Genomic DNA, 57671 nt, shown 5'->3' on the forward strand with positions numbered 1-57671 from the left:
GCCGGGCTGCAATCGTCGGGACTAAGCGGTTATTTATCAGGGGATGAGTTTCTATACACAACTGTAAAGAATGAGCATGATGAGTGGGTTTATTTGGTCAATAAATTTAATTTTACACATAAGACAATAACACCTGTAATGGAATTATTTCGTTATTCGTATAAAGCTGTAAATGGCGGTAAGCCGCCGATTATTTATAGCTCCCAGCTTGCCCCTGACAAATCACATTTGCTCGTCCGAGATAGCAGAAATGGAATCTCAAGCTATGATTTGAGTACGGGTGAGATTAGGCAGGCTATAGAAGGCTCGAATGAAGTCAAGGCTGGAGAGTATTTTGAACTATTGGTGAACAGCGGTATTGCCTTATATAGTACTTCGCGTTATCAGAATGATGTGTCGTGGATCGACCTGAGTACAGGAATGGTACGCCAACCGTTACTTAGTGAGCAGGGCTTTGTTGAGGTTGGGATGGATGTGCAAGGAAAAATAATGTATTATAATTTTACTTACGACCGTTTGCCGGAAAATGTAATGATGGGCGATAAGCAATCGCTGCTTTTACCTAATGGCGTTCAAATGATAGATAAACAAGGGAATCCAACAAAGCGTTTCAGCTTATCTAAGGATGCGAAGGAAAGGCTTGAATTCGGAGGCTACAGCGAAAGCAAGAAAACGGTACTGCTGCATAAATTCATAGTCGCGATGAACGGTAATGGACAGCCCTACAAAAAGACGTTAGGCTGGCTGCTGGGCGATATGAGTACAGGCTCGATGACAATGCTTAGCAAAACGGATGTTCCTGACAATTGGGATAAGAAAGATATTCTGTTCGGTAAAGTAACGCTCAGTGCTTTAGTACCATCCAATCAAGAGCAAGTATTTGTAAATCTTCTGGAAAACAATTATTACATGACCCGTTGGAAGACGTCTTACCAGGTCCAATTGCTTGAAGACGAGGATATTGTAATCTATGAGGATGAAGGAATGAAAAGGATGTTCGTAAGTTCGTTAACCCGACCTGATCTGGTAGTAGCGGCTTTGAACTACAAGAAATATAATTGGGACAATAATAAGTTTAGCCTGCTGAGCGGACATTGGTTGGCACGTTATCAAAAGCAGCCTGAAGGCGATAAGATGTATTTTTTTCAGTGGAATTAATTGGAACAGGTATTTAGTGTAAAATAAGATGCGGAAAGTTGGACGAATATGGGCAGTCAGTTGCCTGAAGCTTTTTTAACTAAAATGGAGCGTATGCTGGGTGAAGAATATTCGGCTTTTCTTGCTTCTTATGAGGATACCAGGTGGTATGGGCTGCGGATAAATACGTTGAAAACGAGTGTAGAGCAATTTCTTTCCATCTCAGCTTTACCATTAAAGCCGATTACTTGGACACCGACAGGGTTCTACTATAACGAAGCGGATCGGCCCGGCAAGCATCCGTACTACCATGCGGGCTTGTACTATATACAAGAGCCAAGTGCAATGGCACCGGTCGAGCTGTTGGACGTTCATCCCGGTGAGCGGGTACTCGATTTATGTGCGGCACCAGGAGGTAAATCGACGCAAATTGCAGCGAAGCTGGCGGGTCAAGGCATTCTGGTAACTAACGATATTCATTCAGATCGAGTGAAAGCATTGGTAAAGAACATAGAATTGAGCGGCGTACGAAACGCAGTTGTGCTTAATGAGCAGCCTGAAAAGCTGCAGAGGCCTTTCGAAAGCTATTTTGATAAAATTCTGATCGATGCCCCGTGTTCAGGGGAAGGCATGTTCCGTAAGGAAGAGGATATGGCCAAGGCTTGGCAGCCCGATTGGGTGAAGAAGTATGCAGAGATGCAGCGAGAGCTTCTTAAACAAGCTGCTGTCATGCTGCGAGCAGGAGGACGGATCGTTTATTCTACCTGTACGTTCTCTCCAGAAGAAAATGAAGCAATGATAGCTGAGTTTCTCGAAGCACATCCGCGATTTAAGGTATTGCCGATTGTTCCAGAACATGGTTTTCGTTCCGGTGTACCGGCTTGGGTTGATGTGACTGCGGGTAGCAGGATCGAGGAGTTTGAGAAAGCCACAGCGCCTCATATTTCCGAACGCTCCAAGCAGGCTGTTGAGGGTACAGTGAGATTATGGCCGCATTTGCTGCAGGGAGAAGGTCATTTTGCTGCGGTACTTGAATATTCAATCGGTGATGAGGATGAATTGGTTGATGAGAATCCGATGCTGCAAGAAGAATCTGGCAGGTTTGAAGCAATGAAAGTGAGTAAGCAGGCTAAGGCTGGAAAGCAGCGCGGCACTGAAGGCTCTCGTCCGTCAGTTAAGGTGAAAGGCCAGCTTGCCGTTGATTTGCAGCTGCTGTATCAATTCATGGCAGAGCACGCACCAAACGTAGCCATAGGCACTATTACGCTGCACGGAGACCATGTTTATGCTGCCCCAGAGGGCCTTCCTAATTTGAATGGGATCCGTGTCATTCGTCCAGGCTGGTACTTGGGCAGCTTCCGCAAGCAGCGTTTTGAGCCTTCGCATGCGTTGGCAATGGGGCTGCAGGCTTCCGATGTGGTCCGGACAGTTTCGTTATCAGTAGGAGATGGCGCTGCAATCAGGTATTTGAAGGGGGAAACTTTGGAGATCCCCCAGGAAAGGGTTATAAGATCCCATACAGATATCCCCTTGAAAGGCTATTGTCTTGTATGTATCGACGGTTATCCGGTCGGTTGGGGGAAATGGCTAGATGGTATGTTGAAAAATGAATATCCAGCCGGTTGGAGGTGGACCTAGAATGAAGCAAACGATACGTTTGGAAAAGCTTTTGGCGCATACCGGTCACGGTACGCGCAGTGAGATCAAACGAATGATGAAAACCGGAACGGTTTATGTGAACGGTCGTTCAGTTAAAGACGGCGGCATACAGGTCAATCCTGATCAAGACCAAATTACTGTGAATGGAGTAGGAGTTCGTTACCGCGAGTTTATATACTTGATGCTGAACAAGCCGCAGGGGGTTATATCGGCGACAGAGGACTCTCGAGACCGTACTGTGATTGACTTATTGGCTGCGGAATACCAGACATTTGAACCATTTCCCGTCGGAAGGTTGGATAAAGACACAGAGGGACTGCTGCTGTTAACGAATGACGGCAAGCTTGCTCATAATTTGTTGTCCCCGCGCAAGCATGTACCCAAAACTTATTTTGCCGAGGTGGAGGGGACGGTTACAGATGAGGACAAAAATGCCTTTGCAGCAGGTGTGACATTGGATGATGGATATGTAACGATGCCTGCGAAGCTGGTTATTCTAAGATCTGGGGAGCCCGCTGCGGGTGAGGTTTCAAAGATCGAATTGACGATCATGGAAGGGAAGTTCCATCAGGTGAAGCGTATGTTTCAATCTGTTGGAAAAAAGGTCGTCTTCTTGAAACGGATATCGATGGGGCCCCTTCTTCTAGATGAGTACTTGGAAGCGGGCTCCTACCGGGAATTAACTGCTGAGGAGCTCAAAGAACTGCAGCAGGCTAACAATACGTCAGGGTTGAGTTGACAGGAGTTTATGGCAAAGGGATCAATGGGGGAGCTTGAGGGAATTGAAATATTCTATGATTGCATTGGATGTAGATGGAACACTATTAAACGATAATTATGAAATCACGGACATTACCAAGCAAGCGCTGCAGCAAGCACATGCTTCAGGAATAAGAATAGTACTTTGTACAGGCAGGGGACCGGGGAATGCGGTTCCGATTTTGGAGCAGTTAGGTTTAGAGGGAGTGTTAATTACCCATAATGGTGCAGCGACAATTCAAACACCAGGCTGTATTTTGCTGCATGAGAGTGGATTTTCTCTAACCGAGATTGAACCGGTGATCCGTTATTGCAGGGATAAACAAGTTCATTTTGACTTAAATACGGCTTTTGATATGTACGTCGATAAAATAGGTGCTACGGAGGAAAGCATGTATGAGAAATATATGCTTCAACCCCAGAGGGTTAGCGATGTATTGCTTCTGAACCATTCACTTGTCAAATTCACGATCTTCGGAGCTTTAGAGCTAATGGATGATGTAGAGAACGACTTGAGGCTGATGGAGATGCCGAAAGGTCTTCAATATATTCGCAGCGGTGATTATTTTATTGACGTGATGAGCTTGGAGGCTTCCAAGGGTAAAGCTTTGGAAAAGCTTGCTCAGCAATGGAATATTCCCCGGGAGGAGATTATCGCCATGGGGAATTATTATAATGATATAGAAATGATTGAGTATGCAGGTTTGGGTATAGCTATGGAGAACTCACCTGATGCAGTAAAAGCTGCAGCGAATATTGTTACTTCATCTAACAATGATAATGGTGTTTATAAGGCATTGGTTAAATTAGGGATTGTCTAAAGAGACTTGTTCTAAAAATTGTTGCAAGCAGCCAAGTCATTCCTGCAGGAAAAAGACCGGTCACAGCGTAATTGCCGTGTGACCGGTCTTTTTATTAATTAAAAGGCATTATATTGGCTTTGCTTAAACCTTGGACTAAGCACATGTCCTTAAGGAGAGCGAAGCTGTTATCCAAGTGGGGTTCTGTTAGGTCAGGAGATAGAAGCTTCCTTACTTAGTTACAGAAGTTCATTGACGCTTAATCGCAAGTTTACAGGAAGCCGGCACGAGATACAATGACTAACAAAATGAACAATACCAAAATAACACCTGTGCTCGTGTGAAATCCTCCAACTACAGACATGCTGATTCCTCCCATTTGTTTGTATTAACCGATCAACAAGACAATCTGCAATAAAGGTTTAGAAGAACAGTGGTTTAAAGCCTTAATTATTTAAGTTAACTTGGTTGTCGGTCTACTTTTATAGTATGACAAATACCTCTGATCGATATGGACTCCTGTCCCCTATGCATACTTTTTGGGCTTATTAGGACACGCTAGTAAAGATGGTTTATAAAGTCACTGCGACCATACAGTCCATTGGAGGCGAGAATAATGACCGATGTTATGCTCAGACCGGATTTGAAGACGACAGGCGGAGAAGTTAGCGACATACTGTGGAACGATCAGTTTGTTGGAACCATGACACTGGTATATCGCGAGGCAGACCGCATTTCTGGGGCTATCCAATTGGAAGAGGAGAGCCTTCCTCGTAATGCTAAGCAGCGTGTCATGGCTTTTCTACAGGAGCATATCCAATTTCAGATTCAAGCTCTGGGGGTTCATTCCTGCGATGTAATGGTTACATACAGTAAATATGACCATATCATTGCTACGGATACTTTGGAAACTGGAGCTTATAATGTGGAAGAGGATCATGATTTTGATTTTGATTGGCCGGAGAATGAACGGTTTGAGGATGAAGATCCAATGGAGCAAAATGAGTACGTAATGAATGCTTATACGGACACCGTGCCTCTTCAGAGTGATTCGGATGCAGAGGATTCAGTCTATGACTTTTACGAGTTGATGATTGTAGCAGAGTCTCGTAACAAAGTTGAATATCATATTTATAATGAATTGCAGGAATTGGTTGCCGAAGCATCGATCCGAATCCTTGGTAGTGAGGTAAGCGGGACTGTGACCTGGATGCTTGAGCCTGATGAGGATGAAATAGAAGCTGTTGCTAATCTATTGGTAAGTGATTTTGACGAGGATGAAGTAGATACCTTTGTTCTTAATATGGAATGGGATAAGGAAATTATTGAAACTATTGAGCTAACCCATCAAGATCTGTTCGAGGATGAAGTTGGAAACGAGACAGAAAGTTTATGGGAAACCGTTGACGGGGAGTTGGAGAATGAGGATTATACAATCGTACTTGCTCGCGATGACGGCGATACTCTAACCTATGAAATCTACCAACAATCATACGGCGGATTGCCCATTGGCACTGCTACCATAGATATTAGCTCAAGGCAGCTAACTGGATTTATCGATTTTCGGGAACCGGGTAATTCCGATGATCGTGAATGCATTAGCACTTTACTGATGCAGGAGCTGGACAAGGAAAAAGAATTTGAATCGTTCAATGTTACCATGTTGTTTCAGAACAAGCCTTTTGAAGAATTAATGTTTGAAACAGAGGCTTATCATTAACAGAATACAATAGTACTCCGTAGTTTGCCGAGAAACCCGGCTGATCCTGTTTCATTTCATACCGCTATAATGCGTCTTGTGATGGAGGGGATAGCTGACTTTCGGACAGGCACGGAGTTTTTTTGTCTTATTGTGATAAATGAAGTGTCCATGCTATAATTAGGTTTGTTTTTTTGCAGGAAGAGGTGAGATGACAATGGAATATGAAATCCCAACAAAAGTACAGCGATTGGGTGTGGATATAAGTAAGGACCAGCTTAAATATCATGATAAAGAAGTACTGGTTTCCAAGGAGTTTACATTCGACAGCGCGCATCATCTTCATTGTTACGAAGGAAAATGCAAAAGCTTGCACGGCCATACGTATAAGCTGCAGGTAATCATGCGCGGCAAAGTGGACGAAAGAGGTATTTCGATTGATTTTGGCGATATTAAGAGAATTGCCAAGGAACGAATCATGGACCTTCTGGATCACCGTTATTTGAATGATGTTCTGCCCTTAATGAATACGACTGCTGAAAATATGGTAGTCTGGATGTACGAACAATTGGATCAGGCTTTGCGCGAGGAATCACTTTATCCAAAAGTACGTTTGGAGGAAGTTAGACTGTGGGAAACGCCGACTAGCTATGCAGCGGTTACTGCGGCTATGATGGGGGATGTACCAGGTGGAAGTTAAAATGCAAGAGGGCGCTATTGTGAATACGAATAACATCAAATTACCGATGGTCGAGATTTTTGAAACCGTAGAAGGTGAAGGGACTGGAGCCGGTTTTCCAACGGTGTTCGTGCGATTATTCGGTTGTAATCTGCGTTGTACCTGGTGCGATACGAAGTATAGTTACCCTCCTGAGGAAGCGGACCGTGTCATGACAATCGGGGAGATTGTAGAGGAAGTACGTAAGTATCGATCCACTCGGATATGTTTAACAGGGGGAGAGCCGCTTCTATATGGTGACAAGTCGGCGGCATTGATTAAAGCGCTGCTGCAAATCGAGACGTTGACAGATCTGCATATCGAAACGAATGGTGCGATCGATGTCTCTCCATTTATGGACAGCATTGACTCACCTCTGGTCAGGTATATTGTAGATTACAAGCTTCCTGATTCCGGAGAGACCGATAAAATGATTTTGTCCAACTTCGCAAAGCTGCGCAAGCAGGACGAGCTAAAGTTTGTAATAGGAAGCGATCGTGATTTTAATGAGGCTGTCCGCGTATTAGAGCATTATTCAACCGAGGCGCTGCCTCTGTTCAGCCCAGTATGGGAGACAATGCCGCCAGCCAAGCTGGTTCAGCTCATGCTCGACCACGGTCTATCCCATGTCAAATTAAATATGCAGCTGCACAAGATAATATGGGATCCGGCTGCCCGCGGTGTTTAGTCTTCTTAGTAAATCATGAAAAAGGTGTGAAGCAATATGACTACAAAACTTGAACCGAAAAAAGCGGTTATTATTTTAAGCGGTGGGCTGGATAGCACAACCTGTATGGGGATTGCACAAGAGGAAGGCTACGAGCTGTACCCAATAACGTTCGACTATGGTCAAAGGCATAAAATCGAGTTGGACAATGCACGTTTAGTGGCTGAGCATTACAAAGTGAAGAATAGACATAAAGTCATTACCCTAGGCTTCTTGAAGGAGTTCGGCGGCAGTGCGCTAACGGATGAAAGCATTGATGTTCCAGATATGACAAATGTGGATGAGGTAGAGAAAGCAAGAGAAGATTCAGAAGTCCCCGTCACTTACGTACCAGGGAGGAACTTGCTGTTTCTTTCCATTGCAACCTCGTATGCCGAGGTTATCGGGGCTGAGGCGATTTATATAGGAGTCAATGCGCTGGACTATAGCGGCTATCCAGATTGCCGGCCGGAATTTATCCATAAAGTGGAGGAAGTTATGGCACTGGCAACACGGGTGGGTGTGGAAGGTGGACCCATTCGCATCAAAACCCCGCTTAGTACTTGGAGCAAGGCTGACATAATTCGCCAAGGAACCTTGTTGAATGTACCGTACCAAATAACGACATCCTGCTACAATGGACAGTCAGAGGCTTGTGGGGTATGCGACAGCTGCCGCTTAAGGCTGAAAGGCTTCGCTGAAGCAGGAGTCAGAGATCCTATTGCATACCGTGAGTTACCATCGAGTTAATCGGAAGACATATAAAATACCCCTGCATATCATCCTCGGATGAAGCAGGGGTATTTTATATGTTCTCAATCGAGTTAATGACGCCAAACGCCAAACTGACTAGCCCTGGCTATTCTCGCTTGAATATTCCTTACGCTTATCTTTCCAGAATAATGCGGTCAACATTCGCTCTATCCATTCCTTATCCTGATCAGACAGCTCAATACCATCGAACACCAGATCATTTTCACGCAGAAAGCGCCGTAGATTCACTTGTGGCTTGGTGTAAGGCTCATTATGCTCCAATCCTTGCTTCTCTAAGTATCCTGCAATATCCATTAGCTCGGAGTAGGGGGTATTCAATCCTTCCGACAATTTCATCAGCACATCAGGCGAGGGAACCCCGCGGTTTCCATTTTCCAACTGAGAGATGTAAGCGGCAGAAACTCCGGACCGGTCAGCCAGCTCTCTGATGGTGAAGCCTTTTAATTTGCGCATATCGCGCAGTTGTTCATAAAAGTTCATTAGGCAGCACCTGCATAATTAGAAGTAAACAATGGTTAACATTATTATGATAACAGTAAACATATGTAATTTCAACGTTCATAAGTTTGTATTCAAAAGTAAACATAAGTGGTTGCAATAGTAAAAAATAGTGATATAATGGAAATTGTCAATTACAGTTGAAAGGAGGGTGACTTCATTAAGATGAAAATCACAACGAAGTCGAACGCCTTTGTGAAAGCAAGAATTGTAAAAGGATTGTCCCAAAGAGATTTAGCCAAGCGATCAGGCTTAAGCCCATCCTACATAAGTTTGCTGGAACGCTCAGTCAAATCAGTAGGGCCGGCCACAGCTAAGAGGCTGAGTGAATTGCTGGATCAGCCCCTGGAAGTTCTGTTCGATATAGAATAAAAACATACTTATCAACAAGCAACGACCTTGTTTTTTCCGCTTGTTTTGGCTTTATACATGGCTTCGTCCGCTTGCTTGATCAATTCGTCGGCAGTTACGTTCTTACTGTAACGGCTCAAACCCATACTTACAGTTACAATGGTCTCCGCCTCGATTCTGGCTCGGATACGTTCTGCAAGCTTACTGGCATCTGTCTCTGTATCCGTAACTAGAACGACCATTTCTTCGCCACCGTATCTGCCGCAAATGCCTATTTGATCGGTTTCCTCTTTTATAATGTTGGCTACCTGCTTTAACACCTGATCCCCCATATGATGGCCTTTTGTATCGTTAAGCTTTTTGAAATTGTCGATATCGCTGAAAAGCACGGACACCTGTATACGCCCTTCGATATGCTGTCGAACCCGATTGTAGAAGTACTTGCGATTATACAGCTGAGTTAGCCCATCCCTGATGGAAGAATTATAGATGGCTTGCATCAGCTCGATGACACGCTCGAAAATAAACAAGAACAGTACGATATGGAACACCATAGGTATGATCTGCTCGAGTTTGGTTAGTACGGTTTGCACACCACCAAAAACATAGCTATTCGCCATATGTATCATATGTGTACAGAAATATAAGGTCAGCATAAGTTGGTACTTGATATTTTGACCGATGCGAGGATTCACAAGAAGAAAACTAACGAATATAAGCACAAACAAGAATAGTTCGATTCCAAGCGGCCGGAGTAAGCGAATCTGGTCGCTGCTTCCTTGCAGCCATTCAGGGATATACCAATAGCTCAAAGAAAATAACGCTGTCACTGCGAAGCACAGGACGAACACGATGCTGTCTCTAAGTCGAGTTGGGTTGTACAGCTGATAGACTCCTAAGTTAACAAGGAGAAATGAAAACAGCTTAAGCATCATTGCCCAATAAAAAGCTGAATCGCTTGTTGAATGTGTCAGTTCAAAATAAATTAATTGATAATGCTGCGCCATCAAAATGATCAAAGAGAGCATGATGGAGAAATAACCGATTTTTCTGCGTGTCATTAATAGTCGGATAGAAACCAGCAATGTAAGCAGCAAAATAACCGAAATGATTAAATATGAAACGACGGCACCGAGTGGGCCTAACCATAAGTCCTCTAGTCGTAAACCATTCATTGTGCGTAATTGACCTCGCATTCTTATGCAGATAGCTCTATTATAGCAAACATTCGTTTGGTTTGTCTTATTGATATTTAATGGTATGAAGAAAAACTGGAAGCGTGGAATTGACTATATCCGTAACCTGTGTTAATATACTTTTTATGTACAGGTCCGTAGCTCAATGGCAGAGCAACCGGCTCTTAACCGGTAGGTTGTGGGTTCGACCCCCACCGGGCCTATCTTCAATTGTTTCACCTAATAGCAAATTCAATGTAAGTCCTCAGTCCTCGTGATTGAGGGCTTTTTTATTTGAATAATGAACATGCAAAAAATTTGACGTTTGGGTTGTATTCGAAGAATGTGGAGATTGATTTTTAGAGCAGATTGGGTGTTAAGGGGTTTCGATTGGTTAGATCAAAGGCAGTATGAGGTGCAATGGAATCGGATAATAAAACTATCAGCTTCGTGTCCTTCGAAATACAATTATTGGATATTAGGCAGCAGGAATTGAGGTCTATTTAGATAAATTACAATATTAGGAAAAAATAGGGAAAAGAAAAGAGGAATACAAGTGAGAATTGTAAAAGGAAGTCTTATTATTTCATTGGCACTTTGTTTATCGCTTTCTACCCCGATTGTTTTTGCTGAGAATCAAAGATTACAGAATCAAGCCGTAGATGGTGGCGTTATTAATCAGAACATCGTATTTATTGATGTAAAAAATCATTGGGCGAATGATGCAATTACGGATATGTCAAAAAAGGGTATTGTTAGCGGATACGAAGATTCATCATTTCAACCCGAAAAATCCATTACACGAGAAGAATTTGCTAAGATGATAGCTATAACATTTTCAGTAGATTTGGCTTCACCAAGTACCCCTACATATACCGATGTTAGCAATGACAAATGGTCTTATCTTTATATTGAGGCTACGAAGAATTATTTAACGGGTTATTATCCTCCAAAGGGAAAAGCTTTTTTCAGTCCAGAAACGAAAGCAACGAGAGAAGATGTAGCAGTTGCACTCGTGAAAGTTCTAGGGTTTACAACAAACTCCTCAAAAAACAGCGATATTCTCGCCTATAAATTCAAGGATGCGGCTGATATTTCCTATGGGATTCGGGATTATATAGCTATCGCTACTGAGAAACAATTAATTAGTGGCTATGAGGACCGTACATTCCGTCCAGACAAGCCTATTACAAGGGCAGAAGTAGCAACATTGTTATACCGCGTAATCAAGTCGTCAGCTCAGGACCAGACGGATGGACCGCCTTTGGAAGTAAACATGCCGGAGACAACATCTAACGGTACTTATTATATTTCCGGAAAAACACATAGAGATGCAAAGGTTTCAATTAACGGAAAAGAGATCCCTGTATCGGACGGTGAATTCAAAGAAGGTTTTATTCTGGATAAAGAAGGATCCTATGATATAAAAATTGCTTCGATACTTCCAAGTGGGAAATCAACTACTATAAACAAACGAATCAAATACCAAGTTGGTGGTCCATCATTAAATGTAGATAGCGTCCCGGAAGTTGTTGAATCGAATTCATTAACGATATCTGGAAGCGCATCAGATGAAAACGATTTTAGACCTGCCATTTACATTAATGCGGAAAAAGCCGGTGAGGGTTCTTTTAATAAAACAATAACGCTTCACGAAGGGGAAAATGTGCTTACGATTAAGGCCGTTAGCAGTACCGGTAAAGAAACGGTAGTGACTAGAAAAGTAACATTAAACTTAGGTGGACCGGCGTTAAAAATTGATGATATCCCAGCAACGACAGATAGAGAGGAAATAACTATATCAGGTAGCGCAACTGACAAAAATGACTACAGTCCGGCAATCTATTTAAACGATGAAAAAATCGGGAATGGATCATTTAATAAAACGGTTAACCTTGTAGAAGGGGAGAACGTTTTAACATTTAAAGCAAAGAATGAAGCAGGTAAAACTACAACTATTGTTAAGAGGATAACTTTTACCGTAGGGGGTTCAATACTAAAATTAGATGAGATTCCTACTGCAACAGAAAAGAGTTCGTTTACTGTAACGGGTAGTGCTACAGATAAAAATAATTATAGCCCGGTCATTTATTTAAATGATGCAAAAATCGGGGATGGATCATTCCTTATAACATTGTCATTAGAAGAAGGGGAAAATCTGCTAGTATTTAGAGTTAAAAATTCATTGGGCAAAGAAACATATGTTACAAAGAAGATCATATTCACCCCTCCCGCACCTAAATTGACTATTGACTATATTCCGACAACTACTAGGAGCCAATCAATTAACGTCACGGGAAGTGTCCAAGATAAGAATGATGATAATCCTTATGTTTTACTAAACGAGCAGTGGGCTGGTACTGGAAGGAGTTTCTCGAAGTATGTAAAGCTAACAAAAGGTGAAAATCAATTGAACTTTAAAGCAGTAAACAGTTTTGGAAAGTCTACAACAGTTACAAAAGTTGTATATTATCAAGAATAATAAATAGTGTGTCATCTACTAAAATATTCACAGGTTAAATAATAAAACCTCCTTCCTGCTCAGGAATACAATGTAACCAAAGCTTCATCGTTACCATGTTAAATGAGTTTGGAAGAGGTTTTTTTATAACACGAATCACAGAAAAGAACACTTGTAAGTTTTATTTTACACTCTTGTAGTAGCGAAATAATACTGTTACGATGTAAGTATTAAATTGTCTTATTACTTGGACGTTTTGCGGAGGGCAACCATGAATATATTACAGGCTTTGTTTTTCCCCCCGGAGCAGCCGGGTGGAGTATCATCGATGATTCCTTTTATGCTGGATCGTTTCAATAAACGAGGCTGGGAAATGGAGTTGTTTTCGTTACCAAAGAGGGTACGAAGCAAGGGAATTGAGCCGGTGCAGTTCTCAACGTTTGATTGGGAAGTGTATGCAGGCAATGCTATCGTTGACAAATATATACAAACATATAAGGACTATGTGTGGTGGACGAAGCTTCGCTTGAACAAAACATATGATTTGATTCATGCCCATCATCCCATAGCTGCACTCGTTATGAAGCAGTTGTTCCCGGATACGCCCATTCTGATGACGGTTCATTCAAGCTTTGAAAAGGAATTGGTGCTGAACGGTAAAATAAAGGAAAATGGACCGGAGCATGCCTTTTTAACTTCGATTTATCGAGAGCTTGAGGAGCGGGTTGACCAGCTCATAACGGTATCCAGTTCATTCAAGCAATATTTAGCTGAATATGTGCAGGAGCCCGAGCGTATAGGTGTAATTCCGAACGGATTTGATGAGAAAAGATTTCGTCCGGTTGCCCATGAGAATAAAACACCACAGCTTATTACAGTTTGCAGGTTAGTCCCGGCGAAGGGGCTGGATACTTTATTATTAGCTTGCGCGGAGCTTAAGAAGCAAGGCCATTCCTTTGTCCTCCATCTAATTGGCGATGGTCCCATTCGTCAAGAGCTTGAACAGATGGCTATAGAGCTGAATATTTATGAGGAAATTATTTTCTACGGCTATATGCTGCATCCAGAGGACTTCATGCCGTTCTTTGATGTATTCGTACTTCCGTCCCGAGCGGAGTCCTTTGGTTCCGTGTTTGCCGAAGCGGCACTTTGTGGATTGGCCTTGATAGGCACGAATGTGGGTGGGATACCGGAACAGATCGTTCATGGGCAAAATGGCCTGTTGGTGCCGGTGGACGACGTTCCCGCATTGGCTAACGCATTGGAGAAAGTGATCGGAGATCCAACGTACCGGTATAATCTGGGACGTGTAGCTTGGGATAAGGCGCAGAATGCCTATTCTATGTCACGGGTTGTCCAACAGCTTAAGAGTGTATACCGCCCGTACCGTAAAGAGCAATCATAACCTATTCTTATAACCAAAAGACCGATCCCAATATGTGGATCGGTCTTTTGGTGTCGTAGGAAGCTTCCACTATGCTGCTAAACGGAGAATAATAATGCCAACCATAGCCGCACAAAGCCCTGATAGCTCCAATGGCGTAAAACGTTCCTTCAAGACAAAACGGGCATACAAAAGTACAAATACTACGTTCATGGCAATAACTACGGAAACTAATCCTGTCACACCTAGCTTAAAGGCTGGCATAACTAGCATCATTCCGGAAATATTCGTTAGCCCGACAATCATACCCCAGAGAAGCGTTTTGCCAATGCTCCAATTCACCCGTGGAGGGGTTGGCATAGCAGCACTATTCCCGTTCTCAATGCTAACCTCAGCTGCTGCAGCTGTCTCAGCATGAGAGGCTGACTTCTTGCGTTGATTCGAATACCAGGTGAAACCGAACAGCACAGTACCAGTAATATACATAAGGGACAGTGTAGGTAATGTCTCTGCACCTAACAGGGTGGCCTGCTTGGACGATAAGTCGGTTAATCCAAAGCCAAGCATAGCAAGAGCGCCCCATTGCGCTCCTTTTAAATTACTCCAAGAGATTTCGTTGGAATAGCGGATTAACAACAGTCCGAAGATGATAATGACAAAGGATAATGTCTGCCAAAGGTTTAGTTTTTCATCCCATATGAAATAAGCCATAATTACAACCACAACTGGCGGCAAGCCTGTGAACATGGCTATGATCGCTGCTTTTCCAACTGCAAAGCCGCGATATATCGCAGCATTGGAAATGAAGGAGAACAAGCCCATCACTGCACCTATCCAAACTCCAGAAGACCAATGCTGTTCTGCAAACAAATTAATAATTAATGCGATAATTGTTCCCGATAAATAAACACCGAATAACAATAAGTTTCGGTCGATAGGGCGTTGGGAAGTCCATTGATACAGAATACCTCTTAAGCCGAAGCAAACGGCTGAGGCAGCCGCAAATACAAACCACATGATGAAAGCTCCTCGCTGAATTAATATTAACTGTTATTCATATATCATATTGACCGTCATTCCACCGTCAATGATAAGATTCTGACCTGTTATAAACCCCGCCTGGTCTCCTGTTAAATAGAGGCATGCGGCCGCAATGTCTTCTGGAGTCCCGACCCGCCCAACTGGATGCTGGAGCTTGTCACGCTCACTGTGCACCGGCTCTTGCCGATTCGTTGATTTCTGCCAGTCGCGTGTTTCAATCCATCCGGGGCTAATCGCGTTAACGCGTATGCCATAACGCCCCAAGCTAACGGCCATAGCGTGTGTGAGCGCCACCAGGCCGCCCTTGGAGGCTGAATAAGCTTCTGTATCGGCTTCAGACATCAGAGCTCTTGTAGAGGCCATGTTCACAATAGCGCCACTGCCTTGAAGCTTCATCACAGCAGCAGCTTGCTGCGAGCATAGGAAGGCGCCGCGGAGATTCACACCAATTACTTCATCAAATTGATCGACAGACAATTGAAGCATGCTGCCATTGCGGCTGATCCCGGCGTTATTAATTAGAACATCAATACGTCCAAACTCACGTTGGATACTCTGTATCCAACGAGTGACTTCATCTTCTCTAGCCACATTCACGCACATAAAAACCGCTTGACCGCCTGTATGTAGAAGCTCACGTGTTGTTTCCATTCCTGCTTCCTGATCTGCATCTGCAATAGCAACCACATAGCCTGCCTTGACATAAGCAAGAGCCACAGCTTTTCCGATGCCCTGGGCCCCTCCGGTAACTGCAACTACTTTTTGCATGATATTTTCTTCCTCCTGCAACTTTTTGTTGAAAAATCACTGCAAATATTATCTAATTTTTTCGTAAACAAGTATATCCTTTACACAAATCCATTGCTTTTTTTACAGGTTATAAATACTATAGTATATAGTATATCAAACGGAGGCGCAATGATGGAGCCTGAACAACGAACAGAGCGGGAAATAACCTATCAAGTGGGTTGGAAACGAGGAAAAATCAAGCTGAATTTAGCGCATCCAGTCGAAAGTGGAGAGCCTTCAGTACAAATTCAAGGGGACGAGAACCTGCTGTCTCGATTGGATAACTGGAATTTACGTTGGTTGTGGCGATCGGCAGGTTTAATAAAAGATGAAGCTCTGCAAGTGGTATTATGGGTTTTCCCCGTCATAGTATTTGGAGTTTCAATATGGCTACTATATCAATTATCCTTTCAACAGTAGATTGATACAAAGTTATTATTGAGAAATGAGGCAGGTGACTAATATGAAATTGATTCTGGCAATCGTGGGCGGAAGTATTGGACTGTTGGTTACAGCTTCTGCTGTATTTATGGCTTGGGCTTTGTACCAGCATCATAAAACCAAATCAACTCAAGATATTGTGACAGCAGAGCCCTCAGATAAGGCTGGAATAACGTCTGTAAGTGCAGTTTCGGCTGCAATGCTGCGCTGGACCTTTTTTGACTACGCATTAATTGCCGTATTTGCTGTGGGGAGCTTATTTCTGTTTACGGACGTTATTGCTGTTATTCGTGATGCGGAGAGCTACCCGCTTTATCATTACGGTTACTTAATTTGTGGATTTGTATTTACACTGTTTGGTATGTTGTTTATGATTCTTAGGTTGGCGTTTGTACTATCGTTAGTTCGGGCGGATCGACCGCTTACGATACCGGATAATCATAACCAACCAAGCGATGCTGACCAAGCCGAATAGCGGGTAAAGGGTGGAGAGCAGTGTCTTAAAGCCGAACTGGCTAATTAAATAGCTGAGTAGCAGGATGGACAGTAAAATCCGGTTTTGAGAAAATCTGGTTCGTTGCTCCAGCTGAGTGGAGAGCCCATAAACATCAGCAATAAGAGTTGTAAAAATTTCTCCATAGATTACACCAATAAACAATAACTGTAGCAGTGGACCCAGATTTTGAATCAAATGTCCCATAGGGATTTCAAATTGGGAAATTCCAGGCATTTGTGCAGATAAAGCAAAATGGCCCGCTAGCAGCATCAATCCAATAATGACTCCACCATAAATTCCTCCCCAGAATAGAACGGAGCGATCCTTAGTTTGAGCTCCTAGCGGGACAAGCACTCCTTGTGACATGGTCAGGTTGAAGGCGGCATAAAGAAATGGTGCAAACCAAATGCGAAATATGCTGTGATCGGATGTTAATTGAAGCCAATTGTTTGAGCCAGGCATGTCCCAGTTATACCACACTATAATACAGCTAAAGGAGAGCATTAAGGGGACAACTATGGAGTTTACGGCAAGAATTGCCTTCATTCCATTATTTAATACGATAAATGAGAATACTAATGTCAGTAACAATCCGAGTTGGTATGGCAAATGAAATTGTTCCTCAAAAAGTGAGCCGGCCCCTGCTAACATAACCGTTGTTACGCCGAACATAGTTACGAGAGTGAACAGACTTATCCACTGTCCAGCTTTTTCACCAAAGAGTAGCTTGTTTAAATCTTCATAAGAACGCGCTTTGACATCGTGAGCCAGCAGCATAAGCTTAATTCCAAGCCAAACGAAGAGCAGGCTGGAAATACCAATCGTAAGCGTGGCCATCCAACCGTACCGAGTAAAAAATTGCAGTATTTCCTGGCCTGTTGCAAATCCAGCTCCCACGACAGTACCGACATAGGTAAAACTGACTTGCGCGATGCTGCCGAGTTTTCTCATCTAAATACCTACCTTTCACACGGCATGTTACTCCCGATATAGTACAAGGTATGAGTGAGTGGACGAACACATGACACTGAACTTGGGAAAATGGCAGGTTTCTGTTAAAATTGATTAGAACTTTTATATTTGTTGATTATATCTGAAGTTGGAGCGTGTTTGAGTGCTGGATGATATTTTACTATTGATAGAAAACTATGGGTACATTGCATTGTATTGCCTTTTGGCAGTAGGGATTATTGGAATTCCCGTACCTGATGAAATTTTGATGACAACAGTGGGGTCCTTAACCTTGGAAGGCGGGCCACTATCATTCGGTACTTCATTTATAGTATGTTTTGCCGGTACAATGACTGGAATGCTCGTTAGCTATTATTTAGGAAAGACCGTTGGGAAGCCCTTCCTGTACCGATACGGTAAATGGGTGAAGCTAACGCCACAGAGGTTAGAACGAGCAGAGGGCTGGTTTAAAAAATATGGGATATGGGCAGTCGTATTTGGATACTACGTCCCCGGGGTGAGGCATTTCACTTGTTATTTGGCAGGTGTAAGTGGTGTCGTATTATGGAGATATTTGTTGTACGCAGGCAGCGGCGCATTGGTATGGTGTCTGACATTTCTATCTTTGGGTCACTTTATCGGCAGGAACGCTCCGATGATCGCAGGTGTTGTTCATCATTATTTGGGACTATCCATTGCAATATTAGTTGTATTGGCTGGGGCAGGAACCTATGTCTATTGGCGTTATCGTCGCAAGCGTCAAAAGTCTCATTGAAATAAATACAGAAGCAAAAAAAGGACCTCGATGGAGGTCCTTTTTTTGCTTCTGTATTTATATGTTTCGGAGCTCCCAGTTGCACATTACTCTACAGCGAAGAGCTTGATGGAGTTCACTTTCTCGGTCTTAGGGTCAATGTCAAGCTTCAATACAGCTCCTGTTGATTTATATGTAAGTACAAAGCTTGTGTTGGAATCCGGTTTACCTAATGTTTTGAACACATCATTCGTAGATTGACCCAGCTTAAGTCCATTAAGACCGGGATTGATATCACTGCTGCGGATGTCGATGAATTGTAGCAAATTCTTCTGATTAAAACCAACCAGGAAATCGGTATAGTCATACACCGTTATGGGGTCGCTATCATCTTCCATGACGAATTGCGATTTCGGTTTACCGTATTTCGCTGTAACCTTTTCCAAGGAGGTATTTAAAGTTAATCCTAGCAGCGTTGGTTTTGCCTGGTTATAAGGGTCTTGAATATCAATCTTTGGCTTCGCGGCCGCAGCCGGTTTACTGTCCGGTGTTTCCTGATCAGGCTGAGTATTATGTTCAACACTCGCCAATGATACCTTATCACTTGGATTCACTATCGCTGGTGTATTATCTGTTTGTTTGACAGGTACGCTCACTTCGGCTGCATCATGCTTATGAGTCACATCTACATTTGCTGCTGTTGGAGGTTGAACGTGTGATTCCCCAGGCTTGGGACTTTGCAGCGTAGTTGATGTATCTTTACATCCTATTAACAGCATAATGAAGATTAAAGGAATAGACCAAAGAGCGATTAATTTATTTTGTCTGATCATCCCAATCTTTCCTTCCTTGAATAATTTGTTAGAATTAATCCGGGTTCATCTGTTTTGTACATTAATTACCCTAAAGATAACCTACCTAATCATACTCTGTTGATGAGTAATCCACAAAGTGCATTTATGACAAAAAGAAGGCAAATTTTATGAAAATAGCCTGTTATTATTTTCATAAAGCTTTTTACGTGGACAGAGTCAATGTTTCTCGCATTACATCTATATAGACGCGTTTTACAAGCCGAAGTTGCACTTTCTTAAAAAAAGATTATTGCATTAGGACTTGAAACCCGGAATCTCCTTGTGATAAGTTAACGGAAAGAGTTTTGCGGATGGGGGAGCATAAATGGAATTATTAAAACAACGTATAAGAGAAGTGGGTACTGTACTATCAAACGAGATTATTAAATTGGATGCCATATTAAATCATGCGGTTGATCCTGCACTGACTACAGCAATGGGAAAAGAATTTGCTCGTTTGTTCAGGGAAGAGAATATAACAAAGGTAGTTACGATTGAATCTTCCGGGATTGCGATCGCTTTTGCAGTAGCGCAGGAGCTCGGGGTACCAATGGTTTTTGCCCGTCGTAAGAAATCACTCAATGCAGATTCGTCAGAAACCTACTGCGAGCGTGTGCCTTCTTTTACCAAAGGACTGGTCACCGATATAATGGTATCGCGTGAGTTTCTGGATCCTCAGGATCGAATTCTGCTAATTGATGATTTTATTGCCAATGGGGATGCGGCCAGAGGGTTGATCCGAATCATACGCCGTTCAGGCGCTCACTTGGTTGGTGTCGGCATTGCAGTGGAAAAATCATTTCAAGCAGGCGGGCGTACGATCAGGGAATCTGGAGTGCGTGTAGAGTCTTTAGCTAGAATTGCTTCCATGGAGCCTGGGAAAATACAATTTGAATAGTGTGGTTTTCAAGAATTATTTTCAAAATCAATAGACCTTTTCAGCATGGTCATTTTCATTTATAATAATTACATGCGAAGAGAGGAGGCATTGCTATGGGGAATGGTGTACCGGCCGAATTTTTTAAGACCAAGTTAAGTGAAGCCAAAATTCACTTTGAACGTGCCCTCGATTGTAAACATACAGAGTTTGATGACCTGTATCCCTATATGATTGAACATCCTCAATTTTTTTGGTATAAACGTTACGTAGCGTGGTCCGAATTGTTGACGATTGTTAAGTTGTGTGAACAGCTTGGGGAAGAATGGCAAGAGCAATTTTCTCAACAGCAGGTAGATTATATACAAAAAAGAGTCATGTCCAGCAAAGTTCTTGATTACTGGTTTGAAACTAATGATTCTAAAGAACATGTAAGCTAGTCGTACGATGTACGGTGCTATACAGTAAGAATGGGCAAACCTATTTCACCCTTTACGGTGGAATAGGTTTTGTTTTTGTGCTCAAAATATTCAATTCACGTCAGTCTGGCAAAATATTCATACTTTCGATATGAGCTTTAGTTTCTGAAGTTCCAAGCTCATGCAGTTTCTTGTAAATTTGTGCTAAGTAATAATCAGCGGCATCATTTTCTTTATCGTTATGATATTCCCGGAAAGGGATATGCGCCCGAATGCCTGTATCTTCTTGAGCTTCCATGGATTCCTCGAATAGCTCCTCAAGCTGGTCGCGTTCTTCCTCAGTTGCGTTGATTTCAAATTCGAAATTACCTGTCATGTTCGAAGGCTCCAGTATTTCTCCTTGACCAACTGAAACATAAAAGGTCTTTTTCTCTGTTTCTGTATTTACATCCATGTTGTTTGAGCTTCCCTTCTTTTGGGCAAATGACTTGACTTATACTAACAGGTTTATTGTGCGCTTCGTTTGGTGTATTCTATTCTTACATAAACTAGATGGAAAAGGAGTGATACTTATGATAACCGAAGATCTTCTGGATCAATATCGGGTTGACGGAACTTTAATTCGTGTTGTAAGAGATGCTGATGCCAAAAATGACGTGAAAGGAATAGTTGTTGCTTGGGATGATGAAACCGTGATGATTCGTAAACAAAACAGACGTATTGTTAAGCTTGACCGCAACCATCATTATCAGCCTTTTGCTGAGGAACGAAACGTAGAATGGATTGAAGGGTGAAAAACAAAAACCGGGGTTGCCCCCGGCTACTTCCTTTATTAAATAGTGTAATAAATGTATAAGTTGCCTCTATCCCATTGACTAGCATGTTCGTTCTTAAAGCGGAGTAGTAGATCCTTGGTATTCATTTACTTTGACTCTGAGTTATTAGCTTCTGATTTCGTATTTCTACCCTCTGCCCATTTCTCATCAAACTGCTCCAGCCTGGATGGATGCGAAGCAGGTCCTCTATTTTTCGGTTTGTTGTTTCTTCCCGTCATGATATCACCTCCCCGAGAATAGGTTATCAAGTTCATTAAGTTCTTATCCATCTTAGAATTCAAGGTATAACCTTAGTGGTTACTGGAACAATATAAGTTAGATGTTAGGGAAATGGAGGGAATCCTTTGAAGCAACTGCAAATCGTCAAACTGGATGCTTTTTATGCTCTGAGGCTTCAAAATGTCGGCGAGCTCGAGGTAGGCGGAGATGTCATTATGCTTGCTGCGGAAGCGGGGCAGGCGGATACCCATTTGTTCGATATCCCTTCAATGCCAAACGAGCAGGCCGCCAAGGAATGGGCATTAAGAGCTCTGCAGGCCTACAGGGAAGGGTAGAAGTCCAGGACGGGTTTTAAATCAGTAAATAATGGTCTCTAGGGCCTGAAAGCCCCCAAAATAAACATAATACCGAGTGTAGCTAACATCCCAATAAGGATGAAGAGAAGGCCGCTTAGAAAAAGGAAAGCACCGGGGACAATCAAGCTTGCTAGAATAGCAATTCCTATTATCCAAAGCATGGAATGGAAGGTTAGCTTTATAAACCCCCACAACAATAATGCCACTATGACGCCAATAGCTATTTGATATAGAACCATTCGGAATCCTCCCAGTATCTTTGCATGAGCAAAGATTTCTCGTTGTCACATTATATGGAACAAGCTTGGAAAAAATGATGAATGGTTCAAAAATCAGAGAATAATTGTGCAAAACCCAGCATACTATATAATCCAACAATCCGTCTAAAGCACAACGGCGCATGGATTTAGAGGAGGGTATAGGATGTCTGATGAAGGATCCCCTTTAAAGGGAACAGTCTATGGTTTTTTGTTTACGCTACCAATCTGGTGTCTTATAGCTTGGGTCTGTTATTGCTATTTTATTGCTCGCTAAAAACCGTGATATTTACGCAATCCGTGCAGTATGTAAAAACTTGAATGTGAATTAAATAATGAAAGTTAACATAAGGTTATGGCTGCACTTCGCTGGCGCTTTTTTTATATACGTAGAGGCTTGACTTCATGCATGGCATCGTGCTATTATAAATCTCGCAGTTACGAAATATTTACATGTTTTCAATAATTACAATTTGCGGTCATGGCGGAATTGGCAGACGCGCTAGATTCAGGTTCTAGTGTCAGCAATGACGTGGAGGTTCGAGTCCTCTTGACCGCACCAAACCTAAAGCGAAAAAATCTTCAATTAATTTTGAAGGTTTATTTTTTTGCAACTTTCCAATGCGGCTTGATGTGAGAGCTTGAGAGCAATGGTATAATTAATACAAAAGAACCGAAGAAGGTGACGGTATGCTCTGGTCAGAAGTGAGAGATCTTTTTCCAGATCAATTTGTTCTGGTAGAAGAACTAAAATCCCATTATGAGGACAGTATGCTTCATGTCGAAGAAGTGGCTGTGATCAAGCCTATTCAGGATGCACAAGAAGCATGGAAAGAACTGTTTTCTGCCAAAAATGAGCGATTTGTATATCACACTTCGAATGAAAATATCGTCATAGAAGTGCGGACGAAACCTATGATCAGGAGACTTCCTGTTCATGAATCTTGATCTTATTGGTGGCCTGCTGTTTTCCTCTGTAACCATTACTCATCGCGGAAAATCATTGACAATACCTTTGGACGGATCGGAGAGTATCCCGGAATAAACGGTCTCATTGGATTGGATTTATTGATTCCAGAGAAGTTCATTGTCGATTTAAATCGTTTAGAAATATACGTGGCAAACAGTAAGTAATTTTTTCATATCGATATTTTGTCATAATATCTCCAGAGAAATCTGGAGTTTTTTTGTTTAAATGAAGTCAAAATGAAAGAAGAGAGAGTGGACCTGGAAGGTCTGATCAATATCGGATTGAATGTAGAGAAATGTAGAAAAATGTACAATGATTTTCATATTATGTTATTATAGGTGGTTGAAGATTGTCGCCAGGAAGGAGTTTGTTTGGAGATAAATAAATTGAATTCTTTTATTACTATATTTAACAATTACATACCGGAGGTTATTCTATCAAATGGAACTTAGAAAATCGCTAGTCATATTTACTTTATTCGCTATGATCATAAGTATTTTTATGCCGACACCAGGACTAGTAGCTGCTGCCCCTTCCGATGACGTGATGCTTCAGGATGCAAAAGCTGCATTGGCGATTGGATATGCCAACGGTGATAGTGCAGGGAGAATAACAAATAACCTTTCGCTTCCCACACTAGTTAATGGAGTAACGGTTTCTTGGGTTTCTGACAAAAATTCGGTTATTGACAGCGCTGGTGTGGTAAACCGACCTGCATTCGTTGCAGGTGATACTGTCGTAAATCTCACTGCAAGCCTATCCTACGGTTCTGCAGCCCCAGACAGCAAAACCTTTACTGTTATGGTTGTGAGGAAAGCGCCAGTAACTCCTGAAGATTTTGTAGCAGAAGTAAAAGAAAATCTTCAGATTGGCTATGAGGACGGAGATAGCGAAAATTATGTAAGGCAAAAAGTAATTATTAATTCCACAGGTATAGGCAGTACTGTAGACTCTATCATTTGGACGTCTAGCAATACGGCAGTAGTTCGTGTTGATGGTCAAGTAGTGCGTCCCGCTACAGGAAATGAAACGGTTACTCTTACGGCCACGATAACAAAGGGTGGGGCTGTAGACATTAAAACGTTCACGTTGACCGTAATCCAAGCCGTACCGGTCCGTACGGATGCTCAAATAGTAGCCGATACTAAAGAAAACCTTCAGATTGGGTATCAAGATGGAGACAGCTCTAATCATATAACGCAAAATATAATTATAGATTCGACAAGTCTTAGAGATACGTTAGATTCAATCACTTGGTCTTCCAATGATTCTAGTGTTATTAACATTATTACTGATAGTGATACGGGTGCTGTCAACGCTGTATTAACTCGCCCGTTGCTGGGTCAGTCAACAGTTACATTGACTGCAGTATTCCAAAAAGGTATGGTTCTGGACACTAAAGCTTTCAATTTAACGGTAGCAGGTCGTGATACAATTCCTCCAGTAACTACTGCGACCCCTGCAGGAACGGTTGGTTTAGGTGGTTGGTATAATACAAGCGTTACTGTAACTCTTAATGCAACAGACGCGACAGTAGGGGATACTATTGTTACGAAATACAGAATAAGCGATACATTAGGTGTTTCTGGTTCTGAAACGATCTACTCCGGACCGTTTACAGTAAGTGGTGACGGGACTAAAACGGTTACTTATTGGTCTGTTGATATTACAGGGAATAAGGAGGTTGAAAAGACCTTAATACTGAAGATCGATACGACAGCTCCTGTAAGTTCCGTTCATTTAACAGGCATCACTGTGGATTCTTTAAATTACCGGAATGCTGTGAATATCACATTTAGCAGCGTGGATATTTCCGGCAGTGGTATAAACAGCATAAAATATTCATTGAATGGCGGGTCGTTGACTAATATCGCTCAAGGCAATACGTTGAATATATCTGCAGCCGGCAATTATACTCTATCCTACTATGCAATAGATATGGCCGGAAACGTAGAACTGACGAAGACTAGTTCATTTAACGTGTTATCCATTCCACCTGTTCCTAACGTAACTGGGGCGACTTACTCTTCTACTATTAACCAAATTACCTTGAATTGGACGAATCCGAATTTCGGGGAATTCAAGCATATTTTGATACGACGTGGTGATGGTGCTGAACAAACAGTAACGGGTACTACTTATACAGATATGAATTTATCCCCGAATACCTCTTATACTTATAAATTTATCGTTGTTGATCTGTATAACGTGGAATCCTCGGGTGTAACAGTAAACGCGGGTACATTAGCTGCGCCTATTGTTGATATGACTCCACCATCAGATCCGACTAACCTAAACATCACACCTAATGGCACAGGATTTGTACTTACCTGGGATACGCCTAATGATAATGATTTAGCTGGGTTCAGAGTATATCGTGACGGTACCAAGATCGGTACTGTAGTAAACGCGACTTATACGGATGTAGTAACTCAAAACGGCACTACTTATTCCTACAAAGTTACTGCCTTTGACAATGCGGGCAATGAGTCAAACGGAGTAACTAAAAATGCTTTGAGCCTGGATTTAGTATCACCTCCAGCTCCGGCGAACGTCCAAGCCTTGCAAGTAAATAATTCAATTATTTTAACTTGGAATGCAGTCTCAGCGGCTGACTTGAAAGGATATAATGTATACGTAAACGGAAGTCGTGTAAATGGTGCAACGGTTATTAGCTCGACCTACACGGTATCTGGATTGGTATATGGACAGTCCTATGAATTTGGCGTTACATCTGTTGATTTTAGTAATAATGAATCTGCTAAAACTAGCGTTACATTCACCTTGGATTCAAATGGATCTTCGGTGGATCCTATTCCGACTCCAACTCCAAGGCCAAATCATCATAATTCAAATACTACTTCGAACTCTGCAATCGCTAATCCTCCGGTGATAGAAGATGGCGTCCTCATCATTACTTCCAGTGATGCGGTAACTGTTACGCAAACGAAAAAAGAGGATGGATCGATAGTAAATATCATTATGTTAAAAGAGGACATATTGAAGCCTTTTGTTGATATTAAAGATGGCTTTGATAAAATAGCGCTGAGTCTGCAAGATCTGACGAAGGCTAGTACCCAAATCGATATTCCTGCTAATGTGCTATCTGGGTTAGCAGAAAAAGGTTTAGGCTTACAGCTTAAATCTGACTCTGTTAGTATCAATGTTAATATCCCAACTTCTGCAGTAACAAATGGAGCTGTTGCGACTATAACAGTAGATGCTATGAAGTCAGTCGCACCTAATTCAATGACTGCTAACTATTCATCTAAGTCAAATGTACTTGAAATAAATGTGAACGTAGTGGATAAAAATGGTGACAGTACGCTTAAAGGTGTTGAGGCGGTCCATGCATTAGAAGTCAAGCTGGCTGTAGCTTCCCCTAACTCAAATGATCTAAAGCGATATAACGTTTATAAGGAAGAGAACGGTACTTGGGTTCCTATCCGTAGCGTAACTCGCGATGGAGCTAAAGTATTTAACGTATCACAGCTGAACGGTAAGTTTATAGTGATGACTTATGATAAGACCTTTACTGATGTTCAGTCTCATTGGTCTAAAGAAACGGTTGAATTGTTAGCTTCTAAACACATAGTGAACGGTGTTACGGATAATTCCTTCAATCCTAATGGTGAGGTAACTCGCGCAGCATTTATTTCGATGTTGATTCGCGCCGTTAATGACGTTAATAAGAAGGAAACAACGAACCAATTTAATGACGTTACACAAGGCGACTGGTATTCTGCTGAAGTTAGTTTAGGTGTTAAAGAGGGTTTAGTGAAAGGGGTCAGCGATAACAGCTTTGCCCCAAACTCAGCGATAACTCGTGAGCAAATGGTAGTGATTGCAGTGCGTGCTCTTAATAGATTGGATAGTTCTAAATTCCAAGCAATTGCTGAAACAGTATCCTTAGATCAAAGCTTCACAGACGGATCGAAAGTAAGCGATTGGGCTAAGGGAGAAGTAGCGGCTGCAGTTAAATCAGGAATCGTAGAAGGCAATGAACAGAAACAGTTCAATCCAGATGCACTTGGAACCCGTGCTGAAGCAGCAGTTATGATCCTGCGCATATTGGATAAGTCAGGCTCGTATTAATACTTGATTAGTCATGTTTATAACAAAACAAACCGCATCCAACCTCGATATGGGGTGAGACGCGGTTTGTTTTTTTTGTCTGAACATAGACCAATTTGATTGGTTTGTGGAAGATATTATAGATCATTTTTGTGAAGGTAAGCCATGGTTTCAGATCGGTTGGAAACATTCAGCTTTTTGTAAATCGCACTAAGGTAATTTTTTACGGTGCCTGTAGTCAAGAATAATTCAGAAGCGATAGCTTGATTGGACTTCCCTAGTTTCAGATTTCTTACAATGTTTAGCTCCTGCAGAGACAAGCTTGACAATTTTTCCTCGTGCTGTTGATCGGAATGTGAGGGTGCGATTATTTCATTCGATGATCCTTTGTCATGCTGTTCCGCTGACTGGATCGCTTGAGCAAGGCGTAACTGAATGGTGTAGGGGTAATTTATTCTCCCATCCAAACAGTCTTGAATCGTTGAAAGGATCTTTTCGGTAGCGACCCCCTTAACTAAAAATCCGCTCGCTCCATGTCGTATCGCTTCCCATATGTATTCTTCATCCTCAAAGGTTGTTAGAATCAGCACTTTGATATCAGGAAATTCCGTTTTGATCTGCTTGGTTGCCTCGAGACCACTAAGCTTAGGCATATGGATGTCCATCAAAACAAGCTGAGGGCGGTGCAGCTGTACTTGTGCAATTGTTGACATACCGTCGCTCGTTTTGGCAACTACGATGTAGTCTTCCATACTTAGAATGGCCGCTAAACCATCACGGATTAAGGGTTGATCGTCTGCTATAAGAATGGTTGTTTTAGACAATTCGCTCACTCCGTTCAATCGGTTTTGTCTGAATGGGTATGGTTATCTCAAGTGTTACCCCACTGGGAACATTTTGGTTAGAAATCGACATTTCTCCTGCGACATCCTCTACTCTCTCCTTCATGGCGTTCAAACCAAAGCCGTAATTAATCTGATTTGGAGCTTTACCGTTATCGGATAAAATAAATCGAATATGCCCGGTATAATAGTTTAATGAAAATTGGAAATAAGTGCTGGAGCCGTGCCGAATTCCATTAGTTAGACCTTCTTGAAGTGCACGGTAAATAGTTAGCTCAATCATTGGTGACAAATCCGGTATATTTCTGTCTATTTCATAAGCAATCTCTACGTTGGTTTGTCTTTTGGTTTCTTCAATTAAACCTATAAGCTCGGGAATGAACTGGTGTTCTGGCATGTTCTCTCGCAGCAGATGTACGGAAGTTCGAACATCATCCAGACCGCTGAGAATGTTTTCTTTCGTCCTATCGATCATCTCAAGTGCCAGGGAATAATGGTTTTTCCCGATAGCGTGGGCTGCTGTTTGCAGTCCGGTTAATGCTGAGGTTAGCGTATGTCCAACCGAGTCATGAATTTCACGGGATATTCGGGTCCGTTCTTGAAGAATCGCTTTTCTCTCCAGCTCGATTGAGGCGATTCGCAGCTGTTCATTGTCTTTGGCTAATTGATTTTTTTGCTGAAAAGCAATTTTTGCAAGTAAGCTTATTCCGAAAATGGCGAAGTATTCGATGACTCGAGGAAAAGCATAGTATATCGGTTCAAAGGGGGGGAATTGGTGAAAAGTCCAAAGGCTTAGCAGACAGCCAGCATAGCTTACTATCGTAAAAATAATAGAATGGTTTCTGGAGTGATGAAAGGTAAATTCTCCTATGAGAATCAAGATATATACCTGTGCAAAAAAGTCTTCAGACATTACGGAAATAAAAAGAGCCAAGGCTAGCTGAAAAAATAAAAAGAGAACGCCAATCGGTTGGTGCAAATCGATCTTCATGATGTAATCCCTAATCAGGACAACAACTACAAAAGTGCAGGATAGGAGGCATAATCCAATAGAAAACTCAGTCGTGTGGAGCAGCAAAGTAACGGTTGCTGTTATAACGACCAGGGTCAAAATTAGAGTTAATCTTTTATGTATTTGTGCGTCCATTTTATATCCTCACAAGTAATGAAATATTTACTATCTATATAGTACCACAAACATGACCTAAGTCATATGAATCATAAAATAATGTCGAAAAAAGACAAAAATATGTCTATAATAGTGAATATTTTCACCTTTAATAGGTCGTTAGAATCATTTATAATAGAAATAGACATATAGTTTAGGATAGATTGAGGAATGTATATAGCTATTTTCCCAAAAGTTACTTGTGAGCTTGCAAGATGTGTGGGTCGAAAGGACTGGGGATAATGGATCTGATATGTATTTAGATAAGAAGAACTAGAATTTCAAGGAGGGGCATAAGCAAATGTTGCTGATCATATGGAACGCATTAGGCTGCATTCTTCTAATTTCGACTCTATATATACTCATCGGTTTATTGCGGGAAAAGCCTGAGCAGGTAAAACTCCCTTTTGATAGCAGGAGAGCATCACATGAAGAACGGAGATCCTCATGAATATGTCGATTGTGCTGAAAAAAAGTATGATTCCGGTACTTTTAATGATTGTCATGCTTCTAACCTTGCTGACCAATTCAAACAGTGCTCATGCAGACAATGAACCGAATCTTGCTTTAAACCCCAGTGGTGCAGGTTATCCGGAACTCACTGCATCCAACACATGCGGCTGTGATAGTGTATGGAGTGTGGTGAATGGCATATTCTCCTACAATGAAAGTCCACGTGACCGTTGGACCAATTACGGTTCTCCGAATCCGACGGATTGGGTGGCTATTAATTTTGGTTCGGCTAAATCCTTTAACCAGGTAAAATTATATGTATTTAATGACGGCGGGGGTGTTCAGACTCCAGCAAGCTATCTTATCCAATACTGGAATGGCAGTGACTGGATAGGTCCGACCAACCAACTCAAAACTCCTGAGCTGCCTGAGGCGTCATTAAGTTCGAAGGCTACACCTGCAACCACTTTAAATACGGTAGATTTCGATACAGTTACATCCGACAAATTAAGAGTCGTATTTACAAGTAGAAGTTTTTCTTACAGCGGACTTGTTGAGCTCGAAGTTTTTTTGCATCAAACGGAAGATCAAATTGCAGCAGCAGCGGTAATGACGCTTATAGGACAATTGCCGGTTCAAGCCTCAGTGACATTAACGGATAAACCGGCTATTACAGCGGCACGCGCGGTCTATAATAATCTTACTTTTGCTCAAAGGACCCTCGTAACCAATTTAAGTAAGCTAACAGCAGCGGAGGCGGCAATAGCAGCACTGGAAGCAGATCAAATTGCAGCAGCTACAGTGATGACATTAATAGGACAACTGCCGGTCCAAGCCTCAGTGGCATTAACGGATAAACCGGCTATCACAGCGGCACGCACTGCCTATAACAATCTTACTTTGAGCCAAAAAAGCCTTGTAACGAATCTAAGTAAATTAACAGCCGCTGAAGCTGCAATAGTAACATTGGAAACTCCCAAAATGAAAGACATTAACATCCTGTCAGCTTTTGGTGACGAATCGGGACATAGGATAACGATAAAATTATCATCGGTTCTGGATGTGACGTATGGGGTACAGCCGGCCAAATTTCAAATCCTTGCGAGTGGGGTCCAAAGCACGGCCACTAATGCAGTCTATGATTTAACTGATTCCAGTCATCAAACTATAAAACTAACCTTCGCCTCACCAGTGTTACTGAACGAAACATCGGTTTCTATATCCATACAAAGCGGAGCCTTTAAAACAAGCAGCAATGAATTAAACAATGCAATCCAATCAAGACCCGTCATTACCTTCAAGAAGCTCGACTTGTTGAATGATAATCGGATTGGCGTGGACGATATAGTTCTAATGATAAGTAATGCTGCATCGCAAATTGACGTGAATCAGGATGGAGTTTTTAATCGCGAGGATATAATCATAATATTGAGTCAGATTTCGATGCGCTTGAGATAAGCAAATGAGAGGACAATTGCAGCAGATACGTTGACAGTACTGCTGCCAGAGTGATATTATTTGTTGTGATAAAAGACATGCGCAGCCATGGCTGGTGATTGCGTCAAGCCTATCGCTGTATGAACGCAACGACCTGTATCATTCCAACCACTTGTTAGATTCATAGCAGGTGGTTTTTTAATTTAATTAGTGATGCCCTTAGGAACTTCATAAACCATCATAATACGAAAAGGCGGGGACAAGGATGGAAATCAGATCAGCACAGCATAAGGATATTGAATCGATATTGGACATTTATAATGAGGCGATACTAAATACGGTGGCAACCTTTGATACGGAGCTGCGTACCTTGGAGCAGCAGACGCAATGGTTTCACAACCATGGAGAGTTATACCCTATATGGGTTGCTGAGCAAGAGGGTATTATAATAGGCTGGGCCTCATTAAATCCTTATTCCGATCGATTAGCTTACAGAAGAACCGCTGAGCTGTCTTTATACATCCATAGTGATTACAGGGGCCAGGGGGTTGGCAAGCAGCTGATGAAGCAAGTGCTTGATGCCGGGCTTGCAGCGGGCTTGCATACTGTTCTTTCTCGAATTGTCGAAGGCAATGAGAGCAGCATCCACCTGCATGAAGTCTACGATTTCAAGCATGTAGGAATTATGCGGGAAGTAGGCTTTAAGTTCGGCAGGATGCTGGACGTAATTATGATGCAGAAAATGCTGTAAGCATTTATCCCCGAAGTTTCTGCCCGGTTGGCAGACGGACAGCGACTTCGGTACCTTGGGATTGATGGGGGCTTTCCAGAGTAAGAGTGCCTCCATGCAGATCAATAATCTCCTTGCAGATAGAAAGTCCTAAGCCGGTTCCTCCGCCACCAGGGTGAACTTGATAAAACTTGCCAGTCACTTTGCTAATATGCTCGGTAGGGATGCCGATACCGTAATCACGAACACGAATGACGCAATATTCTCGTTCAGTGAATAAGGTTATTTCTATTATCGTATAGGGATGAGCGAACTTAACTGCGTTATCGATGATGTTAATAAACACCTGCTTCAAACGGTTTTCATCCCCGGGGATGATGCCATTTTCAGGCGCGTTATGGATAGTGAATCGGAATGAAGTATTTTTGCTAGAAGCCTTGGCTGCGAGCTGCAGCAATACCTCATTAAGCAATTCGGCTATATTCGTCTGTTTAACCTCCAATACAAGCTGCTTCTGCTCCAGCCTGGAGAAATCAAGCAGCTCCTCCACCAGTCCGACTAGGCGGTCGGTTTCTTTCGCGATGATTCTGAGACCTCTTTTTGTTTCATTCGTATTTTGTAAATCACCAAGTAGAATCGTTTCGCTCCATCCTTTTATACTGGTCAAAGGCGTTCGCAGCTCGTGAGAAATGGACGAGATGAAGTCGTTTTTCAAATTATCGGTTTTGACAATTTCCTCAGCCATATAGTTTAAGGTTCGGGCCAACTCCCCAAGCTCATGCCGGTAGGTTTCATCTAATCGTGTATCGAAATGGCCTTTTGCCATAAGGGAAGAAGCTGTTGTAATATGTTTGAGCGGTTTTACAATAGAGTTTGCTAAAGCCATGCTAATCAGCGTGACAGCTGCCAAAATGATCAAGCCAATCAACAAAGCGATACTCGATATTGTACGAATGACACGGTCAACCGCTTCCAGGGAAGTGATGTAACGCAGCACGGCGATGGACTGGCTGTTCCATTGAAGAGGGGTAGAGACAGCCAGAATACGTTCACCTGTCAACGGATTGGCACCGATCCACCGGCTTGTAGCTCCTTGGGCTGCTGCTTGCACATCTGTGGTCAGCAGCTGCTCCTGCACAGCGAAGCCGCTTGAACTTGCCAGAATCGTCCCCTGGGTGCTAATGACCTGAAGCTCAGCATTATTGTGAGCGAAGGAATCCGTAATATCAGCCAGCTGGGTGTCAAGCAGCATTACATTTAAGTTGGCGTGAAACTTATTATAGAAGGAGGCGGATACTTGGGCATGATTACTCAGCTGATTGGAGATGGTGTTGTAGTAATAAACCCGGACAGAGTAAATAAACACACTTTCAACCAAAATTAAGGTTAACAAAACAACGAGAAAATAATGGGACACGACAAGTCGTCTCATTCCTGCTTTAACCATAGTGATGTTCCGCCCATTTATATCCGAAGCCCCACACGGTTTCGATATAGACAGGTTTGGACGGGTCCTCTTCGATTTTTTGTCGGAGGCGACGAATATTGACGTCAACCATCTTGGGATCACCGTAATAATCTTCCCCCCACACCTCATCCAGCAGCGAGTCACGGCTTAGCGGCACACCCTCGTGGATCATAAACATCCTTAGCAAAGCTAGCTCGGTTGGAGTTACCTCCAGCAGGCGACCATTCTTTCTGACCTCACGAACCTCCGCATCTAGCTCAAAAGGACCTGAGCGAATCAAATCACCGCCGCTGGCTGATGGTGACTTCAGCTCAACACGGCGCAGCAGGGAATGAATACGTGCCATCAATTCACCCGGACTGAACGGCTTGCTAATATAATCATCGGCTCCAAGAGTCAAGCCGAGTATTTTATCCTTTTCCTGGACTTTGGCGGTTAAGAAAATAATGCCCATCCGTTCGTTACTCTGCCGGATATACTTGCAAACTTCAAATCCGTCAGGAGCAGGTACCATGACATCTAACAGCGCTATGGCAACCCCAGCGTGTTCCTGAAGATATTGCAAGGCTTCACTGCCAGTGGCTGCTTCAATAACATGGAATCCTTCGCGAAGCAAATTAACAACGATAAAGCTTCGAATGGATTCTTCATCTTCTAATATAAGTACGGTGCTCATGGTTCACATCTCCTAACAGTTTCGCTTTGACGAAATGATTAAGCGTTCAGCTATTTCACCAGCTCGGATAGAGGCCGGAAACGGGTCGAATATTGGAGACTGGCCTCCGTAAGATGAAGAGCAGTTACCGTTTTGGCCGTTCGGCCTATTTCCAGCCAGTCGGTGGAAGGCTGCATACTGACCCAAGCTTCCTCAGACATCGTCTTCCACTCCACCGTTTCTCCACTAATGTTAGCTATGAACCGGATCACTCCCTCGTCTTTGGGCCGTTGAAGCTGGTAGTCTTTATTCCACTCGACAGGGATTTCAAAGTAAAAGCCGCTGCCAATATCCATAAACAATTCGTATAGAGGAGCTGAAGTGTAGCCCTTCTGACTGTCCCAACGGTAAAAGGCTGTAATCCAGGGAGTAGAAACATAAGGTTCATTCTCCCAGCCCGTCGGCACCCGGTCCATACCTATCTCCACAATACCGTCATGATTAAAATCACCGTTAATCGAAGGACGCGGCTTCAGGGGGATGTCTTTGTCAGGGAATGCTTTTATCAAGTTGCCCTGTTCAAAGTAGACCAGCTGTGTGTAAGCGGAATGAGCGCCTATTCCGGCATCCAGCAGAATACCGCGCTTGGACTCTGCAATCCAGTTTGATTGGACCGAGTAATAACCGCTGACATGAGAATCTAATGGTGTCGCTCCAATCGTTTGGAAGCTGTTCTGACTGTATTGAAGGACAGTTAATGACGAGGAAGCATTTCGTTCCAAGGTTAGAATAGATAAGTCTTTTTTATTATCTTCATTGAGGTCATCAACGACGAACTCAGTGTAGGGCGAATCGAATATTTTGTTAAAGTTATGGCCATCAAACCGATAGACAATTAAGCCTTTAGCTACCTTTTCCCCTCCTGAATAGCCGGCAATTACCTCTAAGCTCCCATCGTCGGTTACATCATCGAACATCAAGGTATCTAATTCATAGCCTTCTCCTTGGAATTCATTGAGCAGCTTCCAGGTGTCACCCTTTTGCTGCCACAGCATTCCGGTAAGACCTTTGTTGTTTTCCGATGCTTGGTAGTATACAATAGCTTCCAGTATGCCATCTCGATCAAGATCGTTGACGAAAATGGATCCAGTTGTTTTGGACTTTTTGGGACGTACCAAAGAAGCTCCCGGGGGAAGAGCGTTCTGGATCACTTGTTTTAAGCTCTCTTTTTCCTCAGGTAACCGGGGCAAGTGCATATAGGATTGAGGGTCCTTAGTAAGTGCGCAGCCGCTGCAGATTAAGGCAATGCATGTGAATAATGTGAACGAGAAACGCAGTTTGTTCCGTAACGCGGGAATCACCTTCTTATCAAGGGAATATTCATTAAGTCATTATACCAATCGGTGAGGCTTGAAACGGTAACAAAGCGGTAACAGTTTTAAATAAACACAGAGGTGTGATATTTATCACAGTACAAAATTAGTTCATCATGATACTTTGTAGGTACAGCTACCTATTGTAGAGAAAAGAGGCATATTCATGAACATTAAAATGGGGATTGTAGGTAAGGTTACATGGTTGGTAGTTATAGCTGTAATGATAAGTGTATTATCACTTCTTAGTATTGGATATTTTGTGAATTACAAACAGGTTGACCAAGCGGCTGGCGATGAATTAATAGGCTGTGCAAGCATTACCTCGGGACTGCTTACAACAGCAGAGATACAAGAGTTGGCACAGGGCAAAGCTTCACAGGCCTTAAAGGACAAAGTTAATTGGATTGTTAACCATAAAACTATATTTAAAAATGCTGCAATAATAAGCTTGGACGGCGTGCTGATTGTGCCAGATAAGCGTTGGGAAGAGCAGGGCTATAAAGCGGGAGACAAAATATTCATTGATCGCGATGCTGTTGATATGCTGACGGGAATGAAGCATCCTGAAGCATCTACTGTTTACAACTTTGCAGGTATTGACCGTAAAACCGGCTATGCTCCGATCTTTGCCAATCATGACTCATCCAAAGAAATTGTGGCACTGATGGCGATTGATTTTGACGCATCGATTATAAAGGAACGCACATTCACAATGTTGATGTTTACGATACAAACGGGAGGCATTTTTCCAGTAGTGGCTGCATTAATAGCGTATCTCTTGATCAGCAGGATGATAAAGCCTATTGGACTCGTTAGCGCCAGGGTGCAAAAAATTGCTGAAGGCGATTTGACCGGAGAGGCCATAACCAGCACAAGCAAGGATGAAATTGGCAGCCTGGTTGCTTCTGTGAATCAAATGAGCGTTCAGTTAAAACAAATGATACATACGATAGAGGATACATCCCGAGAGGTTAATCGAACATCGAAAGTGCTGTCAGGAGACGCTAATCAGACTGCAGCTTCGATTAACACGATGGTTTCAGCCATGCAGCAAATAGCAGCAGGGGCCGATGCTCAGGAGAAAGGGACTGACGAAAGCGCACGTGCGATGGAGGAAATTGCTGAAGGGATCAATGGGATTGCTGATTCAGCTATGACGATGTCGGAAATGATGGCGGATACTCTCAGCGCAGCGATAGAGGGCAGTGAAACATTGAACCGTGTACTGAAGCAAATGGAGTCGATACATGAATCAGTAGAAGAATCGTCAGGAGCAGTTAAGGAGTTATCCAGCAACTCCGAACAAATTGGCCAAATTGTGTTAGTCATGAAGGGGATTTCGGCTCAGACTAATTTGCTTGCGTTAAACGCTTCGATTGAAGCATCAAGAGCTGGAGAAGAGGGAAAAGGATTTGCGGTTGTAGCCGGTGAAATTCGCAAGCTGGCCGAACAGTCGAGATTATCCTCCGAGCATATTTCTGAATTAATTGAGTCGGTACAAATCAAGATTCAGCATATGGTTGCGGCTATGGAGCGGGAAATCGTTGAAATGGAGACAGGAAAGACATACATTCACCAGCTAGCCAGCGGCTTCCAAAATATCGTAGATAAAGCGCATAAGTCCAACGGGCAGATCATGGAAATATCGGCCATTTCCCAGCAAATATCAGCAGGCACGGAGGAGGTCGCCTCATCTGTGCATGAAACAGCGACGATTGCCAAGCTGTCTTCCTTGCAATCATCGAAGGTCGCTCAGCTGTCCGCAGGGCAGTTGGACTCTATGAGATTGATCACTTCGGAAGCAAATGGGATGGAAACAATTAGCGAAGAGCTTAGCGGTGTGGTTCGGAAGTTCAAAATCTCATAGTGCTCCTGCTTATTTGCTTGACTCGATTTTTACAGATAGCTATAATGTAACATATGTCAATGAAGGTATATTGGGACAAAAGTCTTCTGAGCACCCCGTTTGGGGTGCTTTATTGTATAAAATACCGATTGCCGATCGGCTTGATATTGAAAAGAAAAGGGGATCAACCATCATGAATTATAAGAGTTTACTCGCTTCCAGATTAGTTTCTCAGGTGGAGGGTGTTAGTGAGGATGCAATCGCTGAGCTAATTGAATACCCGCCTAATCCGCAGATGGGCGATTTGTCTATGCCCTGCTTTAAATTAAGCAAACAGCTGCGCAAAGCACCGCAAGCTATTGCGGAGGAACTGAAGGAGCGGTGGGAGGCTCATCCGGCTTTCGAACGGGTGGAGGCAGTATCCGGCTACTTCAACGTATATTTGAATCGCGGGCAGTTTGCTGCGGATGTGCTTGGTGAGGTTTTAGAACTGAAAGAAAGCTTTGGCTCGCAGAATATAGGTCAGGGCCGGAATATAGTCATTGACTTTTCATCTCCCAATATCGCCAAGACGTTTCATATCGGCCATCTTCGTTCTACAATGATCGGGAATGCGATATATAAAATTCATGAGTTTCTCGGCTACAATTGCGTAGGGATTAACCATTTGGGTGATTGGGGAACCCAGTTCGGCAAGCTGATTGTTGCCTATAAGCAATGGGGGGACCAGGCTGCGGTCGAAGCAGAAGGTATTGATGAGCTGCAGCGCTTGTATATTAAATTCCACGATGAAGCGGATAACAATCCCGAGCTGGAGACGGAAGCACGCTTATGTTTTGTAAGGCTGGAGCAAAGGGACGAAGAAGCGTTAAAGCTGTGGAAATGGTTTGTTGAAATCAGCTTGAAGGAATTTGAGAAGATGTATGCTTTACTCGGAGTAAGCTTTGATTCTTATACGGGTGAAAGCTTCTATAATGATAAAATGGAAGCCATAATCGAAGAGCTGAAGCAAAAGAAGCTGTTGGAAGAGGATGATGGCGCGCAGCTGGTGCGGCTGGACGATTACAATATGCCACCTGCTCTTATGATTAAGAAAGACGGGGGAACACTGTACCATACTCGTGATGTTACGGCGGCCATCTATCGCAATAAAACCTATGACTTCGAAAAAGCCATATATGTTACAGATGCAGGACAAAGCTTGCACTTTCAGCAATGGTTTAAGGTGATTGAACTGATGGGCTACGATTGGTCCAGCAAGCTCGCACATGTACCGTTTGGTAAAGTAAGTCTTGAGGGCGCCAAGCTATCCACTCGTAAAGGGAATGTAATTCGACTTGAGGAGCTGCTGACCCAGGCGGTTGAGAAGACGCGGGAGATTATTGAGGAGAAAAATCCGAATTTGGAAAATCGGGATGAAGTGGCTCGCCAAGTCGGCGTAGGAGCCATTATCTTCAGTGACTTAAGCAATAATCGGGTCAAGGATATTGTATTTTCCTGGGAGGATGCCCTGAACTTCGATGGCGAGACGGGACCCTATGTGCAGTACACGCATGTAAGAACATGCAGCCTGCTGCGCAGAGCTAATGGCGGGGACGGCATCGAGCTGCCTGGATCAGCGGAGGCTTTGAATTTAGGCTTGCTTGAGGACTCTGAGGCGCAGGGAGTAATCAGACAGCTGTACTTGTTCAAGGAACGAGTGGAGCAGGCTATGTACAAGCTTGAGCCTTCGATCGTGAGCCGTTACTTGGTTGATCTGGCACAAAGCTTCAATCGTTTCTACCATGAGTGCCCAATTCTTGTAGATGATGCTTCGCTGCGTCAAGCTAGATTAGCACTAGTAAAAAGTGTGCAGATTACATTAGGAAATGGCTTAACCTTAATCGGAGTGGAAGCACCGGAAAAAATGTAGCCGTACATCAAACACCTGAAATTCATTTTCCTCGGAAAGTGAGCTTCAGGTGTTTTGCTTTTTTTAGCAGAAAGGATTACCCCGCCCCAAAAGAGGTCATACTGATAGTTGGGGGGGTTACATTGGCAAAAAGCGATGAACTAGTTAAATACGTAACCGAGCAGCTGCTGCATTATATGGAAACACCTCGCGAAGTTCGCAAGCAGGTTAGAGCGAATCAGAGGGAAGTCCGGGAGCACTGGAAATACCGTTGGTTTGGCATGCTGCCAGTAGCCATTCAGATGTGGACGCAAAGCTTGCGCATAAAAAAATAAAAAGCTTCTCTTTTTAACAGGTTGATTTTACTAAAATCGACTGTTAAGGAAGGGAAGCTTTTCTATTAGGTACTAGGGATATAACTTTCCTAGCTTGAAAGCGGTGTCGTAAGGAATCGCACGCTGTCCGGCTTGCTCCAGCAGCAAAAACACTTCATTGTTCGACCATTGATGGTAACCGGTTACTGCTAGTGGAACGGTTACTTTATTACGGTACAATTGGGCTGTGTAGGTCAGTTTTTTTTGCAGATCAAGATCTTTGAGGAGAGCCGAGGTTGATTCATATTGCAAGGGAGTGCCTTTCACCCATGGCAGACGCTCATAAGGATCAAATTCGGGCAGCTGTACACTTGCGGTTATCGTATGCTCTGGCTTCAGAAGAGAAAATAGTTGTTCTTCATTGGGTCTATCGAGTCCTTGCATCCCGGAATCAGTTGCGAGAGGGGGGAGAATCTCACCTGTCTTGCCATCAATATAATACAGATTTTCACCCGAGGTTACTTTCCAGACTGCTTGCAGGGGGCTTGTATAAAGACGATCTGCTTGGTATGAAGTATCCATAAGTTCGAGCTGTACCAGGGACTGGTACAGAGTTTGCATACTGAAAAGAGGAGTGTTTCCATTTCCGTATTCAGTTAGACGGTACTTGGTCGGATTATTGGGGTCGGCGGCATGTATCACCATGTAACCTACAGGTTTCCCATCAGATTGAAGCAGCACGATCCAACCATGTGTTCCTGGCCCAAGGGGTTGGCTTGTCCAGGTAGCTTGTTTCCATGCTTCATAGCCTGGTTTTACAGAAATGCTTTGTACCCATTGCTTGATGGCATCCATTAACGATGGAGAAGATAGGCTATTATCCGGCTGCACAGGAGCTGGCGCAGGTACAGTCACATTCGTTGATGCGCTTGGGGCCGTAGATGCTGCAGCATTGGGTGATGATGTTACAGCTGTGGTGAGTGGTACTGAGCTGGATACAGCCGCATTTGAAAGAGGCAGAGGCAGCATCAGGCTAGTCCAAATAACGAGCGACACGAGCCATAAAGTTGATTTGATCATTCATTCACCTGCTTGTGTATGGATGTAGGGCATGAAGCTTGTTGTCTTGAAGCGTGTTCTTGTCGAGATACGCTTGTTGGACGAGCCGCTATGCCCTTATTGTATAAAATATGCCTTGAAAAGGTTGTTAGAACCTGTAAGCAATGTAAAATCATTTTGCTTCTTTTTTTGCTGCCATTTAGCGTAATTCGTCAGTTGATGGGCAAGTGACCTTTTTGAAGATGAAATAGACCGCAATTGATGACAGATATTTGGATTCGTGGTCTGTACTGCCAATCGATTTCTTGTTTGCGATTCACATATTGGGCTTCAACCTCAGACCGCTTATCCGGCTCAGCCCCTTGAATTAAGGTTTCGTAATAACCTCGGATACGGTCGATCTCTTCGGCCAGACGCAGCCCTGCTTCCTGAGCCCATCTATGGTCGTAGCCTCTTAACAGCTGCTCTAAATATTCTTCCAAATATATAACGGCCCGCGGCAGTGTAATTTTATCCGGAATGATGAATATTTGCGCAGGCAGACGCGGAGTAAGCCGCTTAGTGAGCAGAAGCTCCTGAAACCGTTCACGGATTTGTCCGGTTTCCAGGTGGATTCCGAGAGAGTGAATCTCGCTGCGTTTCATGTCACATGCAAGCTCGACCTTGAAATTCACCTGCAGCCAATTTTCGTAAGGAATGGTTGCTGTAGATTTCTGCTCCGGCTTGAACTGCTCGTACAGGTGGACGAAACGCCCCTTGTTGCGCACTGCACCGAAGATTTGCTCGAGCCTCCGGCTGCCGAAGGTGACTTCGTCCTTCGGCACTCGTGCGACTATCTGCGTCGGCACAAAGCCGAAGTAGCGGCCAAGGATGCTGTCCGGCTGCTGCTCTTGTCCAGCGGCTCCTGACGGCACCGGATTCGCAACGCTGCCCGAAGCAGGTCTGGCGCTCGCAGGCACAGCCTGCGGAGGCAAGCCTGCCGCCGATGCGCCGCCTGTCTCCTGGACGGATGCTTTGTGGCCTTCCGGGTCAAAGATAAAGGTGCATGTCATCGTCTCGGGCGCTACTCCGGTTCGCTCCACGAAGCTCCAGTAATAAGGCCGATAGGTTAACTCCTTATCGGCTGAAGGAGACAGCTTGACGGTAACGTAAGCCGGGTGCTTTTCCACAATATCGCATTTCTCCGCTTCCAGGTAGCGCATTACGAATTCTTGAATTTGGGTTTGATTCATGGAAGCACCTCTCCTTGAGCGGCAGGATGCCCTGTCACGGAATCAAGCAGCGCTGCGAGCTGTGATGGCTCTTGGGCAGTTTGCTCAACCTCAGATCGGATTGTCGAAATGGAACGGCCGAGATCGTCCATTTGACGTCTTATATCATCCTCGCTGCGTGAGGTCAGGATCATTTTGGCCAAATGATTTTCTATGGAGCTCGTTTTCTCCAACCGCTCCAGAATCGTATCCAGCTCACCGATGACCAGCTCGAACATATTGATTTTTTCATGGAGCAAGGATAGAATATATTCCTCAATGGTCCCTTGGGTGGAGAGGTTGTATATTTTCACATCATCCATTTGTCCCAGACGGTGAACACGGCCAATTCTCTGCTCAACCCGCATAGGATTCCAGGGTAAATCAAAGTTGATCATGTGATGGCAAAACTGCAGATTAATTCCTTCGCCTCCGGCTTCTGTTGCTACAAGCACTTGAGCGCGATTGCGAAACAGGTCCATCATCCAATCTTTCTTTCCCCTGTTCATACCGCCCCTATAGGGAACGGCTGTAATCTTATGCTCCTTTAAATATTGCATTAAATATTCTTGCGAGGCCCGGTATTCCGTGAAAATAATGACCTTATCATTAATATCTTTGATCAGCTCGATTACTTTCTCCGCCTTGGTGTTGGCCTTAATGCTGCGGATCAGCTCAACCAGCTCCCAAATTCGAGGGCGAAGCGGGGAATCCTCAGGTGTTTTCTTGAACATATTGACCAGCGTAATGAACACCGCATCCCGGCTGCTGCATACTTCGCGCTGCAACGTTACAAGAGACAAAATACTGCTCAGATCACTGCCGGCTTCCTCATACCTGCCTTTGACAAAGCTGGTTACGCCATCATAAAGAGCCTTTTCGTCAGGTGATAGAGTAAGCGGGATATTGCGTACAATTCGCTTCGTAAAGTTCACATTGCCATCGCTTCGCCGATTTCGGATCATTACTTTAGAAAGCTCCTGCTGCAGCTGATCCTCGTTTTTGGGGATACGTTTATCCACGACAAAATTAGACTGGAAGCTGCCTTGTCCGCCAAGATGACCGGGCTTGAGCAGTGTGATGAGATTGTAAAGCTCTTTCAAATCATTTTGTACAGGTGTTGCGGTTAACAGCAGGCAGTATTTTTTGCGCAGCTCGGTTATGAATTGGTAGTTGGTAGTTTTTTTGTTCTTCAGCTTGTGGGCTTCATCTATGATGAGCATATCGTATTCCAGACCCAATACAATTTCGCGGTGCGGATCACGTTTGGCTGTATCCATGGACGCAACGACGATATCATTTTGCTGCCACATGTATTCCTTTTTCTGGGCGACAGCGGGAATGCCGAACTTCTGGTTCAGCTCACGGACCCATTGCAGCACTAATGAAGCGGGAACGAGGATCAACACTTTTTTGACCAGGCCCCGGATGATGTATTCTTTTAAAATAAGCCCGGCCTCAATCGTTTTGCCCAAGCCGACCTCATCGGCCAGAATCGCTCTGCCGCGCATCTCGTTCAAAACCTTTTTCGCTGTATCGATCTGATGAGGCATAGGGGTCAATTGTTGAAGGTGTACGAGACACTGAAGCTCATCAAAGCTGGAAATAAGGCTGGACTGTTCCGCCTCGTAAGCGAGCTGGTATAAGGTCCAATCATCCCAAGGGCCGTTGCGAAGAGCTTTTGTATGCAATTCTTCAAACCACTGCCTGTCAAAATGAAGCTGAACATGATCGTTAAACGGCCGCACGTGCTCTTTGTGATCGGTTGTTTGCATAGTAGACGCTCCTTTATCGCCCTCCTTCGGGAAGGCAAGCTGGCAAACGTACGCGTGAACATCGGTAATTTTTTCATGAACGTTACTTTTAAGTATGGACGAAAAGAGGCACTTTCATAACTCGATTGAATGCATTATGATGGTTTATAGGATTGTAGAAAGGAAGGATTGTTGTTGAAAAAACGGTTCTTATGGCTTTTTCTTATTTTGCTGACTATTGCAAGCGCCGTTTATTTGTTTATTACATTCCAGACCAAGACACATTTGATGCCCATCGATTCTGAGTCTACCCAAGCGATAGACCAAACTGGCGATATGCTGCTGGCCGATGAGTTTCAGGTGTACAGCATCAACAGCAAGACCCAATTTTCCAAGCGGATTCTGCAGACGGGGCAGCCGATAAGCAGCATCAGCTACACCTCCGGGCATACAGTGATTACCGTTTATGATGCTAATGATCCGAAAGCGTTCAAAGGCTTTTATTTGCGCAATAAGCAATCGGACAGCTTTCTTCAATATCCGACGCCGCAGCTATCTCCAAGGTACAGTTATATATATGGTGATGTACTGTTCCTCGTTTCCGCTGACAAGACGGCCCAGAAGATCGGTGATTTTACAAAAGTAGCACTGTACGATATGTTGGAGCATAAATGGCTAAAGGAATGGTTTGTGCCGGGGAGCATCGAAAGCGTGAAGGGAAGCGGGCAGTTCGTTTACTTCGTTACTTCGAATAATACGGAGACAAGCTCTAATCTTTATAAAGCCGATGTTCTCAGCGGGGAATGGGGCAAACAAATTCAAGAAGCGCGGCGCTATCCGCTCGATCAGGTGTCGTTGGACAGCAACGGAGATATTTATATGATGATATCAGAGCGATCCAAAAATGAATGGTCTAATAAAATATATAAGTTCAATCCAAATCAAACCCCTTATGAGCTGACGAAAAATTTTGTGTCCAACACTAAGCCTTACTCTTATAGTATGGTTGGGCTTCAAGGCAAAATGTTGATCCTTCGTCATGATATGTCCAATGTAAATGTAGAGCTGGAGAAGCCGCTCGGGTTGTTGGATCTGAAAACACGCAAGCAAATTCATCTAGGATGGGGGCATCGGCCCGTTGATGCGGATGTGTTCTCTAATGAATTTGTGGTATTAGCCGAAGACGGAGCTTTGGCGTTTGTCGGACTGGATGCTGCTGCTGATTCACCTTTACGTGAGCTGATCATTCCCGAGCTTACGTCGGGCAAACGAATAGCTGTGAAAAAGTAATTTCGTACATTAAACGCAGACAGGAGAGTACAAAATGAAATCACAATGGAGATTTATTTCATCGGGTATGAATGACCCGGCTTATAATATGGCAGTGGATGAAGCTATATTGACCGCACATAGCGAGGGTAAGGTTCCACCGACTGTTCGATTCTACGGGTGGAATCCTGCAACTTTATCAATCGGATACTTTCAAAAAGCGGTTGAGGAGATCGATTTTGATCAGATAAAACAGGAAGGGTTAGGCTTTGTACGTCGTCCTACAGGCGGCAGGGCCGTACTTCATGATAAGGAACTGACCTACAGCATTATTGTGTCGGAAAGCTACCCGGGCATTCCGAGCGGAGTAACACAAGCATACCGAGTGTTGAGCGAAGGGCTGCTGCTTGGTTTCCGTAAGCTGGGCTTGGATGCGCGGATGGTTCAACTGGAGAGTGAGGAGGACAAAAGCAAATATGCTTCGATGGGCTCAGCAGCCTGCTTCGACTCACCTTCCTGGTACGAGCTTGTTGTCGAAGGACGTAAAATCGCAGGCAGCGCACAAACCCGGCAAAAGCAGGTTGTTCTGCAGCATGGCTCGATTTTGCTCGATATGGATGTGGATCAGTTGTTTAGGGTATTGAAGTTTTCAAATGAGCGACTACAGGCCAGGTTAAAGCAGCAATTTGTCCATAAAGCCGTTGCCATTAATGATCTTTGCCGCCATATAGGCAAGCAGCCCGTTTCATTGCCAGAGGTGGAAGAAGCGTTTCGGGCCGGGATGGAAGAGGGCTTGGATATTGAGCTAGTAGAGAGCACGCTGACTGAATATGAGCAAACGTTAGTCGAGCAGTTGATCAGCGAGAAATATGCAAACGAGGAATGGAACCTTCGGAGGTAAGCTAACTAATATTTGGATGTGCTTGACTTCCGTCCTTGGTTGTAACTATAATGATTACATCGAGAGGGTGTAAGTTATGAAGATTAGCAGTCGATTTTCCATTGGCGTTCATATATTATCACTTTTAGCTATTGCCAAGGATGCTCATGGTACTTCGGAGTGGATTGCAGAAAGTGTAAAAACGAATCCTGTTATTATTCGGAGAATATTAGGGCAACTTAAAAAGGCTGGGTTAGTCAATGTACGTGCAGGTACCGGTGGTGCTTTCTTGCTGAAGGACCTGGAGGAAATTACTCTATTAGAAGTGTTTAGAGCGGTTGATGTCGTGGAGGAAGGCCAGCTTTTCCACATCCACGAGCAGCCGAATCCTCAGTGTCCTGTAGGAGCTAATATTCAGGCTGTTCTGCAGCTGTTATTAGGTCGTGCACAAGATGCCATGGAGAAAATATTAGCTGATATTACAATGAAAGAATTAGTAACCGTGCTTGCTGAACAGATTCAGCTGTCTAAAGCGGACTAATTTTTTTTGATCATGTTGTAATCATTATGGTTACAACGAATCTAACGAAACACTCCTCGATATGTAATTAAAAAAAAGGAAAAGGTGGAGAAGAAAATGAAAATTGCATTGATGAGTGCTAGCGGAACTATTGGACAACGTATTTTAGAGGAAGCTTTGATGAGAGGACATCAGGTTACTGCAATCGTCCGCGATCCCTCCCGAATTACTAAGCAAAATGAAAACCTGACAGTTGTAACAGGTAATATTTTCGAAGAAGCTAGTGTAGCTAAAGCAGTGGTAGGACATGATGTTGTCATTAGTGCCTTTGGTCCAGCATTTGGTTCTGGTGAAGAGCATACTTTGGTAGAAGCAACCCGAGCTTTAATTAAAGGAGTCAAAAGTGCGGGCGTGGATCGGCTTCTAGCCGTAGGTGGAGCTGCGAGCTTGGAGGTGGCTCCTGGAGTACTTCTTATTGATACCCCGGAATTCCCTGAAATCGTAAAGCCTACAGCAACGGCTCATCGGGATGCACTGGATGTATATCGCCAAGAAAAAGAATTGAATTGGACGAATCTAAGTCCAGCGGCTAAGATTGCTCCAGGCGAACGCACTGGAAAGTATCGTACAGGAACGGAGCAGTTAATCGTGGATGAGAAAGGCGAAAGCTATATTTCTGCTGAAGACTACGCGATCGCGATGCTTGATGAGGTAGAGAAACCCCAGTACAGCCGTCAACGGTTTACAGTTGGATATTAAATAAATAATGAGGCTGGGGGCTGTAAGCTTGTCCCTGCCTCATTGTTTTTTAAAAGAGCATAAATTTGTTGTGTACTTGGATGCGCTAAACCTTAACAGATAGAGAAAGTTTAATTTCACTAAAGCGCATGTAGGGCCTAAGAAAAGTGCTGCTGAGGCATGAATGCATCTTCGTCGGTGCGATAGCGAATGGTTAACTGGAATTTCTGGAGCTAATTCTCCCGTTTGATCCTCGGTGAGGAGTTTAGCTGGAAAATATCGGAAAATATCCCTCTAATATTGGGGTTATTGGGTGAAACGTCGCAGAAGTGTAGAATTAGCAGGAGGATTTCCAGCTAGTTGCGGTAGAAGCTCCCTTCGGGCTGGGATTAACGGGAGGTTTTCCCGTTAGCCTCCCATGCATCCTCTGCGTTGCACCACTGAGCATGAAAGTTAGTCCGTTCTCTCATGGTAGTTATCCATTTCTCTTCCTGCGTTGCACCACAGAGCATGAAAGTGAATCCGTTCTCTCATGGTTGTTATGGTAGAGCATCTAGCTGCTAACTTTCGTCAAGTATGATTTTGGTGAAGGAGGTGTTCCTATCATGACAAGCGTGCATATCCAAGTAACACGACATCAATATTGCCCGGAATCCCACACACTAGGAAGTTGCAATAGATGCGTTTAAATAGCAATTGCTGCATGTATAAGTACAATGGCGCTCAAAATCTCTCCATGCACCAGCGTCTGGCACGCACCTAAGGGACCGTCAGTAGCTTTGATTGGATTCTCCGCCTGATCCTCCCGAACCTATTTCCGCAATTTTCTTTTAAAACTCTACTATAAAATTACTAACCGTTAATTAACTGCTCAAACGCTTGCTGCAGCTTCCTGGTCACAGGTCCTGGACGGCCTGTTCCAATCCGTCTGCCGTCTACTGAGATAATGGGCGTTACTTCCACAGTAGTTCCACTGATAAACGCCTCTTCAGCCGAAAGAAGATCTTCAATGGTAAAAGTTCGCTCGTGGTACACTATGTCCAGATTACGGGCCAATCTAAGCACAACCTCACGGGTAATACCATGTAAAATGAGATTATTGGCGGGGTGTGTAAAGAGCTCGCCTTCTTTTATGATCATGAAGTTAGATGCACTGCATTCTGTAATGGTTCCATTTCTATGTAAAATGACCTCTCCAGCCCCTTGATCCAATGCATGCTGCTTGGCCATAACATTTGCTAGCAGATTCAAAGTTTTCAGGTCGCATCTGAGCCATCGAATGTCATCCGCTGTTATTGCTGTAATCCCTTGCTCCATTGTACTTTTCGGTCTGGCGATTTCATTGCAAAAGGCCATCAAAACCGGCTCTGTATGGGTAGGCGGAAAAGGATGAGCGCGTGGTGCAGCCCCACGGGTGATTTGCATGTACACAGTGCCCTCTTGAAGATGATTAGCTTGTATTAGTTCGGTTAAATATTGATGCAGCCGCTCTAAACTATAGGGTAGTGGAATGCGGACCTCCCGAGCGCTCTTTTCCAACCTGCGGTAATGCCCCTCCGGTTCAAACAGATTGCCGTTATAAACACGAAATACTTCATAGACGCCATCTCCAAAATAATAGCCTCTGTCATCAGGGGAAATAGATACTTGCTCCTTAGGGAGAAACTGATTTTGATACAAATATAGGTTCATAGCAAGACGCTCCTTTTTCAAAATGAAATACGAACATTTGTTTGTGTTGCGATTAATAATATGGTATGCTCAAAGTAGTGAATGGCTGTTGACTGGTACATGCATGATTTACGAAGTCGTACTATCGTTAGGGTAACAAGGTTAGCCTTGTATGTCAAAATTAGTTTGCTGCTCTTTACAAGTAATGGATATCTATGTTGAAAATAGTAGTGCTTTTGTCGTGGGAAATAGTTCCTGCGAATCGATTATTAGGCGAAAGCTGTCGAAAAAACTATCGTTTTCAATCCTTGAAAAAGAGTGATTCGCAGAGCAAATTCAAGCAATTGGCAATGTGTCTTGTCCTAACCCGTGAATTCCGCGAGTGCCCCATTAGAAGTACCATATATTGTGTTGTATAATGTTAAAGGCATACTAGATATTGTGCTTGGTGTTGATCTCTATTTTCGGGAGGTTATTGTTTTGGAGACAGTGGACAGCAAGAAATTAAGTGGTTTGAGCGAGAAAATTTTCCTTGATCGTTATGCTATGAAGAATGCAAATACGGCTTTAACGAAAGTCGGCGATACCGTATTGGTTCTGACAAAGGATGATCCCAAGTTTCCTGCCAAAGAGGTAGGGGAAGTGATCAGCCGCACCGATAAATATGTGAAGGTTAAGCTTCGCAATGGAGATATTGTAGATTCTTCGGTTGAAAAGCTTACTTTGACATTGGAAAAAACACCCGAGCAATTATGGGACCGTTTGGCAGGCGCCATGGCTTCAGTAGAAGCTACACCAGAGAAAAAAACGGAGTGGACGGAGAAGTTTAGATATATATTGGATGACTGGAAGCTTGTTCCTGGAGGACGGATTGCCGCAGGGGCTGACGCGAGCGATGAATTGACACTATTTAACTGTTATGTCATTCCATCTCCTCATGATAGCCGTGGCGGTATTATGAGTTCATTGACTGAGATGACGGAAATTATGGCTCGCGGAGGAGGCGTCGGGATTAATCTTTCCTCGCTTCGTCCAAGACGAGCAATTGTTAAGGGGGTCAATGGTTCCTCCAGCGGCGCTGTATCATGGGGAGGCTTGTTCAGCTATACCACCGGGTTGATTGAACAAGGCGGCAGCCGCCGCGGCGCATTGATGCTTATGATGAATGATTGGCATCCGGATGTTGCAGACTTTATTACAGTTAAGCAAACGATGGGGCAAATTACGAATGCGAATTTATCGGTCTGCGTCAGCAATGGTTTTATGAAGGCTGTTAAGGAAGATCTCGATTGGGATCTTGTATATCCGGACACAACCGATTCACAGTATGACGAATTATGGGATGGAGATCTGGATAAGTGGAAGAAGCTGGGCAAACAAGTCCATGTATACCGTACTGTCAAAGCGCGTGAAATATGGCATACCATCATAGAATCGGCTTGGAAATCTGCAGAACCTGGCGTTGTTTTCATGGAATATTACAACCAAATGTCCAATAGCTGGTACTTCAATCCGATTATTTGCACCAATCCATGCGGAGAGCAGGGATTGCCGGCATGGGGTGTGTGTAATTTATCTGCCGTCAACTTGTCCAAATTCTATGATGCTGAGAAGCATGATGTGGCCTGGGATGAGCTCGGCAAGGTTGTACGCTATTCGACTCGGTTTCTAGATAATGTAATTGACAAAACTCCTTATCATTTTGAGGAAAATCGGCTTAACCAGCTGAATGAACGCAGGGTAGGTCTTGGAACGATGGGCTTGGCTGAATTGATGATCATGCTTCAGATTCGTTATGGAAGCCCGGAATCACTCCAATTCATGGATCGGATTTACGGTTTTATGGCCAAGGAGGCTTACTTAGCATCCGCCGATATTGCCGCGGAGAAGGGCAGCTTCACCCTTTTTGAAGCGGATAAATACTTACAGAGCGGCTTCATGAAAACAATGACAAGTGAATTCCCTGAGGTTGGGGCGGCAATTCAGAAAAAAGGAATGCGCAATGTTACTGTGATAACTCAAGCGCCTACCGGGAGTACAGGAACTATGGTAGGCACTTCGACAGGTATAGAGCCTTATTTTGCTTTTGAATATTACCGCCAAAGTCGTCTTGGCTTTGATAAGCAGTATGTGCCCATCGCCCAGGATTGGAAGGATGCTCATCCGGGAGAGGAGCTGCCAGACTACTTTGTAACCTCCATGGATTTATCAGCAGAGGATCATATCCGAGCTCAAGCTGCGATTCAGAAGTGGGTGGATAGCTCGATTTCCAAAACAGCGAACTGCCCAGCTGATTTTACGGTAGATGAGACCAAGCGACTCTATGAATTAGCCTTCGATTTAGGCTGCAAGGGCGTAACGATCTACCGTGATGGAAGCCGTGATGTCCAGGTACTTTCCACAGAGAAGAAAGAGGATAAATCAAGCGATGCAAGTGCAGCGCCCAAACCGGATGTAACCGAAAAGGTAGAGACTCTCGCCACTTCATCAGGGAAAGAAAGTGTTCATACGCCTCTTAACAGCAGCATTGCTGAATCATTAGCTATAACTGTATCGGGGACGGACAAGGTGGATGATAAGCAGTACAAACGGCGGCCGCAAATTTTGCGTGGAGCTACGTACAAATTCAATACGCCATTCGGGATGGCCTACATTACGATTAACGATATGAATGGCTCGCCCGTTGAAATTTTCCTGAATGTGGGGAAAGCAGGATCTGATGTATTCGCTATGTCCGAAGCATTAGGCCGCGTCTGCTCCTTGTTCTTGCGTTATGGCGACCACGGCAACAAGGTACAGCTGCTGACAAAGCATCTCAAAGGCATTGGTGGATCGGGAGCGATTGGCTTCGGTGCCAACCGAGTTGAATCCATTGCAGACGCAGTGGCCAAAGCGCTCGAGATGCACGGTGAGTTTTCCGACGATGCGGACGACTACGTCACCGCCACCCAGGAGGTCGTGATGGAAACGACCGCACAGTATGCGGTGAATCGAAGCTCAGCTACATCGCTCGACCTGTGCCCATCCTGCGGCTCAGCTTCGTTGATCAATAGTGAGGGCTGCAAGAATTGTACTAATTGCGGTTATGGAAAGTGTAGCTAAGGAGCAGGGGGGCGACTGTTGAGAGAGAGAGAGTGTGTGGTGTCATAATAACTGAGAAAATATTTCATGTTTTTGAGAAAAATTTCTAGAATTAATGATAAATGTATAATTATGCATGGTTATACACTGATTTGTGCCCTGACAGTTTCGTATTTTGATGGCGTTAAGCGAGGAATGACATTGTAATCCTTCAAAAGGTTTGAAAAAGCGAAAATAAAAGTTGGACATTTTAGTAGCGCAAACCCGCGTCACTATGGGGATAGTTTCTAAAAGATTGAATAAATGATCGGGATGGAATGTGTGTTCGTGATTTTGTGAAAACCCTAAAAATCCTAGAGTGTGCACAATATTAAACTGTATCGTAAAAGTTGGTCAGCGGTTCACAATTTTCTTATAATATGGAATTGGATGGACAAAATTTTGCACAAAAAGAATTCGTTAGCTAGTCTAACCCTGTGATCAAGGTTTACAACCCCAACCAAAGACTGCCGGCTTATATGAACCGTGCAGTCTTTTTTCTTTGCCCGCTGATGAACTAAAAACACCAATGTATTTTCAAATATTAAAAGAAAGTAAATGTATCAAAAATATTAAACTGGCAAATAAAAATAAGTTAGAAACAACCTCAAGTTCGAAAACAAGAATTTGTGATTTCCGGGGTGAATGTTGCAATATTACTAGGTCATTGTTGCTATGTCAGTGAGCGGTCTTGTTGTCGCATTGGGCATAGTTTTGCAAATGTCGGGCAAACCTTTGAAACTAAAAAACCAGTTGTATCAAGTCTTTGACACAATTTTGTTGGGCATAATTTTAAAGAATGGTGTTGGCGGACATAGTTTTACAAGCAAGAACTCATGATATTTACCCAAATTACAAAACTTTCTCCAACAGATAGCTGATTTTTAGCAAACTATGCCCCACTTTGAACTATTGAACATGAAATATTCAGCGGCGATGGAGCTTTGTCTGAATTCGGTCATGAAATGAAGAATTGAACATTACTTCATCGGCTTCGATTACCGCCGATATTTGCGCCTGCTCAGACTGCTTCCGTAATGGTTATAAAAAGGACAGAGACTGTCGAGATACATAGTAAGGTTTTTGGCGGGGGATAATAATTCTTGGAAAGGTGGAGTTTAAATGGATAATGAAAACTTTTCAAAGGAACTTTTAGAACAAGCCAATGCGCTACTACAGGATAATGCGAGAATGCATCTTGATGCTGCCAAAACTCATTTGGCAATGGCTGAGTTGCATAAAACTGTTGCAGAGCGAGACGGTCAACTCGAATTGGCGAATCTAGGCAGATACGAGTTGAACTTGGAAGTCCATGATCTAACACAACAAAATGCAGTCCTTAGCCGTGGGCTTAATGGAGGACTAAGCAAGGCTGCCTCGTCGTTGAAAACTATGGCTATGGAAAAAAAGAGGGCGCTTTCGATAGGAAAACAAAAACCAACGAATTAATGTCCCGATACCAAAACATAAGAAAGAGCCCACGAATTTCTCGGGCTCTTTCTTATATTTAGCACATCCGACACCTTGTTACGAATTTAGCAGTTCACTCCACGTAAGTCGCTCACGCGCCATTCGATCCAATCTATTCAACATTTCTTCATTAGTAATGATACTTCGTTCACAAAGATCTTCGAATTCATCCCACTTTATTTCATTAACTGGCACATTTCTGATATCGTAGCCTGTAAAAGGATCACTTCCTCATTTAAATTATTGGAGGTTTTCTTGGGATAAGCACCTTAAAAAGGCTGTAAAGAAAAACCGAGAGAAGTTTAAACAGCAGTTGTTGATGAAATCCACCGCTTGAACATCTAGTAATATTGTGGTATTCTTTTTACAAACGGAAGCACCGTTAACTCTCTGTGGGTTAACTTTGCTTTTTTTATTTTAAAAAGAATGGATGGGATTGAATTGAAAAAGCGAACAGTTATAAAAACGTCAAACCATCTTCAGCTCTGTGTATTAAACAATGTCGATATAGAAGTCTTTGTTGGAGGAATATCGGGTTATAAAGGTAGATTAATTAGCTTTGATGATGAAACGATTGAGGTTAATGATGGAAAGTATCTTCGTTGTAATTGCAGTATTTTTATGGGGAAAAAGCACTAATAAAAAGGAATTCTATATCACAATATCGAAATGTTTTACTTTATAAAATTAGTTCACTGCATTATCAATTTGATTAAGAACTTCTGTATAGACTTCGCTACTTCGCTCACTTCTCCATCCAATGGAGACAATCATTTTCATTATGAGCCCTTTATAGAATTCTGGTATTTCTGTATCCTCTTCTTCGACAAGAACCTTTTGTTCGATAACACGCAGAAGTTCATTCCACTTGCCCTCATATTTTCTCGCCCATCCTGTTTCAATCACAGGTAATGCAGCATGTTCTATACTTTGAAATAATGAATTCTTTTTCTTTTTCGGAACACGATTACCATTCGGGTATATCAACTCCCAGTTTTCTCTATCGTAGAACTTCTCGTTCCACTCCTTCAAATCTTCCAAATACCTACCTTCGTACTCTACCCGGAAACCACTCAGTTCTTTGAAAATTTGACTTAAATCTTCTTCTTCTAGATAACTCATTCCTACTCTTAAAGAATGATAATGATTGTATCCAAAATGATTATTCACATTAACGCCATCTCTAATTTTTTGACCTTCTCTGTTATAAGCATGTGCACTATACCCATAATGGCACCAACTTTTTAGATATGTTCGCGGTACCAAATGATGATAAATCGCCTCTGACATTCTTATTCCTCCGTTTATAGCCTAACCTATTCCATCAGATGACACCATTGCTCAGGTCTTTTGATTAATTCAATATAATAAAAAAATCCGGAGATGCTTTCTCACGGATTTTTAGCCGGTGCTTATGGTCAATGAATATGGTAGCATATTTTTCCATACAGGTCTATAGTCTTAAAATTTAATAACGAAAAATTTAACAATTATCGCTACTGAACATTTATGTAAAAGCATTGGTTTCATTGGTTGGTTTAACAATCCCTCCCAATACAAACCGTAACATGCGAGAAGACTCATGTCATTATAATTTGACTGGAAAAGTCAATAATACTAGATGATTTAGAGAATCAAACAGACCAGCACCTAAAGAGTATACATGAAATTCAAAAGCATTTGCATGATGATATTGATGTTCATAGCGTAGCACTAAAAAATGTCGTTGATTATGATATAGTGAGACAGTGTTTCCATTCTGATATCCCCATCCCAGTAGTTGCTTATTACTCGTTGATGAAACATATAATGATTGTCGAAGACCAAAAATACCCCAAAATTCCCGGTTCAGTAAGAACTCTAAATGCTTATGGGGATTTATTTAATCTTGATATTAACGACAAAAATGAAGTGATAAAATGACGCAAAAAGTACCTTCTTCCGGACCTTTGGGCTTAATAATATCATCCATAGATTGTTAAAAGAACGCCGAGTCCATAAAGGAGCGGCGTTTTTTGCCTCCGGTCCAGCACTTCACTTTTCCTTCGACGCTCGTCTATTCAAGCCAAAAGGTGTGCTTAATTACTACGGGGTTATCTACAGTGATCTTATTATTTTTTACTGCACTAATAAGAGATGGAAGTTGTTTTTCATTCGATCCAACAAATTTTATAACCATAGTTAGACGCATTATTTATATTCCCTCCCTTATAAAAATATTTTTTATTATTGTTATGTCATGTGCAATATTGGACAAAAATCGTATCATAGCAAATATTAAAAGCCGCCCACAGTATATGTGAGCAGCTGAGTGATAAAGTGTTGCCTCAAGCCAATTATATTTTTGCCTTGTTAGTGAATGACATGGACATCACCATGTTCACCAATATCTATACACTGATAACTAAAGCGCAAAGCAGCGCTTAGATTATCAATATCAATCTCTGTGTTTTGGGTAGTTAGATTATTCAATTTATCATGATTTCGATTGAATACCAAAACAAAGAAGAACACTTTGGTATTATCAGACAACACATCGGAGCCAATCATGTAAAAATATTTACCAAATAATTCTTTAAACCACTGCTTTGCTTCCTCATGACTATAAAAAGTCGGGATCAATTTAATGAATTTTCTATCTAACCGCTTATAACTGTGTATTTTTGTATTTTCAAGAAGTCACAATCGATAAATGAATTCCTTGATTTTTGGATAACCGCCTTCAATTTCAGCCAAGGTAGAAAAAACGCCGAGCTGTTGAAGAGTTGTGGTAAGTGGGAGACATTATACCCTACGGAGTGTTCGTTTGAACGCACCTCGATAATTGTTTTTTATTTCGTTAGTTATTGTTTAAAAGTAAAAAAATCGGACATACTAATAAATTAGAAATAATGGAAGGTGATTACTTATGAAAGCCATTGAATTAATTGATCCAAGAGTGTCTAGTTGCATTGAAAATGTGTTCGGAGTACAGAAGGAAAATCATTTGTTAGTTGTTCTTAAGCCTTACAGTGATGAAAGTATATTCGGATATCTTTTACGTACTTTCAAAAAAAATAATTATAAATTTTCTTTATATAAGGAATTAACAGGATTCAAAAAGATGAAAAAGTTCTTCTTTCCAGACGAATTATATAAGTTATCAACACTTTTATTAAAGGAACAGAATTTACTAGAATGTCATAATTTTTTTCTAAGTGCGACTGAAAGAAGCGTTGATGCAGTTCATGATGTTAATCAAATTCACAGTTATTTTGTAATGATGGAAAAAATCAAAATATGTTGTTCTTGTATTAATTCAAAGAACTACTATAAGAAAGTTTGGGACGTAATTGGATTTACTTGTTGTCCTGAACATCAAACTTTATTAATTGACAAATGTTCTATTTGTAACATTTCTCTTACAATCTCTGTTCTCAAGAACGATTATATCTGTAAGTGTGGTTTCGATTTGAGAAATTCGGTTCAAAAAAGTATTTCTCTAGATGAATTATTGATTTCACATATTGTTTTGGAATTATCACAAAATAGAATTCCGATTTTTTTGAAAAAGCTTGAGGTTAATATCGGATATTCAATTGATTATTTTTTAAATGATATATATTTGATTGCAAATCAAATATGGTTTATTCAAGAAAATACGAAATTAATTCCAAAGATATTAAGCAACGAAAGGATGCATCTATTATTGATGGAAGTTAATAGGGTTTTAGAGAATTGGCCCTGTAATTTTAACCATTTTCTCGATAAAGTAAAGCAATTTAATCATAAAAGATTAGTGGAAGAAAAGGGGATAGCCTTGGAGACTGCTGGTGGACTTAGGGTGGATTTTGGTGAGTTTTATTCTGAGCTTTTTAGAAATAAAAGATCCAATAGCTTTTTAAGAAAACAGTTTGAACACTATATTAAATCCAATCTCCAAAACTATCTAATGAGTTTTCAACGTAAAAGAAGAGATTCCTTTTATTTACTAGAAGAATATTTACCTCTCCACGAAGCAGCAAAGCTTTTAAACGTAACTCGAGGTACAGTGAGAGCTTTACTAAAGCATAAAATATTATCAGGAATTGAGTATGAAAAAAATAATCTATATTCTGCTGCGTATATAGAACGATGTAGATTAATCGAGGTGATTGAGCAAATACAACATTGTTCTTCATTAAATGAGATGATGGATAAGTTTGGCTTAAACAGGCCGGTTTTATTACACCTACTAAAGTATTTGGATTTAAAAAGTTATCTAAATACAAAGGAACATAGGTACCTGCATGTACTATATAAAAATGAGGATATTAACATGGCAAT

At 42.7% G+C, this 57671-nt stretch carries 52 protein-coding genes and 2 tRNA genes (2 of these 54 cut by a window edge); 35 read left to right on the top strand and 19 right to left on the bottom strand.

The features are described from left to right. The 4 genes in view from NV381_RS07935 to NV381_RS07950 are tightly spaced (at most 48 nt apart) and all read left to right on the top strand, a layout consistent with a single transcriptional unit that may run on beyond the window. A protein-coding gene (locus NV381_RS07935) for a hypothetical protein (protein WP_258212724.1) crosses the window boundary here: on the top strand, nt 1-1158 show its 3' portion. 483 nt of this gene lie to the left of the window's left edge; only the last 1158 of its 1641 coding nucleotides appear in the window; its start codon lies off the left edge, out of view; its stop codon occupies nt 1156-1158. Nucleotides 1159-1206: 48 nt separating this feature from the next. Next, complete coding sequence (locus tag NV381_RS07940; RefSeq protein ID WP_258212725.1) at nt 1207-2775, top strand: RsmF rRNA methyltransferase first C-terminal domain-containing protein; 1569 nt, start codon at nt 1207-1209, stop codon at nt 2773-2775. Between the two features lies 1 nt (nt 2776). Further along, the gene (locus NV381_RS07945) at nt 2777-3535 is read left to right on the top strand and encodes a pseudouridine synthase (protein ID WP_258212726.1); all 759 of its coding nucleotides are present in this window, start codon (nt 2777-2779) and stop codon (nt 3533-3535) included. Nucleotides 3536-3578: 43 nt separating this feature from the next. After that, the gene (locus NV381_RS07950) at nt 3579-4376 is read left to right on the top strand and encodes a Cof-type HAD-IIB family hydrolase (RefSeq protein WP_258212727.1); all 798 of its coding nucleotides are present in this window, start codon (nt 3579-3581) and stop codon (nt 4374-4376) included. A 250-nt stretch (nt 4377-4626) separates the two neighbouring features. Here the strand turns inward: NV381_RS07950 and NV381_RS07955 are convergent, their stop codons facing one another. After that, complete coding sequence (locus NV381_RS07955; protein WP_258212728.1) at nt 4627-4719, bottom strand: YjcZ family sporulation protein; 93 nt, start codon at nt 4717-4719, stop codon at nt 4627-4629. A gap of 252 nt (nt 4720-4971) precedes the next feature. Here NV381_RS07955 and NV381_RS07960 point away from each other — a divergent pair, with 252 nt between their 5' ends. The 4 genes from NV381_RS07960 to queC all read left to right on the top strand — a co-directional run bounded on the left by NV381_RS07960 (nt 4972) and on the right by queC (nt 8228). Beyond that, nucleotides 4972-6075: a hypothetical protein gene (locus tag NV381_RS07960; protein WP_258212729.1), complete on the top strand. Its 1104-nt coding sequence runs from the start codon at nt 4972-4974 to the stop codon at nt 6073-6075. Between the two features lie 196 nt (nt 6076-6271). Further along, a complete protein-coding gene (gene queD / locus NV381_RS07965) occupies nt 6272-6754 on the top strand; it encodes a 6-carboxytetrahydropterin synthase QueD (protein ID WP_258212730.1) in 483 nt (160 codons plus the stop codon). After that, complete coding sequence (locus NV381_RS07970) at nt 6735-7460, top strand: 7-carboxy-7-deazaguanine synthase QueE (protein ID WP_258212731.1); 726 nt, start codon at nt 6735-6737, stop codon at nt 7458-7460. The genes queD and NV381_RS07970 overlap by 20 nt, the downstream gene beginning before the upstream one ends. Nucleotides 7461-7496: 36 nt before the next feature. Next, nucleotides 7497-8228, top strand: a complete 732-nt coding sequence (gene queC, locus NV381_RS07975; protein ID WP_258212732.1) for a 7-cyano-7-deazaguanine synthase QueC — start codon at nt 7497-7499, stop codon at nt 8226-8228. 99 nt (nt 8229-8327) lie between these two features. Here queC and NV381_RS07980 read toward each other — a convergent pair whose 3' ends face one another. Further along, entirely contained in the window at nt 8328-8732 is a 405-nt protein-coding gene (locus NV381_RS07980) for a helix-turn-helix domain-containing protein (RefSeq protein WP_258212733.1), read from the bottom strand. Nucleotides 8733-8915: 183 nt separating this feature from the next. Here NV381_RS07980 and NV381_RS07985 point away from each other — a divergent pair, with 183 nt between their 5' ends. Continuing rightward, nucleotides 8916-9122 (top strand): helix-turn-helix domain-containing protein, encoded by a 207-nt coding sequence (locus NV381_RS07985; RefSeq protein WP_258212734.1) that lies wholly within the window; start codon nt 8916-8918, stop codon nt 9120-9122. Between the two features lie 11 nt (nt 9123-9133). Here NV381_RS07985 and NV381_RS07990 read toward each other — a convergent pair whose 3' ends face one another. Then, entirely contained in the window at nt 9134-10276 is a 1143-nt protein-coding gene (locus tag NV381_RS07990; RefSeq protein ID WP_258212735.1) for a GGDEF domain-containing protein, read from the bottom strand. 152 nt (nt 10277-10428) lie between these two features. On the opposite strand from NV381_RS07990, the gene NV381_RS07995 reads away from it, so the two are divergent. From NV381_RS07995 to NV381_RS08005, 3 genes are all read left to right on the top strand, one after another. Further along, nucleotides 10429-10500: transfer RNA gene (locus tag NV381_RS07995), tRNA-Lys, on the top strand. Between the two features lie 332 nt (nt 10501-10832). Then, the gene (locus NV381_RS08000; protein WP_258212736.1) at nt 10833-12758 is read left to right on the top strand and encodes an S-layer homology domain-containing protein; all 1926 of its coding nucleotides are present in this window, start codon (nt 10833-10835) and stop codon (nt 12756-12758) included. Nucleotides 12759-13008: 250 nt separating this feature from the next. Beyond that, nucleotides 13009-14142, top strand: a complete 1134-nt coding sequence (locus NV381_RS08005; RefSeq protein ID WP_258212737.1) for a glycosyltransferase family 4 protein — start codon at nt 13009-13011, stop codon at nt 14140-14142. A 69-nt stretch (nt 14143-14211) separates the two neighbouring features. Here the strand turns inward: NV381_RS08005 and NV381_RS08010 are convergent, their stop codons facing one another. Continuing rightward, on the bottom strand, nt 14212-15138 hold the full coding sequence (locus NV381_RS08010; RefSeq protein WP_258212738.1) for a DMT family transporter: 927 nt from the start codon (nt 15136-15138) through the stop codon (nt 14212-14214). A 33-nt stretch (nt 15139-15171) separates the two neighbouring features. Then, a complete protein-coding gene (locus NV381_RS08015; RefSeq protein WP_258212739.1) occupies nt 15172-15930 on the bottom strand; it encodes an SDR family NAD(P)-dependent oxidoreductase in 759 nt (252 codons plus the stop codon). Nucleotides 15931-16083: 153 nt separating this feature from the next. Between NV381_RS08015 and NV381_RS08020 the strand changes: the two genes are divergently transcribed. Further along, nucleotides 16084-16371: a hypothetical protein gene (locus NV381_RS08020; protein ID WP_258212740.1), complete on the top strand. Its 288-nt coding sequence runs from the start codon at nt 16084-16086 to the stop codon at nt 16369-16371. Nucleotides 16372-16414: 43 nt separating this feature from the next. Beyond that, complete coding sequence (locus NV381_RS08025) at nt 16415-16867, top strand: hypothetical protein (RefSeq protein ID WP_258212741.1); 453 nt, start codon at nt 16415-16417, stop codon at nt 16865-16867. Here NV381_RS08025 and NV381_RS08030 read toward each other — a convergent pair. Then, nucleotides 16793-17839 carry a hypothetical protein gene (locus tag NV381_RS08030; RefSeq protein ID WP_258212742.1) on the bottom strand — a complete coding sequence of 349 codons (1047 nt, stop codon included), beginning with the start codon at nt 17837-17839 and terminating at the stop codon, nt 16793-16795. The two genes, NV381_RS08025 and NV381_RS08030, sit on opposite strands and share 75 nt — an antisense overlap. A 163-nt stretch (nt 17840-18002) precedes the next feature. Between NV381_RS08030 and NV381_RS08035 the strand changes: the two genes are divergently transcribed. Beyond that, nucleotides 18003-18614 carry a DedA family protein gene (locus NV381_RS08035; protein WP_308861705.1) on the top strand — a complete coding sequence of 204 codons (612 nt, stop codon included), beginning with the start codon at nt 18003-18005 and terminating at the stop codon, nt 18612-18614. Between the two features lie 86 nt (nt 18615-18700). Here NV381_RS08035 and NV381_RS08040 read toward each other — a convergent pair whose 3' ends face one another. Next, entirely contained in the window at nt 18701-19426 is a 726-nt protein-coding gene (locus tag NV381_RS08040; RefSeq protein ID WP_258212743.1) for a DUF4309 domain-containing protein, read from the bottom strand. Nucleotides 19427-19772: 346 nt separating this feature from the next. Between NV381_RS08040 and NV381_RS08045 the strand changes: the two genes are divergently transcribed. After that, nucleotides 19773-20345, top strand: coding sequence for a xanthine phosphoribosyltransferase (locus tag NV381_RS08045; RefSeq protein ID WP_258212744.1), 573 nt, complete (start codon nt 19773-19775; stop codon nt 20343-20345). A gap of 95 nt (nt 20346-20440) precedes the next feature. Then, nucleotides 20441-20764: a hypothetical protein gene (locus NV381_RS08050; RefSeq protein WP_258212745.1), complete on the top strand. Its 324-nt coding sequence runs from the start codon at nt 20441-20443 to the stop codon at nt 20762-20764. Nucleotides 20765-20864: 100 nt separating this feature from the next. Here NV381_RS08050 and NV381_RS08055 read toward each other — a convergent pair whose 3' ends face one another. Further along, the gene (locus tag NV381_RS08055; RefSeq protein WP_258212746.1) at nt 20865-21197 is read right to left on the bottom strand and encodes a hypothetical protein; all 333 of its coding nucleotides are present in this window, start codon (nt 21195-21197) and stop codon (nt 20865-20867) included. Between the two features lie 118 nt (nt 21198-21315). Here NV381_RS08055 and NV381_RS08060 point away from each other — a divergent pair, with 118 nt between their 5' ends. Next, nucleotides 21316-21537 (top strand): hypothetical protein, encoded by a 222-nt coding sequence (locus tag NV381_RS08060; protein ID WP_258212747.1) that lies wholly within the window; start codon nt 21316-21318, stop codon nt 21535-21537. Between the two features lie 128 nt (nt 21538-21665). Here the strand turns inward: NV381_RS08060 and NV381_RS08065 are convergent, their stop codons facing one another. Then, nucleotides 21666-21797, bottom strand: a complete 132-nt coding sequence (locus NV381_RS08065) for a hypothetical protein (RefSeq protein ID WP_258212748.1) — start codon at nt 21795-21797, stop codon at nt 21666-21668. Between the two features lie 126 nt (nt 21798-21923). On the opposite strand from NV381_RS08065, the gene NV381_RS08070 reads away from it, so the two are divergent. The 4 genes from NV381_RS08070 to NV381_RS08085 all read left to right on the top strand — a co-directional run bounded on the left by NV381_RS08070 (nt 21924) and on the right by NV381_RS08085 (nt 27476). Next, nucleotides 21924-22133, top strand: coding sequence for a hypothetical protein (locus NV381_RS08070; RefSeq protein WP_258212749.1), 210 nt, complete (start codon nt 21924-21926; stop codon nt 22131-22133). A gap of 753 nt (nt 22134-22886) precedes the next feature. Then, nucleotides 22887-22973 (top strand) — tRNA-Leu (locus NV381_RS08075). Nucleotides 22974-23101: 128 nt separating this feature from the next. Beyond that, on the top strand, nt 23102-23359 hold the full coding sequence (locus NV381_RS08080) for a hypothetical protein (RefSeq protein ID WP_258212750.1): 258 nt from the start codon (nt 23102-23104) through the stop codon (nt 23357-23359). 463 nt (nt 23360-23822) lie between these two features. After that, nucleotides 23823-27476: an immunoglobulin-like domain-containing protein gene (locus NV381_RS08085; RefSeq protein WP_258212751.1), complete on the top strand. Its 3654-nt coding sequence runs from the start codon at nt 23823-23825 to the stop codon at nt 27474-27476. Between the two features lie 116 nt (nt 27477-27592). Here NV381_RS08085 and NV381_RS08090 read toward each other — a convergent pair whose 3' ends face one another. Then, nucleotides 27593-28279 carry a response regulator transcription factor gene (locus tag NV381_RS08090; RefSeq protein ID WP_258212752.1) on the bottom strand — a complete coding sequence of 229 codons (687 nt, stop codon included), beginning with the start codon at nt 28277-28279 and terminating at the stop codon, nt 27593-27595. Beyond that, entirely contained in the window at nt 28272-29444 is a 1173-nt protein-coding gene (locus NV381_RS08095; protein ID WP_258212753.1) for a sensor histidine kinase, read from the bottom strand. Before NV381_RS08095 ends, NV381_RS08090 begins: the two co-directional genes overlap by 8 nt. A gap of 468 nt (nt 29445-29912) precedes the next feature. Between NV381_RS08095 and NV381_RS08100 the strand changes: the two genes are divergently transcribed. Both NV381_RS08100 and NV381_RS08105 read left to right on the top strand, forming a co-directional pair. Further along, entirely contained in the window at nt 29913-31376 is a 1464-nt protein-coding gene (locus NV381_RS08100; RefSeq protein WP_258212754.1) for a discoidin domain-containing protein, read from the top strand. A gap of 244 nt (nt 31377-31620) precedes the next feature. Beyond that, nucleotides 31621-32106, top strand: a complete 486-nt coding sequence (locus NV381_RS08105) for a GNAT family N-acetyltransferase (RefSeq protein ID WP_258212755.1) — start codon at nt 31621-31623, stop codon at nt 32104-32106. A 4-nt stretch (nt 32107-32110) separates the two neighbouring features. Here the strand turns inward: NV381_RS08105 and NV381_RS08110 are convergent, their stop codons facing one another. The 3 genes from NV381_RS08110 to NV381_RS08120 are packed head-to-tail and all read right to left on the bottom strand — an operon-like array spanning nt 32111 to nt 35419. Continuing rightward, entirely contained in the window at nt 32111-33532 is a 1422-nt protein-coding gene (locus tag NV381_RS08110; RefSeq protein ID WP_258212756.1) for a sensor histidine kinase, read from the bottom strand. Beyond that, nucleotides 33525-34229 (bottom strand): response regulator transcription factor, encoded by a 705-nt coding sequence (locus tag NV381_RS08115; RefSeq protein ID WP_258212757.1) that lies wholly within the window; start codon nt 34227-34229, stop codon nt 33525-33527. The genes NV381_RS08110 and NV381_RS08115 overlap by 8 nt, the downstream gene beginning before the upstream one ends. A gap of 50 nt (nt 34230-34279) precedes the next feature. Next, the gene (locus NV381_RS08120) at nt 34280-35419 is read right to left on the bottom strand and encodes a hypothetical protein (protein WP_258212758.1); all 1140 of its coding nucleotides are present in this window, start codon (nt 35417-35419) and stop codon (nt 34280-34282) included. Nucleotides 35420-35747: 328 nt separating this feature from the next. Here NV381_RS08120 and NV381_RS08125 point away from each other — a divergent pair, with 328 nt between their 5' ends. The 3 genes from NV381_RS08125 to NV381_RS08135 all read left to right on the top strand — a co-directional run bounded on the left by NV381_RS08125 (nt 35748) and on the right by NV381_RS08135 (nt 39656). Next, nucleotides 35748-37451 (top strand): methyl-accepting chemotaxis protein, encoded by a 1704-nt coding sequence (locus NV381_RS08125; RefSeq protein ID WP_258212759.1) that lies wholly within the window; start codon nt 35748-35750, stop codon nt 37449-37451. 172 nt (nt 37452-37623) lie between these two features. Next, nucleotides 37624-39342, top strand: coding sequence for an arginine--tRNA ligase (gene argS, locus NV381_RS08130; protein WP_258212760.1), 1719 nt, complete (start codon nt 37624-37626; stop codon nt 39340-39342). A gap of 122 nt (nt 39343-39464) precedes the next feature. Next, the gene (locus NV381_RS08135) at nt 39465-39656 is read left to right on the top strand and encodes a YqzE family protein (protein ID WP_258212761.1); all 192 of its coding nucleotides are present in this window, start codon (nt 39465-39467) and stop codon (nt 39654-39656) included. 72 nt (nt 39657-39728) lie between these two features. Here NV381_RS08135 and NV381_RS08140 read toward each other — a convergent pair whose 3' ends face one another. The 3 genes from NV381_RS08140 to NV381_RS08150 form a co-directional block, all read right to left on the bottom strand. Then, nucleotides 39729-40715, bottom strand: coding sequence for a hypothetical protein (locus NV381_RS08140; protein ID WP_258212762.1), 987 nt, complete (start codon nt 40713-40715; stop codon nt 39729-39731). Between the two features lie 191 nt (nt 40716-40906). Then, the gene (locus NV381_RS08145) at nt 40907-41926 is read right to left on the bottom strand and encodes a YqhG family protein (protein ID WP_258212763.1); all 1020 of its coding nucleotides are present in this window, start codon (nt 41924-41926) and stop codon (nt 40907-40909) included. After that, nucleotides 41923-43719, bottom strand: coding sequence for a DEAD/DEAH box helicase (locus NV381_RS08150; RefSeq protein WP_258212764.1), 1797 nt, complete (start codon nt 43717-43719; stop codon nt 41923-41925). Before NV381_RS08150 ends, NV381_RS08145 begins: the two co-directional genes overlap by 4 nt. Before the next feature lie 174 nt (nt 43720-43893). On the opposite strand from NV381_RS08150, the gene NV381_RS08155 reads away from it, so the two are divergent. The 4 genes from NV381_RS08155 (at nt 43894) to NV381_RS08170 (ending at nt 47126) form a co-directional block, all read left to right on the top strand. Next, on the top strand, nt 43894-44988 hold the full coding sequence (locus tag NV381_RS08155) for a hypothetical protein (protein ID WP_258212765.1): 1095 nt from the start codon (nt 43894-43896) through the stop codon (nt 44986-44988). A 34-nt stretch (nt 44989-45022) separates the two neighbouring features. Then, nucleotides 45023-45868, top strand: coding sequence for a lipoate--protein ligase family protein (locus NV381_RS08160; protein WP_258212766.1), 846 nt, complete (start codon nt 45023-45025; stop codon nt 45866-45868). 76 nt (nt 45869-45944) lie between these two features. Further along, nucleotides 45945-46388, top strand: a complete 444-nt coding sequence (locus tag NV381_RS08165) for an Rrf2 family transcriptional regulator (RefSeq protein WP_258212767.1) — start codon at nt 45945-45947, stop codon at nt 46386-46388. A gap of 96 nt (nt 46389-46484) precedes the next feature. Then, nucleotides 46485-47126, top strand: a complete 642-nt coding sequence (locus NV381_RS08170) for an NAD(P)-dependent oxidoreductase (RefSeq protein WP_258212768.1) — start codon at nt 46485-46487, stop codon at nt 47124-47126. A gap of 831 nt (nt 47127-47957) precedes the next feature. Here NV381_RS08170 and dat read toward each other — a convergent pair. Further along, complete coding sequence (dat, locus tag NV381_RS08175; RefSeq protein WP_258212769.1) at nt 47958-48797, bottom strand: D-amino-acid transaminase; 840 nt, start codon at nt 48795-48797, stop codon at nt 47958-47960. Nucleotides 48798-49322: 525 nt separating this feature from the next. Here dat and NV381_RS08180 point away from each other — a divergent pair. The 3 genes from NV381_RS08180 to NV381_RS08190 all read left to right on the top strand — a co-directional run bounded on the left by NV381_RS08180 (nt 49323) and on the right by NV381_RS08190 (nt 54005). Continuing rightward, a complete protein-coding gene (locus tag NV381_RS08180; protein ID WP_419182250.1) occupies nt 49323-51878 on the top strand; it encodes an adenosylcobalamin-dependent ribonucleoside-diphosphate reductase in 2556 nt (851 codons plus the stop codon). Between the two features lie 1140 nt (nt 51879-53018). Then, the gene (locus NV381_RS08185) at nt 53019-53345 is read left to right on the top strand and encodes a hypothetical protein (protein WP_258212771.1); all 327 of its coding nucleotides are present in this window, start codon (nt 53019-53021) and stop codon (nt 53343-53345) included. Between the two features lie 462 nt (nt 53346-53807). Beyond that, nucleotides 53808-54005: a hypothetical protein gene (locus NV381_RS08190; protein ID WP_258212772.1), complete on the top strand. Its 198-nt coding sequence runs from the start codon at nt 53808-53810 to the stop codon at nt 54003-54005. A gap of 48 nt (nt 54006-54053) precedes the next feature. On the opposite strand, the gene NV381_RS08195 is transcribed toward NV381_RS08190, so the two are convergent. After that, complete coding sequence (locus NV381_RS08195) at nt 54054-54656, bottom strand: DUF4238 domain-containing protein (protein WP_258212773.1); 603 nt, start codon at nt 54654-54656, stop codon at nt 54054-54056. 1618 nt (nt 54657-56274) lie between these two features. Here NV381_RS08195 and NV381_RS08200 point away from each other — a divergent pair. Continuing rightward, on the top strand, nt 56275-57671 hold the 5' portion of the coding sequence (locus NV381_RS08200) for a TniQ family protein (protein ID WP_258212774.1). Its footprint extends 220 nt past the window's final position; the window shows 1397 of its 1617 coding nt (coding positions 1-1397); the start codon lies at nt 56275-56277; the stop codon falls past the right edge of the window.

This window comes from Paenibacillus radicis (ex Xue et al. 2023) (genome assembly GCF_024722015.1).
Taxonomy (GTDB): Bacteria; Bacillota; Bacilli; order Paenibacillales; family NBRC-103111; genus Paenibacillus_S.

Bases quoted from the DNA above. Each gene is read 5' to 3' on its own strand.
- NV381_RS07990 (WP_258212735.1), bottom strand. From the start codon at position 10,276: ATGAATGGTTTACGACTAGAGGACTTATGGTTAGGCCCACTCGGTGCC.
- dat (WP_258212769.1), bottom strand. From the start codon at position 48,797: ATGAACCTATATTTGTATCAAAATCAGTTTCTCCCTAAGGAGCAAGTA.
- NV381_RS08080 (WP_258212750.1), top strand. From the start codon at position 23,102: ATGCTCTGGTCAGAAGTGAGAGATCTTTTTCCAGATCAATTTGTTCTG.
- NV381_RS07970 (WP_258212731.1), top strand. From the start codon at position 6,735: ATGTACCAGGTGGAAGTTAAAATGCAAGAGGGCGCTATTGTGAATACG.
- NV381_RS08020 (WP_258212740.1), top strand. From the start codon at position 16,084: ATGGAGCCTGAACAACGAACAGAGCGGGAAATAACCTATCAAGTGGGT.
- NV381_RS08110 (WP_258212756.1), bottom strand. From the start codon at position 33,532: ATGGTTAAAGCAGGAATGAGACGACTTGTCGTGTCCCATTATTTTCTC.
- NV381_RS08115 (WP_258212757.1), bottom strand. From the start codon at position 34,229: ATGAGCACCGTACTTATATTAGAAGATGAAGAATCCATTCGAAGCTTT.
- NV381_RS08145 (WP_258212763.1), bottom strand. From the start codon at position 41,926: ATGAATCAAACCCAAATTCAAGAATTCGTAATGCGCTACCTGGAAGCG.
- NV381_RS07955 (WP_258212728.1), bottom strand. From the start codon at position 4,719: ATGTCTGTAGTTGGAGGATTTCACACGAGCACAGGTGTTATTTTGGTA.
- NV381_RS08095 (WP_258212753.1), bottom strand. From the start codon at position 29,444: ATGGACGCACAAATACATAAAAGATTAACTCTAATTTTGACCCTGGTC.
- queD (WP_258212730.1), top strand. From the start codon at position 6,272: ATGGAATATGAAATCCCAACAAAAGTACAGCGATTGGGTGTGGATATA.
- NV381_RS08025 (WP_258212741.1), top strand. From the start codon at position 16,415: ATGAAATTGATTCTGGCAATCGTGGGCGGAAGTATTGGACTGTTGGTT.
- NV381_RS08015 (WP_258212739.1), bottom strand. From the start codon at position 15,930: ATGCAAAAAGTAGTTGCAGTTACCGGAGGGGCCCAGGGCATCGGAAAA.
- NV381_RS08105 (WP_258212755.1), top strand. From the start codon at position 31,621: ATGGAAATCAGATCAGCACAGCATAAGGATATTGAATCGATATTGGAC.
- NV381_RS07980 (WP_258212733.1), bottom strand. From the start codon at position 8,732: ATGAACTTTTATGAACAACTGCGCGATATGCGCAAATTAAAAGGCTTC.
- NV381_RS08050 (WP_258212745.1), top strand. From the start codon at position 20,441: ATGGGGAATGGTGTACCGGCCGAATTTTTTAAGACCAAGTTAAGTGAA.
- NV381_RS08180 (WP_419182250.1), top strand. From the start codon at position 49,323: ATGAAGAATGCAAATACGGCTTTAACGAAAGTCGGCGATACCGTATTG.
- NV381_RS07945 (WP_258212726.1), top strand. From the start codon at position 2,777: ATGAAGCAAACGATACGTTTGGAAAAGCTTTTGGCGCATACCGGTCAC.
- NV381_RS08005 (WP_258212737.1), top strand. From the start codon at position 13,009: ATGAATATATTACAGGCTTTGTTTTTCCCCCCGGAGCAGCCGGGTGGA.
- NV381_RS08030 (WP_258212742.1), bottom strand. From the start codon at position 17,839: ATGAGAAAACTCGGCAGCATCGCGCAAGTCAGTTTTACCTATGTCGGT.
- NV381_RS08125 (WP_258212759.1), top strand. From the start codon at position 35,748: ATGAACATTAAAATGGGGATTGTAGGTAAGGTTACATGGTTGGTAGTT.
- NV381_RS08040 (WP_258212743.1), bottom strand. From the start codon at position 19,426: ATGATCAGACAAAATAAATTAATCGCTCTTTGGTCTATTCCTTTAATC.
- NV381_RS08055 (WP_258212746.1), bottom strand. From the start codon at position 21,197: ATGGATGTAAATACAGAAACAGAGAAAAAGACCTTTTATGTTTCAGTT.
- NV381_RS08170 (WP_258212768.1), top strand. From the start codon at position 46,485: ATGAAAATTGCATTGATGAGTGCTAGCGGAACTATTGGACAACGTATT.
- NV381_RS08010 (WP_258212738.1), bottom strand. From the start codon at position 15,138: ATGTGGTTTGTATTTGCGGCTGCCTCAGCCGTTTGCTTCGGCTTAAGA.
- NV381_RS08100 (WP_258212754.1), top strand. From the start codon at position 29,913: ATGAATATGTCGATTGTGCTGAAAAAAAGTATGATTCCGGTACTTTTA.
- NV381_RS08185 (WP_258212771.1), top strand. From the start codon at position 53,019: ATGGATAATGAAAACTTTTCAAAGGAACTTTTAGAACAAGCCAATGCG.
- NV381_RS08065 (WP_258212748.1), bottom strand. From the start codon at position 21,797: ATGACGGGAAGAAACAACAAACCGAAAAATAGAGGACCTGCTTCGCAT.
- NV381_RS08060 (WP_258212747.1), top strand. From the start codon at position 21,316: ATGATAACCGAAGATCTTCTGGATCAATATCGGGTTGACGGAACTTTA.
- argS (WP_258212760.1), top strand. From the start codon at position 37,624: ATGAATTATAAGAGTTTACTCGCTTCCAGATTAGTTTCTCAGGTGGAG.
- NV381_RS07940 (WP_258212725.1), top strand. From the start codon at position 1,207: ATGGGCAGTCAGTTGCCTGAAGCTTTTTTAACTAAAATGGAGCGTATG.
- NV381_RS08195 (WP_258212773.1), bottom strand. From the start codon at position 54,656: ATGTCAGAGGCGATTTATCATCATTTGGTACCGCGAACATATCTAAAA.
- NV381_RS07960 (WP_258212729.1), top strand. From the start codon at position 4,972: ATGACCGATGTTATGCTCAGACCGGATTTGAAGACGACAGGCGGAGAA.
- NV381_RS08045 (WP_258212744.1), top strand. From the start codon at position 19,773: ATGGAATTATTAAAACAACGTATAAGAGAAGTGGGTACTGTACTATCA.
- NV381_RS08085 (WP_258212751.1), top strand. From the start codon at position 23,823: ATGGAACTTAGAAAATCGCTAGTCATATTTACTTTATTCGCTATGATC.
- NV381_RS07985 (WP_258212734.1), top strand. From the start codon at position 8,916: ATGAAAATCACAACGAAGTCGAACGCCTTTGTGAAAGCAAGAATTGTA.
- queC (WP_258212732.1), top strand. From the start codon at position 7,497: ATGACTACAAAACTTGAACCGAAAAAAGCGGTTATTATTTTAAGCGGT.
- NV381_RS08165 (WP_258212767.1), top strand. From the start codon at position 45,945: ATGAAGATTAGCAGTCGATTTTCCATTGGCGTTCATATATTATCACTT.
- NV381_RS08150 (WP_258212764.1), bottom strand. From the start codon at position 43,719: ATGCAAACAACCGATCACAAAGAGCACGTGCGGCCGTTTAACGATCAT.
- NV381_RS08160 (WP_258212766.1), top strand. From the start codon at position 45,023: ATGAAATCACAATGGAGATTTATTTCATCGGGTATGAATGACCCGGCT.
- NV381_RS08140 (WP_258212762.1), bottom strand. From the start codon at position 40,715: ATGATCAAATCAACTTTATGGCTCGTGTCGCTCGTTATTTGGACTAGC.